44 protein-coding genes are annotated in these 45,533 nt (G+C 63.3%); 25 read left to right on the top strand and 19 right to left on the bottom strand.

From position 1 onward, the window contains the following. The 3 genes from JHD73_RS08615 to JHD73_RS08605 form a co-directional block, all read right to left on the bottom strand. A partial coding sequence (locus tag JHD73_RS08615; RefSeq protein ID WP_199029759.1) for an ATP-dependent helicase occupies positions 1-1,446 on the bottom strand: 1,446 nt, incomplete at its 3' end. Positions 1,447-1,597: 151 nt separating this feature from the next. Continuing rightward, a complete protein-coding gene (locus JHD73_RS08610) occupies positions 1,598-1,990 on the bottom strand; it encodes a 2-oxoglutarate dehydrogenase (RefSeq protein ID WP_199029757.1) in 393 nt (130 codons plus the stop codon). A 19-nt stretch (positions 1,991-2,009) separates the two neighbouring features. Beyond that, positions 2,010-3,812, bottom strand: coding sequence for a peptidase S10 (locus tag JHD73_RS08605; RefSeq protein ID WP_199029755.1), 1,803 nt, complete (start codon positions 3,810-3,812; stop codon positions 2,010-2,012). A gap of 1,175 nt (positions 3,813-4,987) precedes the next feature. On the opposite strand from JHD73_RS08605, the gene JHD73_RS08600 reads away from it, so the two are divergent. Beyond that, the gene (locus JHD73_RS08600) at positions 4,988-5,944 is read left to right on the top strand and encodes a dienelactone hydrolase family protein (RefSeq protein WP_233176849.1); all 957 of its coding nucleotides are present in this window, start codon (positions 4,988-4,990) and stop codon (positions 5,942-5,944) included. Between the two features lie 474 nt (positions 5,945-6,418). Here JHD73_RS08600 and JHD73_RS08595 read toward each other — a convergent pair whose 3' ends face one another. Both JHD73_RS08595 and JHD73_RS08590 read right to left on the bottom strand, forming a co-directional pair. Continuing rightward, positions 6,419-6,751 carry a YnfA family protein gene (locus JHD73_RS08595; protein WP_199029751.1) on the bottom strand — a complete coding sequence of 111 codons (333 nt, stop codon included), beginning with the start codon at positions 6,749-6,751 and terminating at the stop codon, positions 6,419-6,421. 143 nt (positions 6,752-6,894) lie between these two features. Further along, positions 6,895-7,905: a TraB/GumN family protein gene (locus JHD73_RS08590; RefSeq protein WP_199029749.1), complete on the bottom strand. Its 1,011-nt coding sequence runs from the start codon at positions 7,903-7,905 to the stop codon at positions 6,895-6,897. Positions 7,906-7,970: 65 nt separating this feature from the next. Between JHD73_RS08590 and JHD73_RS08585 the strand changes: the two genes are divergently transcribed. Together JHD73_RS08585 and JHD73_RS08580 are read left to right on the top strand one after the other, a co-directional pair. After that, the gene (locus tag JHD73_RS08585) at positions 7,971-8,120 is read left to right on the top strand and encodes a hypothetical protein (protein ID WP_199029747.1); all 150 of its coding nucleotides are present in this window, start codon (positions 7,971-7,973) and stop codon (positions 8,118-8,120) included. A gap of 99 nt (positions 8,121-8,219) precedes the next feature. Next, a complete protein-coding gene (locus JHD73_RS08580) occupies positions 8,220-8,528 on the top strand; it encodes a DUF1272 domain-containing protein (protein ID WP_199029745.1) in 309 nt (102 codons plus the stop codon). A 4-nt stretch (positions 8,529-8,532) separates the two neighbouring features. On the opposite strand, the gene JHD73_RS08575 is transcribed toward JHD73_RS08580, so the two are convergent. Together JHD73_RS08575 and JHD73_RS08570 are read right to left on the bottom strand one after the other, a co-directional pair. Further along, on the bottom strand, positions 8,533-9,492 hold the full coding sequence (locus tag JHD73_RS08575) for a GlxA family transcriptional regulator (protein ID WP_199029743.1): 960 nt from the start codon (positions 9,490-9,492) through the stop codon (positions 8,533-8,535). A 2-nt stretch (positions 9,493-9,494) separates the two neighbouring features. Beyond that, positions 9,495-10,679 (bottom strand): hypothetical protein, encoded by a 1,185-nt coding sequence (locus JHD73_RS08570; protein ID WP_199029741.1) that lies wholly within the window; start codon positions 10,677-10,679, stop codon positions 9,495-9,497. A gap of 176 nt (positions 10,680-10,855) precedes the next feature. Between JHD73_RS08570 and JHD73_RS08565 the strand changes: the two genes are divergently transcribed. The 5 genes from JHD73_RS08565 to JHD73_RS08545 all read left to right on the top strand — a co-directional run bounded on the left by JHD73_RS08565 (position 10,856) and on the right by JHD73_RS08545 (position 16,219). Then, the gene (locus JHD73_RS08565) at positions 10,856-11,266 is read left to right on the top strand and encodes a DUF2946 domain-containing protein (protein ID WP_199029739.1); all 411 of its coding nucleotides are present in this window, start codon (positions 10,856-10,858) and stop codon (positions 11,264-11,266) included. Between the two features lie 95 nt (positions 11,267-11,361). After that, entirely contained in the window at positions 11,362-13,680 is a 2,319-nt protein-coding gene (locus JHD73_RS08560) for a TonB-dependent receptor (protein ID WP_199029737.1), read from the top strand. Then, complete coding sequence (locus JHD73_RS08555; protein WP_199029735.1) at positions 13,668-14,942, top strand: sialidase family protein; 1,275 nt, start codon at positions 13,668-13,670, stop codon at positions 14,940-14,942. Before JHD73_RS08560 ends, JHD73_RS08555 begins: the two co-directional genes overlap by 13 nt. Then, a complete protein-coding gene (locus tag JHD73_RS08550; protein ID WP_199029733.1) occupies positions 14,939-15,445 on the top strand; it encodes a redoxin domain-containing protein in 507 nt (168 codons plus the stop codon). Before JHD73_RS08555 ends, JHD73_RS08550 begins: the two co-directional genes overlap by 4 nt. Positions 15,446-15,514: 69 nt before the next feature. Next, positions 15,515-16,219 (top strand): hypothetical protein, encoded by a 705-nt coding sequence (locus JHD73_RS08545; RefSeq protein ID WP_199029730.1) that lies wholly within the window; start codon positions 15,515-15,517, stop codon positions 16,217-16,219. A 284-nt stretch (positions 16,220-16,503) separates the two neighbouring features. Here JHD73_RS08545 and JHD73_RS08540 read toward each other — a convergent pair whose 3' ends face one another. Together JHD73_RS08540 and JHD73_RS08535 are read right to left on the bottom strand one after the other, a co-directional pair. Continuing rightward, positions 16,504-16,791, bottom strand: coding sequence for a hypothetical protein (locus JHD73_RS08540; RefSeq protein ID WP_199029728.1), 288 nt, complete (start codon positions 16,789-16,791; stop codon positions 16,504-16,506). A 17-nt stretch (positions 16,792-16,808) separates the two neighbouring features. Beyond that, entirely contained in the window at positions 16,809-17,567 is a 759-nt protein-coding gene (locus tag JHD73_RS08535) for a sulfite exporter TauE/SafE family protein (protein WP_199029726.1), read from the bottom strand. A gap of 135 nt (positions 17,568-17,702) precedes the next feature. Here JHD73_RS08535 and JHD73_RS08530 point away from each other — a divergent pair, with 135 nt between their 5' ends. The 3 genes from JHD73_RS08530 (at position 17,703) to JHD73_RS08520 (ending at position 21,075) form a co-directional block, all read left to right on the top strand. Beyond that, positions 17,703-18,587 carry a LysR substrate-binding domain-containing protein gene (locus JHD73_RS08530; protein WP_199029724.1) on the top strand — a complete coding sequence of 295 codons (885 nt, stop codon included), beginning with the start codon at positions 17,703-17,705 and terminating at the stop codon, positions 18,585-18,587. A 94-nt stretch (positions 18,588-18,681) separates the two neighbouring features. Then, positions 18,682-19,239, top strand: a complete 558-nt coding sequence (locus JHD73_RS08525; RefSeq protein WP_233176848.1) for a hypothetical protein — start codon at positions 18,682-18,684, stop codon at positions 19,237-19,239. 147 nt (positions 19,240-19,386) lie between these two features. Beyond that, on the top strand, positions 19,387-21,075 hold the full coding sequence (locus JHD73_RS08520) for an AMP-binding protein (protein WP_199029722.1): 1,689 nt from the start codon (positions 19,387-19,389) through the stop codon (positions 21,073-21,075). A 93-nt stretch (positions 21,076-21,168) separates the two neighbouring features. On the opposite strand, the gene JHD73_RS08515 is transcribed toward JHD73_RS08520, so the two are convergent. Continuing rightward, on the bottom strand, positions 21,169-21,510 hold the full coding sequence (locus JHD73_RS08515) for a DUF1488 family protein (RefSeq protein ID WP_031328709.1): 342 nt from the start codon (positions 21,508-21,510) through the stop codon (positions 21,169-21,171). 886 nt (positions 21,511-22,396) lie between these two features. Between JHD73_RS08515 and JHD73_RS08510 the strand changes: the two genes are divergently transcribed. Beyond that, the gene (locus JHD73_RS08510; RefSeq protein ID WP_199029720.1) at positions 22,397-23,473 is read left to right on the top strand and encodes a hypothetical protein; all 1,077 of its coding nucleotides are present in this window, start codon (positions 22,397-22,399) and stop codon (positions 23,471-23,473) included. A 24-nt stretch (positions 23,474-23,497) separates the two neighbouring features. On the opposite strand, the gene JHD73_RS29500 is transcribed toward JHD73_RS08510, so the two are convergent. Next, positions 23,498-23,626, bottom strand: a complete 129-nt coding sequence (locus JHD73_RS29500) for a hypothetical protein (protein ID WP_269848268.1) — start codon at positions 23,624-23,626, stop codon at positions 23,498-23,500. 457 nt (positions 23,627-24,083) lie between these two features. On the opposite strand from JHD73_RS29500, the gene JHD73_RS08505 reads away from it, so the two are divergent. Next, a complete protein-coding gene (locus tag JHD73_RS08505; RefSeq protein WP_167313284.1) occupies positions 24,084-24,230 on the top strand; it encodes a hypothetical protein in 147 nt (48 codons plus the stop codon). Between the two features lie 129 nt (positions 24,231-24,359). Here the strand turns inward: JHD73_RS08505 and JHD73_RS08500 are convergent, their stop codons facing one another. Continuing rightward, a complete protein-coding gene (locus JHD73_RS08500) occupies positions 24,360-24,986 on the bottom strand; it encodes an FMN-dependent NADH-azoreductase (RefSeq protein WP_199029718.1) in 627 nt (208 codons plus the stop codon). 127 nt (positions 24,987-25,113) lie between these two features. Between JHD73_RS08500 and JHD73_RS08495 the strand changes: the two genes are divergently transcribed. Beyond that, the gene (locus JHD73_RS08495) at positions 25,114-26,064 is read left to right on the top strand and encodes a LysR family transcriptional regulator (RefSeq protein WP_199029716.1); all 951 of its coding nucleotides are present in this window, start codon (positions 25,114-25,116) and stop codon (positions 26,062-26,064) included. Between the two features lie 87 nt (positions 26,065-26,151). Continuing rightward, positions 26,152-27,726 (top strand): MDR family MFS transporter, encoded by a 1,575-nt coding sequence (locus JHD73_RS08490; protein ID WP_199029714.1) that lies wholly within the window; start codon positions 26,152-26,154, stop codon positions 27,724-27,726. Between the two features lie 3 nt (positions 27,727-27,729). Here the strand turns inward: JHD73_RS08490 and JHD73_RS08485 are convergent, their stop codons facing one another. Beyond that, on the bottom strand, positions 27,730-28,626 hold the full coding sequence (locus JHD73_RS08485) for an oxygenase MpaB family protein (RefSeq protein WP_199029712.1): 897 nt from the start codon (positions 28,624-28,626) through the stop codon (positions 27,730-27,732). Positions 28,627-28,802: 176 nt separating this feature from the next. Between JHD73_RS08485 and JHD73_RS08480 the strand changes: the two genes are divergently transcribed. Further along, positions 28,803-29,717, top strand: coding sequence for a hypothetical protein (locus JHD73_RS08480; RefSeq protein ID WP_199029710.1), 915 nt, complete (start codon positions 28,803-28,805; stop codon positions 29,715-29,717). Positions 29,718-29,735: 18 nt separating this feature from the next. Here the strand turns inward: JHD73_RS08480 and JHD73_RS08475 are convergent, their stop codons facing one another. Next, the gene (locus JHD73_RS08475) at positions 29,736-30,167 is read right to left on the bottom strand and encodes a PGDYG domain-containing protein (RefSeq protein WP_199029708.1); all 432 of its coding nucleotides are present in this window, start codon (positions 30,165-30,167) and stop codon (positions 29,736-29,738) included. 125 nt (positions 30,168-30,292) lie between these two features. On the opposite strand from JHD73_RS08475, the gene JHD73_RS08470 reads away from it, so the two are divergent. Further along, on the top strand, positions 30,293-31,723 hold the full coding sequence (locus JHD73_RS08470; RefSeq protein ID WP_199029706.1) for a dipeptidase: 1,431 nt from the start codon (positions 30,293-30,295) through the stop codon (positions 31,721-31,723). Positions 31,724-31,778: 55 nt separating this feature from the next. On the opposite strand, the gene JHD73_RS08465 is transcribed toward JHD73_RS08470, so the two are convergent. The 5 genes from JHD73_RS08465 to JHD73_RS08445 all read right to left on the bottom strand — a co-directional run bounded on the left by JHD73_RS08465 (position 31,779) and on the right by JHD73_RS08445 (position 35,653). Continuing rightward, a complete protein-coding gene (locus JHD73_RS08465; protein ID WP_199029704.1) occupies positions 31,779-32,282 on the bottom strand; it encodes an AAA family ATPase in 504 nt (167 codons plus the stop codon). Between the two features lie 14 nt (positions 32,283-32,296). After that, positions 32,297-32,602, bottom strand: coding sequence for an NIPSNAP family protein (locus JHD73_RS08460; protein WP_199029702.1), 306 nt, complete (start codon positions 32,600-32,602; stop codon positions 32,297-32,299). Positions 32,603-32,665: 63 nt separating this feature from the next. After that, positions 32,666-33,697 carry a cytochrome d ubiquinol oxidase subunit II gene (locus JHD73_RS08455; RefSeq protein ID WP_199029700.1) on the bottom strand — a complete coding sequence of 344 codons (1,032 nt, stop codon included), beginning with the start codon at positions 33,695-33,697 and terminating at the stop codon, positions 32,666-32,668. Next, positions 33,694-35,067 (bottom strand): cytochrome ubiquinol oxidase subunit I, encoded by a 1,374-nt coding sequence (locus JHD73_RS08450; RefSeq protein WP_199029698.1) that lies wholly within the window; start codon positions 35,065-35,067, stop codon positions 33,694-33,696. Before JHD73_RS08450 ends, JHD73_RS08455 begins: the two co-directional genes overlap by 4 nt. A 19-nt stretch (positions 35,068-35,086) precedes the next feature. Further along, on the bottom strand, positions 35,087-35,653 hold the full coding sequence (locus tag JHD73_RS08445) for a GbsR/MarR family transcriptional regulator (protein WP_199029696.1): 567 nt from the start codon (positions 35,651-35,653) through the stop codon (positions 35,087-35,089). Positions 35,654-36,243: 590 nt separating this feature from the next. On the opposite strand from JHD73_RS08445, the gene JHD73_RS08440 reads away from it, so the two are divergent. From JHD73_RS08440 to JHD73_RS08405, 8 genes are all read left to right on the top strand, one after another. Then, positions 36,244-37,788 carry a PAS domain-containing methyl-accepting chemotaxis protein gene (locus tag JHD73_RS08440; RefSeq protein ID WP_199029694.1) on the top strand — a complete coding sequence of 515 codons (1,545 nt, stop codon included), beginning with the start codon at positions 36,244-36,246 and terminating at the stop codon, positions 37,786-37,788. A 144-nt stretch (positions 37,789-37,932) separates the two neighbouring features. Further along, positions 37,933-38,187: a GlsB/YeaQ/YmgE family stress response membrane protein gene (locus tag JHD73_RS08435; RefSeq protein ID WP_199029692.1), complete on the top strand. Its 255-nt coding sequence runs from the start codon at positions 37,933-37,935 to the stop codon at positions 38,185-38,187. Between the two features lie 170 nt (positions 38,188-38,357). Further along, the gene (locus tag JHD73_RS08430) at positions 38,358-38,648 is read left to right on the top strand and encodes a hypothetical protein (RefSeq protein WP_199029690.1); all 291 of its coding nucleotides are present in this window, start codon (positions 38,358-38,360) and stop codon (positions 38,646-38,648) included. Positions 38,649-39,015: 367 nt separating this feature from the next. Further along, on the top strand, positions 39,016-40,338 hold the full coding sequence (locus tag JHD73_RS08425) for an MFS transporter (RefSeq protein ID WP_199029688.1): 1,323 nt from the start codon (positions 39,016-39,018) through the stop codon (positions 40,336-40,338). Positions 40,339-40,351: 13 nt separating this feature from the next. Continuing rightward, the gene (nirB, locus tag JHD73_RS08420) at positions 40,352-42,907 is read left to right on the top strand and encodes a nitrite reductase large subunit NirB (RefSeq protein ID WP_199029686.1); all 2,556 of its coding nucleotides are present in this window, start codon (positions 40,352-40,354) and stop codon (positions 42,905-42,907) included. A gap of 24 nt (positions 42,908-42,931) precedes the next feature. Beyond that, the gene (nirD, locus tag JHD73_RS08415) at positions 42,932-43,270 is read left to right on the top strand and encodes a nitrite reductase small subunit NirD (protein WP_199029684.1); all 339 of its coding nucleotides are present in this window, start codon (positions 42,932-42,934) and stop codon (positions 43,268-43,270) included. Next, positions 43,267-44,499: an NAD(P)/FAD-dependent oxidoreductase gene (locus tag JHD73_RS08410; RefSeq protein WP_199029682.1), complete on the top strand. Its 1,233-nt coding sequence runs from the start codon at positions 43,267-43,269 to the stop codon at positions 44,497-44,499. The genes nirD and JHD73_RS08410 overlap by 4 nt, the downstream gene beginning before the upstream one ends. A gap of 355 nt (positions 44,500-44,854) precedes the next feature. Continuing rightward, positions 44,855-45,533, top strand: a 679-nt coding sequence (locus JHD73_RS08405) for a molybdopterin-dependent oxidoreductase (RefSeq protein ID WP_199029680.1), incomplete at its 3' end; no start/stop codon positions are given.

The following is a 45,533-nucleotide window of genomic DNA, read 5'->3' as shown; positions in this document are numbered from 1 at the left end:
GGCAATCGGGTCCACCGCCTCGGCCATGGCGTCGAGCACGCGCGCGGCGGTGGCAGGGCCGGCGCCGGGCAGTAACTGGATCACGCGAAACCCAGCGATGCGGTTGCGGGGGTTCTCGGCCCAGCGCAGCACCGAGAGAACATCCTTCACGTGCGACGCTTCCAGAAACTTGAGGCCGCCGTATTTCACGAACGGGATGTTGCGGCGCGTGAGCTCGATCTCCAGCGGCGCACTGTGGCTGGCTGTGCGGAACAACACGGCTTGAGATTTCAACGCCAAGCCGCCTTCGCGCTGATGCAGCACCTGCTCGGCCACACAGCGCGCCTGTTCGGCTTCGTCGCGCACCGAAATCAGCCGTGGGCGATGTGTCGACGCACGGTCCGTCCACAGCGTCTTGGCAAAGCGCTCCGTGGCGAAACGCATCACACCGTTCGAGGCATCCAGAATCGGCTGCGTCGAGCGGTAATTGCGCTCCAACAGCACTGTGTGTGCCGGCCGCGTGAAGTGGCGCGGGAAGTCGAGGATATTGCGCACCGTCGCCGCACGAAATGCATAGATCGACTGTGCATCGTCGCCCACCACCGTCACGCCACGGCCGTCGGGGCGCAGCGCCCGCAGGATGGACGACTGCAGCCGGTTGGTGTCCTGGTATTCGTCGACGAGGATGTGGTCGAAGCGCGTGCCGATCTCGGCGGCCAGTTCGGCGTCGGACACCATCGCGTGCCAGTACAGCAGCAGGTCGTCGTAGTCGAGCACGTGCTGGGCCTGTTTGGCTTCTACGTAGCCATCAAACAGCGTGCGCAGTTGCGCTTCCCACATCGCGCACCACGGGAAGTGATGCTTGAGCACGGCGTTGAGCGGGCTCTCCGCATTGATGGCCCGCGAGTAGATCGCCAGGCAAGTCTGCTTGAGCGGGAAGCGGCGCTCCTTGGTCGACAGGCTCAACTCGTGGCGCACGACGTTGAGCAGATCGGCGGAATCGCTGCGGTCGTGGATGGTGAAGTCGGGTGCGAGGCCGACGCGTTCGGCGTATTCGCGCAGCAGGCGTGCGCCGATGCCGTGGAACGTGCCGGCCCAGGGCAGGGTGGTCTGGTATGACGTGCCGGCGGCATTCAGCGCGCTGGCGCCGCGCTCGCCCTGCATGGCACGCGCCAGCAGGTGGCCGGCGCGGTTGGACAGTTCACTCGCGGCCCGGCGCGAGAACGTCAGCAGCAGAATGCGTTGCGGATCGGCCCCGTTGGCCACCAGGTGTGCGACACGCCAGCCCAATGTGTGCGTCTTACCCGACCCGGCGCCGGCCAGCACAAGCAGCGGGCCTGTTGCGGCCGCATCCGCCCCGGAAATGCCGAATTCGACCGCTTGGCGCTGCTGGTCGTTCAGTTGGGCCAGGTAACCCGGAGTGACCGAGCCATTGGCGGTGTCGGGGGTGGGAGAAGCGGAAAGCACGGCGGGGGCGTCGCAGAAAATAACTGTATAAATATACAGCACCGTGCGACCCGTCGATCAAAAGCGAGAACGGTGATGTCACACCCTGGCAACGGGCGCGACACCACCGTGTTTGCGCACGACAAGGCCCGCTTGCGTGCGTCAGACCTGCTTAGTGGCGCTGTTGCACGTATCGCTGCACATCACTGATCGAGACTTGGCCCGAATGGGCTGTGTCGATCTGGTCAAAGTGCTTTGCCACGTAGCCCAGACCGCTGGCCTGGGCTTGCGCTTTGGTGATCGAACCGCCGTTGCTCAGCGCCGCGTTTGCACTCAGCCGTTTCACAAGGCGCTGCTGGGCCTCCTGTTGCAATTGCTCACCCGTGGAAGAGGCGGCAGGCGCGGCCTTATTGGCCGGAAAGAACGGGCCATCCACGCCGTGGCCGCCCTTGGGCAACGTCACCGGGGCCACAGATTGTGTGGTGGGCGATGCGTATGCCTGACCCACCAGCGCACCGAGGAGAATGGCGGGCAGCATGTGCCGCACAGTGTTCATAAGGGACATGATCACTCCTTCATCAAGATTAATGTGCAGCTTGTGCTGTGAGTGTTGGCGTGCCAGCAGGGTTCTCGTCTGCCCACGGCGCCGGCAGCGTTGCCAGCGTCAGTGCGGATGGAATGGACTGGCCACCGAAATACGCCACCAGATCGCTCTTCATCTGGGGCCGGGCAACGTCATCCAGGTAGATCATGTGCCCGCCCTGGTAGAACGTGACCTGCAGCTTCGGGTTCAGGCCCGACACGGTTTGCAGGCGTGCCAGCTGCTTCTCGGTGTTGAAGAACGGCGTGGCGAGATCGTGGTAGCCGTTGGACGAGAGCACCTTCAGCTGCGGGTTCATCTGAATGGCGGCGAGCAGATCGGGCAGCGTATCCGGCAGCGGCTGGCCATCATGCGAGAAGTCCCACGAACCGATGATGTTGTCGTTCAGCGGCACGAACGTCGCATTTGGTGCGGTATAGCCCAGGTAGTTCGGCATCTGCGTTTGCAGCGCGGTGGTGAACGGCTGCGAGATCAGGATGTCCGACGGGTCCCCGTCGCTCGCCAGACGCGAATCCGAGTTCGGCAGCGACACGCGCCCGTCGTAACGGCCAATCGTCGTGCCCGGCAGGAGCGTGGTCTGGAACGGCGTCTTGCTGAAGTACCCCGTCAACGCCTGCAGCGTCAGGCCGGAAGGCGATTCCCACGACGCGAGCGTCGACTTGGACGGGAACTTGGGCGTGCCGAGCGCGTTCGGAGAGCCCAACTGGCTAAGCGCCCACGAGTTTGCGTACGTCTTGAACGTGCTGTACTTGTTCGTGACGAACTGCTCAGACTGCGTCGCAAACGCTGACTGGCTCGGCTGGCTTGGCGAGACCTGGTTGAAGTAAGACGCCACTGCGGCATAGCCGGGGTAGTAGCCCACCAGCGTATCGGTCGCGAGCTTCAACCCTGCGGTTGAGTTCTCGATGGCGGTGGCTTCAACCGCATCCGCAAAGTAGTTCAGGATGGACGACTGCAGCACGATGCCGGTGAGGTGCACGCCTGCTGATTCCAGCGCAAGCGCCAGCATGTTGGTGCGCGGTGTGCCGTACGACTCGCCGTACAGATAGATCGGCGAGCTGCTGCGGCTGTTCACCGTCAGGTAGCGCTGGATGAAGTCACGCATGACGTTGACGTCGACATCGCTGCCCCAGAACGACTGGTTGGTGTTCGGCGCAATCGCTTCGGAAAGGCCAGTCCCCGGCGGATCAATGAACACCATATCGGTGGTGGCGATCAGGCTCTCCGCGTTGTCCACCAGGGTGTAGTTCGGCCAGTTGGTCAGCAGCGGATCCGGCGTAGCGACACGGGTGGGCGCAAATGAGCCCAGGCGCAGCCAGATCGACGACGAACCCGGCCCCCCGTTATAGAAGAAGGTGACAGGCCGCGGCTGCCCGTTGGTGCTGGGCGCCGTGTACGCGACGTATGACATTGTCGCCTCGGGGTTGCCGCTGGCATCCGATGCTGTCAGGTGGCCGGTCGTGGTGGTGTAGTTCACCGGAGTGGTGCCGGCCGTCCACTGATAGTGCATGACCGCGGCATTCTCGGACACCTGTGACGGATCCAGGCTATCCGTCGCATTGGACGAATATGCGACCGGGTCCACATAGGGCTGGTTGGCCTGCACGGTTTTCGCGGTCACGTCTGTCTGGTTTGCGCTCGCTGCGGACGCCACGGGGCTGCCGTCATCGCCCCCGCACCCGGTGACAAGCGATATGCCGACAAGCAGCGCGCCAACGCCGACCAGCCGCCCCAAAGAAGGAGAACGGCCAAGGCCATAACCACTGGAACTACGGTTTGGTTTCATTTGCATCCCTGTCATTGATGAGATACGAACAAACAAAAAGCCGCCTGGCGAAGAAATCACCAAAAATGGGCAAAATAATCGACGCACGCTTTTATTTCACCGGGGAAATCAAAACGATTTCACGCAGTGATCAAGAAAGCGATAACGATGAATGCCAATAATATGATCGGTGCGATCGGCGCTTTAGCGGCGGGTTTCATGCAAATCAAGAATCAAAAAAGCATTCCTGATCTGCATTGAAAAGCGCTAAGTCCAGTCACGGTCACCAGAGGGCGGTGGCTTGAGGAGAACAAGGTCGACAGCGGGTTCTGGTGGCGAACTCGCGCCACCGCTTCCACCGAGGGTGAATGGAGAGGCTGGGTTGCTCAATAGCGTGGTGCCGCCATTTGCAGACCAAGCGTCAGATGCACGGCAATGGTGCAGTGGGGGCTGATTCCGGGCATGGAATTCACATGTTCTTATGCGCCCAGGTTGTGCTCGTGTTCCATCTCTTTGTTGTGATCTTGCGGACAACATGCTGTCTCCCGGATCAGGATAGTTGTCAGGCCATTGTGGGTTATCTCGGTGGCCGTTTTATACACCTTTTGGGTGTTTTGCTCGGTTCACGCCATTCGTCTGGCGTCAAAAGAGTGGTTGAATCATAGAGGCAAAATTTGCCGTGTCAATGGAGTGTCGCGTCTATTTTTTAGCTTTGTAATTTTGATGCGAAATTGATGTTTACGAAAACTTACACGACAAATTTTTCATTCATTTAAGCGAGTGCTTCATGTGCCAAGTCTGAATGTGGCCAAGGGTTTTATCCTACCTACACCATCAAGCAAGGTCTTGCAGGGCAATCTTCAGTCGTTGGGTTGCAAAACAATTGTTATCTCTGTTTATAAAAAATAAAGGCAAGTACTCGTTGGCGGCGCGCCTGGGCACGCCGGCGCGGGCATGGAGGAACCAGCCCGCAGGGCGGAACGTCACGGAAGTCGCTGTATAGACGTACAGCCTGCAAGACGGCTGCCGGAGCGTACCCGGTGGCACATGGTATTGCGGTGCTGGCGGTTCTCCCTAAGATGGTTCTACGGGACATCAACCATCATCGCGCAAGGGGATGTGTCATGCGATACGAAGCGGGCCATGCATCGCACTTCAACCGGTGGGTTTCTTGTCTGATATGGCTGGCTGCTGTGATGCTGTCGCCTACGGCGGCGGCGCAGGCGCTGCAACCGGATACCCAAGGTCGGATCGAGTTCAACAGCTTCACCCCCAAGACCATGTTCGATCTGGTGCGCGAGCGTCGGCAGAATTGGCCTGAGCAGAAAGTCTGGGGCGACTTGTCTTTGCCCAAGACGGACGCCGCCAAGGTGCCCGCCATCGTGCTCGTGCACGGTAGCGGCGGTGTGGAACCTGCCATGGCGCAATGGGTGCAGGCACTCAACGAGATCGGCGTCGCCACCTTTGTGATCTACATCTTCGAGCCGCGCGGCGTGAAGCGCACCGTGGAGGACCAGACGCGTGTGCCTCACTCGGCCGACATGGTCGATGCCTACCAAGCGCTGCAACTGCTGGCGACCCACCCCCGCATCGACCCCGCGCGCATCGGCATCATGGGGTTCTCGCGTGGCGGTACGGTGGCCTTTCAGACAGAAGAGGAACCGCTACGGCGCGCCGTCATCAAGAGCGATCTCAAGTTTGCGCTGCATATTCCGGTGTATGCGGCGTGCGGCCAGGTGTACTGGTCGCCTGACCTGAGCCGCGCGCCCATGCTCAATCTGGTGGGGGCAGATGACGATTACGTGATGCCCGAGCCGTGCGAACAACTGGCCAAGCGCTACGCAGATGCCGGTGTGCCTGTGCGGACGATCCGCTATGACAGCGCTCGGCACGGGTGGGATAGCACTGTTGCGCTGGCTTACCTGGGCCGGGCCACGAAGTCGACGTCATGCGGTGTTGTGCGGTGGGATATCGATACGTGGACAGCAACCGCCGAGCGCACTGGCGAAATCATTGAACCCGCCAAGCTCCGGGATTTCTTCGCTGGGTGCGTGTCGTTGGGCGCGCATGTCGGGCGCAACGAGGCCGCGTACCAGAAATCCCGTAAAGACGTGCAGGCTTTTGTGCGGGAGGTTTTCTTTACCGGCCATTGAGGCGGGCGCCCGGTCAGATTCCGTCGCGCATTTTTTTGCCAGATCCTGGGGCGAGGTGCGCTGGTTGACAGCGTTGACCAGTTCAGCAAGAAACCACGGCAGCACGAGTTCAGTGCTCGAATCGGACAGGCCGATGCGCAGCCTCGGCTCTGAAGTCGGCTCGGCGGTCTGGTCAGACCGCACCGGGCGGCTTTGCGCAAGCATCGCCTGAAGCTCCTGATCGGAGAACGTGGCGGAGGACGTCGTCAGTGCAGAAGCGGTCATGGCTGCGGACATCAACACTGATGCCACGACAAGATGTTTAAGGATTGCGGCAGGCATCGGTGCCCTCCATCGACAAAAGGACTGAATTGACGGTAACCGATCGCGGTGACTGACTGCGCGGTTGCCGACAGCAATGATCCTCCTTCCGATCCTAGCCGTGGCTTAGCGTTCCGTTTTGGTCAGGAAAGCGTAAATATCGCGTGCAATCGATCAGGTTGCCTGCGGTTGCAGCGCAATCACCGCCATGCCGATCAGCGCGATGGCTGCGCCGCCGACGTCCCAGCGCGTGAGGGAAATACCGTCAACCAAGCGCAGCCAGACCAGCGCCACGACGATGTACATCCCCCCGTACGCCGCATACGTGCGTCCGGCCGCCGTTGGGTGCAGTGTCAGCAGCCATGCAAACAGCGCGAGCGACACCGCCGCCGGCAGCAGCAGCCAGATGGGCTTGCCCTGACGCAGCACGAGCCACGGCAGGTAGCAGCCGACGATTTCCGCCAGGGCGGTGACGGCAAACAGGAGGGCGATGCGGAGGAAGTCCACGGGTACAGGTCGGCGCCGAGGCAGTCAGGATGGGGGCGATTTTGGCACGGTGCGGTGGGGCTGCTGCGATATGGCACAGCATGCGCACAACTGTGGTTGCCGCCGGGGCGCCCCCGCCAAGAAGCGCTCACGCCCAGCGCGGGTCAGTGCGAAGCTGCCGGCGGCAGCACTTGCGTGACTGTAAACCCGCGCGCAGCCATGAGCGCCGGCAAACCCTGCGGCCCGATCATGTGCAGTGCGCCCACGGCGACAAACACACGTTGGCCACGCGCATGCACGCGGGCAATGTTGTCGGCCATGGCACGGTTGCGGTTGGTTACCAGGCGCTTGAAGGCGCGCTTGTCCGATGGCGTCTTCAGGCAATCGCACCACTGCGGATAGCGCTCCAGCGTGCTGAGGTCGCTATCGGCCCAGGCATTGGCGAGGGTGAGGGTTTGCGTGCGCGCCTCGCCCGATTCAATGGCGTCGAGCTCGGTGTCGAACTGCTGCACCATTTCGTTCTTCGGCACGATCTCGTCCAGCACGCGCAGTTGGTCGGCCAGCGTTTCCAGCGGAACGATGGGCAGGTGCACGCTGTTGGCATAGGTGGTCAGGAACAGGTCGATGCCGAAATCGGGGTAGAGCCCATCGGCGCGCAGCCCCAGTGCCGACAGCGAGGCGAGTTGCATGATCGGCTGGAACTTGCGGATCTGTGTCAGCGCGGTGTCGGGCAGGCACGCGGCGGCGATCAGCTTGTCGAGGCGCTCGCCGCGGCGGCCGCTCACCAGGCGAACATCCTCCTTGGTCTTGCGTGCGGCGAATGCCTTGCGGCTGCCTTCCTTGTCGAGCAGGTCCAGCTCGAGTGCAACGGCATCGCTGTGCTTGAGTGCATCGCGGATGGTGGGCCCAGGCAGCATCCAGTCGGCACGTGCAACGTGGATCGTGCCGTACAGCCACGATGTGCGCCCGTCCTTCTCGATCCGCCAGAGCAAGCCGTGGTCGGTGGCGCGCTGGGCGGCAGCGGCCCAGCCGTCTTTGGGAATGGAGTCGGACGCCGGCGGCGGGCAGTGACTTGGCGTTTGCGGTGATGCGTCTTGTGCGGCGGCGGTGCCGATGCCCGACAACAGGCAGAACGCCGCTGCAAGCGAGCGCCACAGGGTGCGGTTGCGTGCCATGACTCTTCCCCGAGAAATCTTGTGATGTTGTGCGTGTGATGTCTGCAGTTTAGCGGGCGCTGACCATGGCGTCCCATGCCGCCATCGCGCAATCGACGGTGGCCAGCAATGCCTCGCGCGGCGCCATCGCGCGCCTGAATCGTGACGAGGGGGCTGGGCCGCACGCCGGCGGTGAGGATGGTGGTCGGGCCACGGTAGCCATTGGTCAATTCTGATGGCAGGATTTTTTCCATTGCTGTCCGGTTTGCAGATGGTGGGCTATGTGCGGCATGGCTATCGTGATGGCATGTTTTCTCAACTTGACCGAGGCAGCCATGTTGGAACTCCGCCCCACCTGCGAACACTGCAATTGCGCCCTTCCGCCGGAATCGACGCTGGCCCGTATCTGCTCGTTTGAGTGCACGTTTTGCGCAACGTGCGTTGATACGCTTCTGGATAACGTCTGTCCGAACTGTGGTGGCGGTTTTGCTGCCCGTCCGATCCGGCCGTCGAAAAACTGGAAGGACAACAACGATCTCGCGCAGCATCCGGCCGGCACAGTCGTCAAGCACCGCCCAGTGGATCTGGACGCATTCGCACAGTTTGCCGCGCCCATTCGTGCGATTGCGCCGGAGCAGCGCTAAACGATCAGGCCTGGGCGCGCCAGCGAGCGGGTGGTACGCTTTCTTCCTGGCGCCAAGCTGCGCGAAAGGCCTGCGGGCTGGCAAAGCCGCAGGCCTCTGCCACGCGTTCGACGGGCCAGTCGCCGCCCTTGAGCAGCCTGCGTGCCATCGCTATGCGCAACTGTTGCTGATATTGCTTGAGTGTGACGCCGCATTCCTGCTGGAACAGGCGTGCCAAGTGCCGATAGCTCACAGCGAAGCGGCTTGCCAAGGCCTCGTAGGGTAGTGTGCTGGCGGGTTGCGCTGTCAGAAAATCCTGCACCGCGTGAATGACCGGATGGCCGTGATTGCGGTAGCGCAGTTGCGCATCGAGAGCGGGGTCATGCCCTAGCCGCCGGAATGGCACGACATTCTCACGCGCTACGCGGATTGCCGCCGCCTCGCCAAAATGCCGGACGATCAGCAACAACGCCAGGTCGATACCCGCCGACACGCCTGCCGACGTAATCAACCCTGCGTCTTCCAGCAACAGCCGGTTGGGTAGTACGCGCGCGGCCGGATAACGCTTCTGCAGCCGCTCCAGGTAGTCGTGATGCGTCGTGCAGTGGCGCCCATCGAGCAGGCCGGCGGCCCCCAGCAGGAAGGCGCCCGTGCACACGCTGGCAAGCGTGATCTCTGGCAGCCGAGGCGCCACCACCGTTTGCAGCCAGGCGATCGCTTCCAGCTGTTCGGGTGTGACGGGCGTGTCGAGTGCGAGCCGGCTACCGATGACAATGACCACATCGCCGCGTTCCAGGTGCTTGGGTAATGGGTGCAGGGCGGTCAGTGCGGCGCCCTGGGCGCTTGTGACTTCATGGCGCGGGCCGACGCAGCGCAGCGGCACGGATGCAATCCCGAGCCCGGCCAGCGACTCCAGCACCTGCATCGGGCCGCCCAGGTCCAGCATGTGAACATGCGGCAGCACGACAAAGAAGACGCGGCGCATGCCTAGGCACCCAGCTTGGGCGGTACGGCGTGCGCGCCGCGCGTTTCGCGAAACCACAGCGCCAGGCTTTCGTCTTCCAGCGCATACGCGCCGCGCGACTCCTTCCAGATCAGGTTCTTGTCGCGCAGCGCGTCGAGTGCGGCTTGCACCGTGGCGGTGGAGAAATCACTGTGGCCCAGGCGGGCGGCGTAGGCTTTCATCGCGTCCTCCGAGAACGGTGAGTAGCCTTGCCCGCGCTCGATCAGCACCGCCAGCACGGCGCGCTGGATTTCGGTCAAGGCGCTGTATTCGCTTTCGATTTCGCCCCAGATGCGGTCACGAAAGCCCTGTGCGCCGCGCTTGAGCAGCTCGCCCAGGCTGGCGGCCTCGCCCAGTTCCAGCGCGATCTCGCTGACGATGCCCTTGAGCATCTCCGGCCGGTGTCCGACCAGCTGGAAGGCGGCAAAGATGTCGTCTTCCTTGAACTGGTTGTTGGGCGCCAAGTGCTGGTTGACCCACGCGGTATAGGCCGACACATAGGCGCGGCCGAGCAGCGGGAAGTTGGTCACGCGCGAGCCGAAGAATGGCTGCGTGCGATTGAGCAGCAGGTTGGCGAGCTTGTCGCGGTTGGAGCCCGTAAAAACCAGAAACAGACGCGGTTCCTCAACGCCCTGGTTCATCTGGTCGCGCGCGGCCTTGAGCGCGAACATGGCGTTGGTGCCTGCCTCGGTCGACAGCGCGTGCTGCGCCTCGTCGATGATCAGCACGATCGGCCGCTGCACTGCCTTGTAGAGCACATCCAGCGCATCGGCCAGGGTAATGCCCTGCGGCAGCCCGATCTTGCCCAGGTTGAAGGTGAAGGCGCGCAGTACCTCGACCTTCTCCATGCCGGCCTGTTTGGCGAGCTTGGCGATCGGCCCGTCGAACTCGGCCAGCTTGGACTTGATGGCATCGGCAATCAGCAGGCCGGGGTCGCGGGCGCGGTCGGCCCACAGGTCGACGTAGATGGAGATCCATTTACGGCGCTCGACCTCCGGCACGAGGTCTTCGCGCAGGAACGTGCTCTTGCCGGTGCGCCGGGGCGCCGCCAGGAACAGGCCGGAGCGCGCATCGGCCAGGCCCTTGCCCTCCAGGCTGTCGCACAGCGTGTGGGCGAGGTCCTGACGGTGGAAGTTGAAGCGGCCGGTGTCGGAATCGGTGGATGCCATGGCTTTAGGCTCGATTATGGATCGCGGTATAAATTATAGCTGACACCATAATTAAGGATAAATCCGGACGGACTGCAACCGGATCGACACAGTTTGTGCATGCGCGACAGTACGTCGCAGGCAAAACGGGGAACCATGTGCAGCGCTATACTCCCCGGACTCCACCGTCCCACCCCATGCTCCATCGCCGCTGGCTCGCTCTCGTCTGGCTTGCGATCGTACTGAATGTACTGTCGCCGGTGCTCGCTTCCGCACGCGCGGCAGCCACGGGCACGCTCGCCATTGACCTGTGCAGCGCAACGGCACCGCATGGCAGCACGGTACAGGTGTCCATTGACCTGCAAGGCAATGGCTCCAACGATCCGTCCGGTGATCCGGCTGCCCACCACAGCGTGGCGCACTGCTTGTATTGCCCGGGGTTTGCCGCCGGGTTTGCGCTGGCCTCGCCGCCGGCGCTGGATGTTCCTACCGCCCATTTCATCTATCGCGTGCGGCAGCCGGCCAGCCCGGCACCCGTGTATGCGCGCAGTGCGCTGCGCGTGGCCGAGTCGCGCGCGCCTCCTGCATCTCCGTCGTTGTCGATCTGATGCGCCTGCGGGGTTGAGCCTCGCGGCGCCTTTGCGTCTGGCCGCACGCATGTTCGTGTTCATGGCCGGCGCCATCGCAATCCGGAGACCACCCGATGTCATTCCACAAGCGCGCTGCGGCTGCCCGCCCCAAGCGCTCGCTGATGTGCCGTGCTGCGCTCGCCTTGAGCGCAGCGGCACCGCTGTCCACTTTTGCCGCCGACGATACTGCGCAGGCCCCCGCGCTCGTCGCCCAGGAACTCGCGCCCACCGTGGTGCGCGCCAACGCCGCACCCGCGCCATTCGCCCGTAACACGCCTGCCGTGGTGCAGACCGTCACCGCTGACCAACTGGCCGACCGCAACGTCGTCACCACCGAAGACGCCGTCAAGTACCAGCCCAATGTGATGGTGCGCCGCCGCTTCATTGGTGATCGCAACTCCATCTTTGCCGGCCGCGATTTCAACGAGATCCAGAGCGCACGCGGCCTGCTGTATGCCGACGGCATCCTGCTCTCGAACTTGCTGGGCTCCAGCTACAGCTATCCGCCGCGCTGGTCAATGGTCGGGCCGGATGATTTGGCGCGCGTCGATATTTTGTATGGACCGTTCTCGGCGTTGCTGCCAGGCAACTCGATGGGCACGACCATCTCGATGACGTTGCGCAAGCCCGAGACCTTCGAGGCCGCGGCGCAGACGCAGGTGATGAGCCAGCGCTTCAGCGATGCGTACGGGTTCTCGCGCAACGTCACCGGCAACCACGAGAGCGCATCGCTGGGCGATCGCATCGGCAAGTTCTGGTACGCGCTGTCGGTCGACCGGCTGGAGAACGACAGCCAGCCGATGCAGTACGCCACGCCCAATTCCAGGTTCACCCCGGGGGGCACGCCAGTGCCTGTGACGGGCGCCAAGCAAGACCTCGGTCCCAATGGCCTGCCGCGCGTGATTCTCGGGCCGCAGATGCTGGAGCGCACGCAGCAACTGCAAGAGACGCTGCGCATGGGCTATGTCTTCAGCGACAGTCTCGAGGCTTCACTCACGCTCGGCCACTGGGAGAACCATTACAACGATCAGGCTCTGAGCTTCCTGCGCGATGCGGCCGGCAACGTCGTCACGGGTGGCAACGTGCTCATCAACGGTACGCCGTACACCATCGCCCAGAACAGCTTCGCCCCGCAGAACGGCGACCAGGAAAACTGGCTCTATGGCCTGGGGGTCAAGGGCAAGCTGGGTGGCTGGAAGATTGACGCCAACGCGTCGGCCTACAACGTCACGCGCGACATCCTGCGTGCTTCCAACACGGCTGCCGGCAACGGCCCCGGCACGGTGTTCTACGGCGATGGCACGGGCTGGTCCAACTTCGACGTGAAGGCCATCTCGCCCACGGTGTCCGGCCACACTTTCACTACCGGCTACCACTACGACCAGTATCACCTGCGCAACCAGACGTTCAATGCGACGAACTGGTCGACCGAGGCACTCTCAACGCTCAAGTCCAGCTACCAGGGTGATACACAGACGCAGGCCGTCTTCCTGCAGGACGCGTGGGCTTTTGCGCCGCGCTGGCTGGCAACGCTCGGCCTGCGCTATGAAAGCTGGCGTGCCTACAACGGCCAGCTCGGCAATGGCGGCACCACGCTGGGCTATGCCAGCCGCACCGAAGACGCGTTCAGCCCCAAGGCCGCGTTGCAATGGCAGGCCACGCAAGACACGTTACTGCGCCTGTCGTATGGCCGTGCGGTGCGCTTCCCGACGGTGGCGGAGTTGTTCCAGGGCACGATCAGCGGCAACACCATCGTCAACAACGACCCGAACCTCAAGCCCGAGCGTGCCAACGATTTCGACTTCACCGTCGAGCAGGCCGTGCCCTACGGCACGCTGCGCACCAGCCTGTTCCAGAGCGACGTGCGCGACAGCATCTACACGCAGACCAACATCCTGGTCACGCCCAACGTGACCAACGTGCAGAACGTCGACCGCGTGCGCACGCGTGGTATCGAACTGGCCTATTCGGGGCAGAACGTGCTGCATGACTTGGGCGTGCGCGGTGTCGACGTGGAAGCCAATGTGGCCTTCACGCAATCTAAAACGCTGGCCGATGCCGCCAACCCCACCTACGTCGACAAGACCTGGCCGCGTATGCCGCGCGTACGCGCCAACCTATTCGCGAGTTGGCATGCCACGCCGGACTGGACGGTGGGCGCGGGTGTACGCTATTCGGGCCGGCAATACGGCACGCTCGACAACACCGATGTGCTGCCCAACGTCTATGGCGGCACCAGCAGCTTCTTCACGGTGGATCTGAAAGCCAGCTATCGCATCGACAAGCACTTCACGCTGGCGCTTGGCGTCGACAACCTGACCGATCGGAAGTATTTCGTGTACCACCCGTATCCGTCGCGCACGTTCTATGGGCAACTGAAATGGCGTCTGTAATGCACTCGATTTCTCAGCTGTCCCGATGGGCGGCAGGTCTTCTGCTGGCGTTGGCAAGCACCCTGGCCCCGGCACACGAAGGGCACGAGCACGGTGGCATGGCCGGCAAGGCCGCTGCCAAGCCGCAACTCGCCACCACGGCCGCGTTCGACAAAGCGGGCAAGCTGTGGGTGACCTGGGCCGAGGGGCAGCACGTGGTGGTCGCTTCGTCCGATGACCTGGGCAAGACGCTCTCCAAGCCGCAGCGCATCAACCCGCAGCCTGAGCCGATCTACACCGACGGCGAGAACCGGCCGAAGGTGATCGCCAGCCCAGATGGCGCGCTATACGTGAGCTGGTCGCGCCCGCTCGATGCGCCATACACGGGCTACGTGCGCTTCTCGCGCTCGCTGGACGGCGGCAGGACGTGGAGCGCGCCCATCATCGTTCACCACGATCGCCAGCCGATCACACACCGCTTTGACTCGATTGCGGTGGACGGCGCGGGCCGCATCTTCGTCACGTGGATCGACAAGCGCGACTTGCTGCGCGCGCAGGCGGCAAAGCAGCCGTATGACGGTGCGGCGGTGTACTACACCGTCTCTACCGACCGGGGCGCAACGTTCGCGCCTGAGCGCAAGGTCATCGACCAGACCTGCGAGTGCTGCCGCATTGCGCTGGCGCCGGATGCCAACGGCCACATGCTGGCGCTGTGGCGCAACGTGTTTGCCGGGCAGATTCGCGATCACGCGCTGGCGACCCTGCCCGTCGACAACACGCCGTTTGCCATCACGCGTGCGACGTTCTCCGAGTGGCGTGTGGATGCGTGCCCGCACCATGGTCCAGCGTTGGCTGTGACAGCCGATGGTGTACGGCACATGGCGTGGTTCTCGGTGCAGCAGGACAAGCCGGCGCTGTTCTACAGCCGTCTCTCGGCGGACGGCCGGCCGATTGGCGGTGCCTGGGCATTTGCGGGTTCCGCGCAAGCGGGTGCGCAGGCATCGCACCCGACGCTGCTCGCCACCGATGGCGTGCTGTGGCTCGTCTGGAAGCAGTTTGCCGACGACCACATGCAGATCCTGCTGCGCAAGTCGACCGACGGCGGCGCACATTGGACAGCGCCGGTCAGCCTGGCAAGCACCGATGGCGGCAGCGACCATCCGCAACTGCTCGCGCGCGATGGTCACATCTATCTGTCGTGGCGCACGCAGGCCGAAGGCTATCGGCTGATCGACGTAACCAGCGCCGTTCCCGCCAACGCGACGCTGGAGGCTGCGCTATGAGCATCCGCTTGAAGACGTTGGCGATGGGGGTGGCACTCTTTGCTGCCGCTATCACCGCGCAGGCGGCCGAAGCGCTGCACTTCCAGCCGCTGCATGCGCGTGATGTGCCGACGCTGTTGCAGACGCCGCGCGCTCGCCCGCTCATCGTCGAGATCTGGTCGCTCGATTGCAGTTATTGCCGTGAGAACATCGGCCGTATCGCGCAATGGCGGCACACTGCCAAACAGAACGTGGATGTGGTGATGGTGGCGATGGACGGCCCGGAACAGGCCGACATGATGAACCGCGCGCTGGCGCCACTGGCGCGTGATAGCAAGATCGGCCTCGCGCGCACGCCGCAATACGCCAATGCCGAGGCCATGCCCGAGCGCATGCGTGCCGCGCTGGACCCCGGCTGGCAAGGCGAGATGCCGCGCACGATCATCCTGCGTGCCGATGGCACGCGCCACGCATCAAGCGGCCTGCTTACGCCAGAAACCTTGGATGCGGCGCTCGCACACTAAGCTCTCTTAACCTAGCGGGAGGCGCGCTCTGAAATAATCCCGGCCCCAATTCAACAACAAGGCAGGGAAATGAGCGTTCTCAATAAGGTCGAAAGTGGTTATCTGCAACTGATGCGGATTCTGGTGCTGGCGCTGGCAACGGTCGTGCTGGTGGGCGTGGTGTTGCTGGGCGTGAACGCGGTGAGCGACTACAACGCCAAGCCGGCGCCTGTCTCGGAAGCCATCGACATCAAGGCCTCGGCCTTCAAGCTCGACGACGAAGCGGCAGAGGGTGCGAGCGATGACGCTGCCAAGCCGCATCCCGGTGCGGCCAAGCTGGAAGCGGCACTGGCTGACGTCATCAACAAGCATGGCAAGGCGTTGCTGGGTGCATCGTTCCAGTTCGACAAGGCGGAAGTGCATGAACTGGTGGTCGGTGCGCTGGAAGACCCCGACCAGGGCGAGCCGTTCCTGACCTCGCAAACGGCGTATCTGGACCAAGTGCTGGGCCGTGCCGACGTGGCCAAGCAAGCCAAGACGAGCGAAGCGTTCTACGCGATCGTCAACAAGGTGTTTGTGGACTACCACATGGCCTACGCCACCGAGAAGGAGCGCATCTCCAACGCGAAGGATGAAGCCAAGCTGGATGCCAGCGGCAAGCGCTCGGGCGTCTATATCTCGCTGTACATGATTGCCGCACTGTTCTCGGCGTTCATCATGCTGGTGATGCTGATCGTGCAGATCCGCATCGAGCGCAGCATCCGCGTGATGTCGGAAGCCAACGCCCGCGCTTGAGAGCATCCGTCGGTCAGGTGGTCGGCTGAGACGCGTCCCTTATCGGGAGTGTGAACAGTCCTTAAAGAAAACGGCGCGGACCCCCCTCGTTGTTGGGGTATGGCAGGGGACGTGTACTTTTTATAATGGCCTCGCTTTGTGAATTCCGGCGCATTGCTCGTTCACAAAGCACACCCGACCATCTTTCGTCGTCAAAGGCTGAAGATGTTAAGCCCGCTCGCCCCCCGGCCCGCGGGCTTTTTCTTTGCCCGGTCCACGCCGCGGGGGCGGATGATAACGCGCCTTCAACGCGTTGTCGCGTGCGACGAAGTGGGGTATGCGACCGGCCGTTCCGTTTTGCTGGAAGCCGAGCCCAGGCCGACGGCAATCGCAGCGAGCAGGACGGCGATACCGCGCGCGATATAGAACACCGTTTGTGCGCCGGCCATTTCCGGCTCTGGAGGCGCTGCTTCGTTGGGTCGGGTATGCCAAGCAGCGTGCGTGGCGTGGCGCGGGAGGTGCATCGGCATCGCATCGCGATGCGCGCGCGGTGCGCGTGTACGGTGGGTCGGATGAGGCTGCATGTCTGACATGGCGGTTCTCCTCATGCTCAAGCGTGGGACCAGGCGCGCCAGAACAGCAACGCCGTCATCGAAAAGCCGAAGGTCGAAATCAACGCCCGTACGACTGGCACGGGCAGGCGCTTGCCGACGTGCGCCCCCAGATAGCCGCCCAGTGCAGCGGCCACCAGCATGATCAGCGTCTGGGGCCACCAGACCATTCTGGCCAGGGCGAAGCAGAGCACGGCCACCAGATTGGTGGCACCCACCAGCAGCGTGCGCGAGGCATTCAGTGCTTTGATGTCGTCGTGGCCGAACAGTGCCCAGACCGCCACCATCATGATCCCCACCGCGCCGCCAAAGTAACCGCCGTAGATGGCCAGCCCGCCTTGGGCGACCAGCAGCATCGTCCGGTTGATCTGTACGCGCTGTCGTAGCCACGCCCCGGCCTGCTTGCCGAACGTGAACGCCAGCGTGCCTACCAGCAACAGCCACGGCACGATGAAATCGAATGCCCGCGAGGACGTGTTCATCAGCAGCAGCGCGCCCGCCAAGCCACCAACTAGGCTGACCGCCACCATGGCACGCATCGAGACCTGCTCGAACCCGCGATAGTCACTCCGATACGCCCACGCAGAAGTGGCCGCACCGGGCAGCAGCGCAACCGTGCTCGATGCATTGGCTGCAACCGACGGCACGCCGGCAAACATGAGCGCGGGCAGGGTGACGAACGAGCCGCCGCCCGCCAAGGCATTCATCATGCCGGCGAGCAGGCCCGCGCCAAACAGCAGCAGCGTGGCGGATTCCATTTGGGGGCGAGAAATGTGTTGGGGTGTTGCGTTGGAAGATGCCTCAGTTTCTGCCACTGGCGACCCCGCCACAATCTGCGATACATTGATCCAGCCTCAGGGTAAGACTGAGGCTAAAGCCAATTTCACCTCGCCATGCGCTTCGACCTGACTGATTTGCGACTTTTTCTGCATACCGCCGAGGCTGGCAGCATGACCGCCGGCGCCGAGCGTTCGCACTTGACGCTGGCTTCCGCCAGCGCGCGTATCCGTGGCATGGAGGAAACCTTGGGCGCGCCGCTGCTGACGCGCAACCGGCGCGGTGTGGAAACCACCGCTGCCGGCCGAACGCTGGCGCACCACGCGCGCGTCGTTTTGCAGCAAATGGATCGTATGCGCGGCGAGCTGGGCGAATACGCGCGAGGGCTGAAGGGCTACGTGCGGCTGCTGTCCAACACGGCTGCCATGACCGAGTTTCTGCCCGAAACACTGAGCGCCTTCCTGGCTGCCCACCCCGAGGTCGACATCGACCTGGAAGAGCTGGTCAGCCATGAAATTGTTGAGGCGATTGCACAGGGGCGGGCCGACATCGGCATCGTCAACGATGCGGTGGATCTATCGGGGCTTGAGACGTTTCCATTTCGCCACGACCGCCTTGTGCTGGTCACTGCGCGTGATCATCCGTTGGCCGAGCGCCGCGAACTGGCTTTCGTCGAGACATTGCAGGAGGCCTTTGTCGGCCTGACCGGCGATAACGCACTGCAGGCTTATCTGGCGGGCCATGCTGCGCGTGCTGGCTATCGGCTCAAGTATCGCGTGCGGTTGCGCAGCTTTGATGCGGTGTGCCGGATGGTGGAGCGCAACGTGGGTGTCGGCGTGATTCCCGAGCACGCGGCCATCCGGCTGCAGCGCTCAATGGGGATTCGCCGCGTGCGCTTGACCGACGCCTGGGCGACACGCCTGCTGCGTATCTGCGTGCGCAGTTTTGATGACCTGCCGGTCTTCGCGCGGCAACTGATCGAGCATTTGCGCGAGGCCTGAGCGTGGTGCCCGTCCGTCATTCGGAGGAGGAGCGCTGTTTGAACTCGCGCCGGTGAAAACGCGTCGGTACACTGCAAAAACAGTTGCGGGACGCATGGAAGACGTGCGGCACCGCACCAACCTTCCGCTCATGGAGCACATCATGGCTTCTGCCGGTGTTCCCCCGATTGGCCTGCTGCACGCCGCGCGTGCACTGCGTATCTATCGGCGCCACGAGATCAACGCGCTGGCGTGGATCGCGCTGGGCGTGTGCCTGCGCAGCCCGGCGCCAATGGCGGCGCTCAGCGTCGCGCTGCTGATCGTCTGCGCATGGACGTTGACCCGGCATATCCAGCATCTCAAGCCCCTGTATGAACTGCCGGTGTTCAGCCGCGTGCTGACACACAGCGGCATGGCATTCGCGGCCATCAACGCAGCGCTGCTGGCGGTGGAGCTGGCAACGGGCGCCGGGCGTGGAGCGTGGTTCGACGCCGATGGCTGGCTGGAACCCGCCTGGCCACAGATCCTGCCGGGCATGTCGGGCACGATCGAGTTGATGCTGGTCTGCGCACAATGGGCCGCCGTGCTGGGTGCGGTGGCTGCGGCCACGGCCTGGGCATGGCTGAGTCTGGGTGGTGGTCGTTTTCTTCGCTTTCCGCCGCGCTCGCAATGAGCCGATGAGCATGTGGCCCGGGTGTTCCCGGGCTGGTCTGGTGGAGACTTTCCTTCTATAAGTGGGTGTGGCAGTTGCTGGTGCGTTTTTTAAGCGCCCGGACCGAGTTGTCCAAATAGGCGTGCAATCCAATCACAGGAGACAGGCATGACCTCGCTGGATGCATTCCTGCGGTGCCGCGATTTTCTGCTCGCGCACCGTGAGGACTACGACACCGCCGTACGCGATTTCGCATGGCCTGTGCTGGATCGCTTTAACTGGGCGCTCGATTATTTCGACGCCATGGCGCGCGGCAACAACGCGATCGCCCTCTGGGTGCTCGACGACCAGGGCAACGAAACACGCCTGTCGTTTGCGCAGATGGCCGAGCGTTCCGCCCGCGTGGCCAACCACTTGCGCGCGCTGGGCGTGCAGCGCGGAGATCGCGTCCTGCTCATGCTCGGCAATGTGCCCGCGCTGTGGGATGTGATGCTCGCCAGCATCAAACTTGGGACTGTCATCATTCCCGCAACGACGCTGCTGACGGCCGAAGACCTGCGCGAGCGCATTGCTATGGGCGACGTGCGGCACGTGATCGTGGGTGGGGCGGATTGCGCCAAGCTCGATGCCGTGTCGGGCACCTTTACGTGCATCGCAGTGGGTACGGACAAGGCGCCTGCAGGTTGGCACCGCTTTGAAGATGCCTACGGCGCCGCGCCCGAGTTCACACCTGACGCGCCAACGCAGGCGAGCGATCCGCTGCTGCTGTATTTCACCTCCGGTACCACTTCCAAGCCCAAGCTGGTGATGCACACGCACGCGAGCTATCCAGTGGGGCATCTTTCCACGCTGTACTGGATTGGTCTGCGCCCGGGCGATGTGCACTGGAATATCAGTTCGCCCGGCTGGGCCAAGCACGCCTGGAGCTGCTTCTTCGCGCCGTGGAATGCCGGTGCCACCGTGTTCGTCTACAACTACGCGCGCTTTGACGCCAAGGCCACGCTCGATGTGCTATGCCGTGCCAAGGTCACCACGCTGTGCGCACCGCCCACGGTGTGGCGCATGTTGATCCAGGAAGACCTGGTGGCCTGGAAGCCCGCGCTGCGTGAACTCGTTGGCGCAGGCGAGCCGCTCAACCCCGAGGTGATTGAGCGTGTTCGCGCGGCCTGGGGCATCACGATCCGGGATGGCTACGGCCAGACCGAGACCACCTGCCAGGTCGGCAACAGCCCGGGGCAGCCGGTCAAGCCGGGCTCGATGGGCCGGCCGCTGCCAGGCTATCAAATCACCTTGCGCGACCCTGACGGCAACGAAGCCAGCGAGGGAGAGATCTGCATCGAATTGAAATCACGTCCGCTGGCGTTGATGGCGGGCTATGCCGGCAATGCCGAAAAAACGGCTGAGGCCATGCGCGGTGGCGTGTATCACACCTCCGACATTGCTGCGCGCGATGCGAACGGCTACCTCACCTACGTTGGCCGTGCCGACGATGTGTTCAAGGCGTCGGACTATCGCGTGAGCCCGTTCGAGCTGGAGAGCGTGCTGATCGAGCACCCTGCCATCGCCGAGGCCGCCGTCGTACCGAGTCCCGACCCCGTGCGGCTGGCCGTGCCGAAAGCCTTCTTGGTGCTGCGTGCCGGGCACGAGCCTGGGCCCGAACTGGCGCGCGACATCCTGCGCTTCTGCCAGAGCCGGCTGGCTTCTTACAAGCGCGTGCGGCGCATCGAGTTTGCGGATTTGCCCAAAACCATCTCGGGCAAGATCCGGCGCGTCGAATTGCGCCTGCGCGAAGCCGCTCGCCCTGAAACAGGCCGCAACGCTCAGGAATACTGGGAAGACGATTTTCCAGCGGATTGATACCGACGACGCCCGCACACCCGGTGCAGACAAGCATGCTGCCCCCCCGAGGCCGCATGCTTCGTACTGCGCGAGGCTGTTTGAGAAGGCTGTCTAGCGCGACGAACGCGGGACCAAACGCAGCTGGCGCGCGCGATCCAGGTCGTACGCCGGCACACCGCCATGCGGCAGCGATGCACGCGAAGCCGCCAGATCACGGCCGCGCACGATCACCGGGGCAAGCGCGCCCGCACGGATCAGATCCGATGCGGCCTGCTCGATCCAGTCGCGGTAGCTGCGATAGACGTCTTCGGCAGTGGCTTTTTGATGTGCGCAATCGCACAGCGACAGGGCTTCGGATGTGACAAAACAACTCACGACCTTGCCGTCGACGATGGCTTGGAAGAACAGGTCTCCCACAGACCTGAAAGTCTTACCGGTAAACGAGATGTTCATGATGCTCCCCCCAATGATCAGGCACGCTGCTTGGGCGGCGTGCCCCACATACCGCTTTCGCGGCGCATTGATCACATGCGGGAGCGTGGTTTCCGAAAGGAGGGAAGACGATGGTCCAGATACCCATACCATCTGGACGCAATTGACCCAGTGAAGCGGGTCGGACTATCCCTCGGTGCCGTTATGCGGTCTATCAATTCGGTGTTTGACGACAAATTCACTCTCGCGCTGCGACCTTCCCCGTACAGATGCTCTTCAATATTGTTATGGTCACCACAATCGCTGCAGCAGCACACGGCCGATACCAATTGCGATGGAAATCACCAGCAGCCAGAGCAAAATAACAGGAATACGTGTCGGCGGAAGGCGTGACGTTTGAAACAAGCGCCGTCGCGTTGGAATGACCTGCCAGTTGGCAGTGTGTCGTTCCCACCCCAAGCGGGCTGACAGTCCCACGCTTCCCCGTTTCATCGTTCCCATGGCTTGCTCCCGACAGCCTTGTTTTGCTGTGAATTTAGTTTTGTTTAATTCTGTTTTTCTTTGGTTGCATTCTAGGACACTCTACGCGGAGCGCTAGTGCGCCTTGGCATGATTTCTCTACTCCATTTGGCTCACGTCTGTGTGATCTAAGACCTAATGAGGGAGGGAATATGCTGAGGTGTTTTGGGTTGCGAAGGCGATTATCGGAGACGCAAACGCTTACGTTTCAAGCGAATCGGAGGCAAACCAGACAATCATCCCGCAAGGTGGGACGACTAGAGTCGTGCCCCATTTCCAACGCTCGGATGTTGCGGTGCGATGTCAACGTCACGAGGTAGGAAACGCCACCAACACGCGGTAGAGTGCTGGCGGCTACAAAACACCATAAAAAAGCAGGAAACCACACATGACGGAAGCAAAACGCGCCCGGAAGCCTCGGGCGCTGGCAGGGCTTGGCCACTGTTCGGCCGCCGTGCTGGCAGCCGTGGGGGCAGTCGGGGTCATTGGCATGACGGACGCGGCCTGTGCGCAGGAGCCGAGTCTGGCGACGCGCCGTGCCGCTGTTGAATCGACACTGGCGCACGCTGGTTATTGCCAGCGCCTGGGCGACTACTACTGGGAAATCGGCGACGCCAGCGGCGTGCTCATGCAAGGCCAGCAGGGTCAGCGCATTGGCGCTAACAAGACGGTGCGGCTCGCGTCTGCCTCCAAGTGGGTGTTTGGCGCCTACGTGGTCGAGCGCATGCGCGGCAAGCTCACGCCGGTCGAGATCGACGCGCTCACCATGCGCTCGGGCTATGACGCGCTCAATCCGCTCCTCTGCAATCGCAATGACACGGTGCAGAGCTGCTTCCGTCGTGGGCGCAACGATGCCTTCACACCGGGCCATGTTGGCCGGTTCAGCTACAACGGCGGTCATGACCAGAAGCTGCTGGTCGACCTCGGTTTGGGCAGCGCCGATGCGGCTACGCTTAGTGACGAATTGGATCGCGAGCTTGGCCACACGCCCGGCATGCGGGATGCCGACAAACCGCTCGGCATCAAGTACTTGGCGCCGGAGCCGGCTGGCGGCATGATCGCCACGCCGGCGGCGTACGGGCAGTTTCTGCGCCGGCTGATCCGGGGCGATTACCTGCTCGGCAAGATGCTCGGTCGGCATGCTGTATGCACCGAGCCCGGCAGTTGCCCCACCGCAGTGAGTACGCCCGCCGCGCTGCCGTGGCACTACGCGCTCAACTACTGGATTGAAGACCAGCCCGGCGGCGATCGGGCGTTCAGCTCACCCGGAGCGTTCGGCTTCTATCCGTGGGTCACCGCCGACAAGCGCTACTACGGCATGATCGTGCGCGAGACGCTTGCCCCGCGTGCCTACGTGCGCAGTGCGGCATGTGGCGCGCTGATCCGCAAGGCCTTTGCCGAGGGACGCGCACAGCAATCCCCCGCTGAGAACGAGCAAGCCGGCAGCGCCGACGCCGGTGACTGATCAGCCGGGCATATGCCCCGGCGATCAATAACCGCGGTAGTACGGGTGATAGTAGTGCGGGCCGTAGTAGCCGCCGGCCGGTACGACCACGCAGGCGCTCAGCGAGGCTGCGGCAGCAGCGGCAAGGATCAGTAGGGCAATCGTGCGTTTCATGATGAGGCTCCGGGTGTGTTGGTGGACTTGGCCTCACTCTATGGAAATGCCTCGCAACCGCGCTTTACCGTTTGTAAGCAAAACTGCGATGCCTGGGCTGCCAATCGACGGCTTGGGTTGTCGTTGCCGCGCTCGCGCATCGGCTGCCGTAACTTGCCGTTACCTTTGCGAGCAGACCGTGGAGCTGCGTATGTCGAAGAGACGCCGCGCCACGCCGATGCAGGCCTGTCAGGGGCACGCCACAACGTTCTACAAACTTATCGTCAATCTATTGACAGATTGCCGCGATAGGCAGGAAATACATCAAACAGCAAACGTTGGGCATTCAAGTCTGAAAACCCGGCGCCGATAGCTGTTCTTAGAGACATGTCAGGGCGCAACGACGCCCTGCGGGGACTACGCGATGCGCGCCAACCTGACCGCGCGCGTCGGCACTATGTGTTGGGGGGAACGCATCATGACGACTTTTCTGGAATCCACCATTGCCTGGGCTGTGCCGTGCCTGATCGCCACTGCGATTGTCGTGCCGGTGATGTGGCGCAAGTTGCGTACGCGCCGTGCCCTGGAAGCCATCCATCAGGCGCGCGAACACCGCGACGAATAAGCCACCGGGCCGGGCCTTTTCTGCATTCTGCTTGCCCATGCAAAACGGGCGCCGCATTGCTGCAGGCGCCCGTTTAGGCGTTGCAAGAATCCTCGGCGACGCGCTTTGTCGCGTCGCGCTTGGTTTCGCTTAGGCTGCCACGGTCTGGTTCACCACGTCGCGCATCGCAGTGTGTGCGGCTTCCATGGCTTGCGTACGGGCATCCGGGCCCATGGCCAGGCCTTCAGCGCGCACGAATTGCACGTCGGTAATGCCGAAGAAGCCGAACACCGCCTTCAGATAGGCTTCCTGAAAGTCCAACCCTGCGGCCGGACCGGTCGAATACACACCGCCGCGCGTCGACGCGACGATGACCTTCTTGCCGCCTGCCAGGCCAGCCGGGCCCTTTTCCGTGTACTTGAACGTACGGCCGGCTTGCGCCACGCGGTCAACCCAGGCCTTGAGCTGGCTCGGTACCGAGAAGTTGTACATGGGGGCGCCAACCACGATCACGTCGCTGGCGAGCAGTTCGTTGACCAGTGCTTCCGAGCGGGCGTGTTCAGCACGGGTGGCATCGTCAAAATCGTTGCTGCCCGTGGCACGGAAGCCAGCGGCAATGGCGCCGTCCAGGTGGGGGATGGCTTCCACGGCCAGGTCACGGCGGGCGACGATGGCGTCGGGGTTTTCACGGCGCAGTTCGTCGACGATGGCAGCGGTCAGGATGCGCGAGGCCGAAGCGTCGCCGAGGATGCTGGAATCGATGTGAAGGACTTGCATGGTGTCTCTCCAAGAAAAAGGTGGGTTGCTGCAAAGATAGTGCGGCGCACCAAGTTCCAGTAGTGGGTCGAATCGACACACATCGTTCTATGGGTGAGACAATGCGCGTGGATCTCGGAGAACGGCCATGGAAGACCTGAACGACCTCGTCCTGTTTGCCAGCGTAGTGACGCACGGCAGCTTTTCCGGCGCCGCGCGGGCATTGGGTATCCCCAAGTCGCGCGTGAGCCGCCGCGTGGCAGATCTGGAGGCGCGGCTGGGCGTGCGGCTGCTGCAGCGGTCAACGCGTGCGGTGCACGTCACCGATGTCGGCTCAGCGTTCTATGCGCATTGCGAGACCATGACCCAGGCCGCGCGCGCCGCTCTGGAAGTGGCCGAGCATGCTGGAGAGAAGCCCTCAGGCCGCTTGCGCGTGAGTTGCCCCGTGGGCGTGTCGAGCCTGTTTCTGGCACCGGTCATACCGAGATTCCTGCGTGCCCATCCGGACGTGCGCCTGGAGCTGGACGTGACCAACCGCCGGGTGGATGTGATTGGCGAGGGGTATGACGTGGCATTGCGCGTGCGCTCGACGCTGGACGATTCCAACCTGATCGTGCGGACCTTTGGTGTGAGCCATCAGGTGCTGGTCGCCAGCCCCGAGTTTGTGGCCGAGCACGGGCCGTTCGACACACCGGAATCACTGCAGGGTGTGGCCGGACTGTGGTTGGGGTCCCTCAGCGGTGAACGATCGCGCTGGCGCCTGACCGCGCCGGATGGTGCGGCCGTTGAGATCGAATGCCAAGCGGTGCTCGCCACCGATGACCTTCGCCTGCTCGGCCTGAGCGCCATCGGCGGCGTGGGGGTGGGGCGGCTGCCGTACAACGTGTGTGCTGAAGCGCTGCAGGAAGGCCGGCTCGTGCAATTGCTGGCCGACTACAAGCTGCAAACGCACCAGTTTCACGCGGTGTTTCCGTCGCGGCGCGGGCTGGTGCCGGCGGTGCGCGCATTTATCGAACTGCTGGCGGCGGAAATGCCCCCATTGACCGAAAAGGTGCTCACCCGCTGCTACGAGGGCGACGACGTCAACCTCAATCGTTGACGCTGCAACGAATTCGGATCGGCAGTATCATCAGGGGCTTCGTTCCTGCCTTTGTGTGACGCCTCCAGGGTGCTCGCACGCGTCTCCATGTCCTCCCGCCCGAACCTCGAATCGCCCACCCCCGATACCGCGACCACGCCGTTGGCCGCCTCGCTCGATGCACCGCCGGTGCCCGAGATTCCGGTGATGGTGGTGATGGGCGGCCTGATGCTCGCCATCTTGCTGGGCGCACTGGAGCAAACGATTGTCGCGGTGGCGTTGCCCGTCATCGCGGGGGAGTTCAACGGTTTTGCGCTGATGGCGTGGCTGGTATCGGCCTACCTCGTGGCCTCCACCGTGGTCACGCCCATCTACGGAAAGCTGAGCGATCTGTATGGCCGTCGCGCCATGCTGACGACGGCCATTGCGCTGTTCGTGCTGGCCTCGGTGGCGTGTGCGCTGGCGACCAGCATGCCGATGCTGCTGGTGGCGCGCGTGCTGCAGGGGCTCGGCGGCGGCGGGCTGATCTCGGTGGCTCAGGCCACCATTGCCGACGTGGTGCCGTTGCGCGAGCGCGGCCGCTACCAGGGCTACGTGAGCGGCATGTGGGCCATGGCCAGCCTGGCCGGCCCGGTGATCGGCGGCTACCTGACGCACTACCTGTCTTGGCGCTGGATCTTCTGGATCAACCTGCCGCTGGGACTCGTCGCATTGGTGGTGGTACGCCGCGCACTGCGACACCTGCCGGTGGCGCATCAGCGTCGCCCGATCGACGTGCCGGGTGTCGTGCTGTTTGCCGTGGGGTTGACCGCGCTGCTGATCATGATCACGCGCGTGGGCCAGGGCGTGCCGCTCATGCAGCCCGACAACCTCGGGCTGCTGGTGGGGGCGGTGGTGGTGCTGGGCGCCTTCGTCTGGCAGGAAAACCGCGCGGCCGAGCCGATCATTCCGCTGTCGATGTTCCGTGTGCGCACGGTCACGATCTGCTGCCTGGCGCTGTTCCTGTGCTTCTTCCAACTGATCGCCACGTCGGTGTTGATGCCGCTGCGCTTTCAGATGGTGGCGGGTGCCAGCCCCGATGCCGCCGCACTGCGTCTGGTGCCGCTTACGCTGTCGATTCCGTTTGGGGCCTTCCTTGCCGGCAAGTGGATGACGCACAGCGGCCGCTACAAGCCGCTGATGATCTGTGGTGCCTGCGTGGTGCCGTTTGCCGTGGCTTCACTGGGTTTGCTGGACCCGCACAGCGTGCTGGCTCTGACCTTGGCGATGATCGTGCTGGGCTTGGCGATTGGCGTGCAGTTCCCGACCGGGCTGGTGGCGACGCAGAATGCCGTCCCGCCGGAAACCGTGGGGCTGGCCACGGCGCTCACGGCGTTCTCACGCCTGCTGGGTGGCGCGGTGGGCGTGGCGGTGCTCACGTCGGTGCTGATCGCGCTGCTGCGTCAGGCCGCGCCAGAGGCGCAGGTGGCTGCTGGTGGGGATCTGCTGATGGATTTGTTCCACGCGGCGCTTGCCAGCAACAGTGCCAACGCACAAGCTTTGCAACGCGAGGGCGAGACGGCGTTCCGCCATCTGTTCTTCTTTGCTGCAGCCGTGTCGGTCATCTCGCCGCTGTTGATTGTGCGGCTTGAGGAAAAAGCGCTGCGCGGCAAGGTGTCAGTCGCGCACGCAGTGGTGGATTAATCGCTACGAAATGCTCGGCGCGAGTGCCCGGCGCCGGGCACGGCGCACGACGCTGCCGTCATGCAGCGCCCAGCGCAGCGTCGGCGCCACGGTGCGCATGGCAGCTGCGCTGAAGGCGGCGCGCAACGGTGGGCGCTCCAGTTGCAGCATCTGCGTGGCCCACGGCGGCAACAACTGGATGCCGGCGTCGAGAAAAAGGCGCACCGCCGGTTGCAGCCCCGGCCGTGGTGCCTGCCATGTCATCAAGACTTCCACCACGGCGCGGGTGCGATCGCTTGCCACCAGTTCGGCGCGCATCGCGTTCAGGTAAGCCTGCACCGCTGCGCGTGATTTCGGTACGTCGGCAGCGCCCAGCAGTTCGGCAATCAATGCGGTCTCTTCAAAGTAGCGGTCCTGATTGGCACCGCTCAGGCTGCCATCCACATAGCGCAGATAGCCCGCCAGGAAGCTCGACATTTCAGCCACGTGCACCCAGGTGAGCAGATCCGGATCGTTGGCGGAATAGGGGCGCCCATCGGGGGCAATGCCCTGGATGCGGCCGTGGATGACTTTGACGTGTTCGATCAGTGTCAGCGCGTCGTGCCGGCTGCCGTAGGTGGTGCCGGCCACGAACTGAGCGGTGCGGCCCAGGCGCCCTTGCAGGTCTTCTCGGAAGTTGGAGTGATCCCACACGCCGGCCAGGGCACGCGGGTGCAGCGCCTGCAGCAGCAAGGCACTGATGCCACCCGCCATCATCGATGGGAAGTCGGCATGGACCTGCCAGCAGACGGCATCTGGGCCGAACAGGCCGGGGTCGCCGGGCGGCGAGGCGATGTCGAGCGTGAGGCCACCGGTGGGGCGCGTCAGACCGCGGACCTGATTGGCGATGCGTTCGCGCAGCGTTGCAAGCGGGGAGAGCATGGTGCCGAATTGGTGCCGGATGGCGCGAGAGGTGAATGCCTCCATTTTAACGGGCGGCCCGGTCTCCCGCCGTGATGACAGAACGCCGCACGACCTGCCAGGCATGTGGATCGCTTGTTGCTGGGCCTGTTGCATTCGGCTCTCCTAGAATGCAGATCACGCCCGACGAGAACAGCATGCACGCCAGACTCCATTCCCCCGTCTTGTTTTGCCGATGCATTGTTTTGCTGATTGCGGTTGGCCTGTGTGCGCAAGCGTGGGCGGCCGAAGGCGGGCAAGCCTTGCGCGACAAATATCAGAGCCTCGCACAGCAACTGGCCGACAACGCGTTCCATCGCCCGCTGGCGCTGGAATCGACCGAGACGCCCAACATGCTCAAGGGCGACATCTACAGCGTGGTCGATTACCCGTTTGCCACCGTGAGCGGCGCGCTGGGCGACCCGGCGCAAGGCCCCGCCAACTGGTGCGATGTGCTGATCCTGCATCTGAACATCAAGTACTGCCATGCCGCGTCGGGCGCCAGCGCAGGCGTGCTCGACGTGAACCTGGGCCGCAAGGTGGAGCAGACGCTTTCCAGCAGCTACCGCCTTGAATTCGGCTATCACCCGGTCGTCAGCAATGCGGACTATTTCCGTGTGGAACTCAGTGCGGATTCCGGCCCATTCAGCACAAGGGATTACCGCATCGTGCTGGAGGCGATTCCCTCACCGGCCGGCGGCAATCACACCTTCCTGCACCTGACCTATACGTATGGCTATGGCACTGCTGGCCGGCTGGCGATGCGCACGTACCTTGCCACCGCCGGCAGCAACAAGGTCGGCTTTACCAAGGCGGCCGAGTCGCCGGGCGCGGCGCCCGAATACGTGGGCGGCGTACGCGGCCTGCTGGAGCGCAACACGATGCGCTACTACCTCGCCATCGATGCGTATCTGAAATCGCTCTCCGCACCGTCGGACAAGCGCCTGCAGCAGCGGCTGACAACGTGGTTCAGTGCCACCGAGCAGTATCCGCAGCAGTTGCACGAAGTTGAACGGCAGGACTACCTGCAGATGAAGCACCACGAGGTTGAGCGCCAGCAGACGGCGCAATAGCGCAGCAGGACCGCCGCCTTACGCTGGGCGATAGACCTTGGCGAAGCGCTGTGCCTGCACGACGCCGTAATCACCGGGGGCGTATTGCAGGACCCAGTCTCCGGCTTGCCCGTGCAGCACGTCGCCCGCTTCGGATCGGGCCATCGAGAAAGGCTCGCGCATCTGCTTGGCGAGCACCACGCTCGGGCGGTTGCGATACGCGCCGGCCAATCCATGCGTGAGCGATGTGTCTGCCGGCAGGTACTTGGCATCGAAGCGCTCGCGCGAGACCACCCAGCGCTCACCCGTTGAACCCGTGATGAGGGCATCGCCGGGCGCATAGCGGTTGGGGCCTTCCAGGCTCATCAGCTCGCCGGGCTGCGTGGCGAAATCGACCTGGACGGTCTCGTCCTTGACGAAGGGGCGCGCGGCGGGGTCGGTGCGCAGGTCGACATGTTGCAGGGTGGGCATGAAGCAGGGGCTGTAAGACAAAGTAAGACGCATACCGCAGCGAAGGGCATAAGGGTAACGCGAATGCGCTGGAAGCGCCGCAGCGTCGAGCGCACAATGCGGCAGCCCAACCCCTTGGAGCGCACATGCCGATCGACTGGACCCTCATCGAGACACGCGGGGCGGATGCCTTGCACGACACCATCGTCGAGATGGAAGGTTGGGCGATGCCGCTCGATGCGGCCGCGCAGTCGGCAAGCTACTTTCTGCTCTCGGCAGACGCGCCTTGCTGTGGCGGCTGCATGCCACGCAGTCCGGCGACGAGTATCGAGGTGTTCGCCACGCAGCCGGTGCGCATGGGCGATGACGTTATCCGCTTGCGCGGCCGCCTGCTGCGCTTGCAGGATGATCCGGCGGGCTGGCGCTATCAACTGGTGACAGCCGCACCGACGGCAGCTCAGCCCGCGGCCCAATCGGCACGCGTGAGCCGCCGCGTGTTCCTGGCCGCCGGCGCCGCGTTGGGGCTGGCGGCCTGCGCGCCTGGCCGCTTTGCCAACTACACCGAAGGCGAAGCCGGGGCGGATACCACTTGGACGCCACTACCGGGCGCACTCACGATCGACATCCACAGCCATGCCGGCCGCGTGATCGTCTCGCGCGATCCCAAGATCGGCGCCAACCGGCCGTTTCTGCCGGTAGCTGAGCCGATGCGCACGGGCGGCATGAACGTCATCTGCCTGGCCATCGTCACCGATACCACTGCCGTGCACGTGGCGGCCAGCGGCAACCGCTTCGAGGCCTTCCGTACGCCTGAGCCCGGTGAGCTGTACCAGCTTGGCATGACCGAGTTTGCGCGTGCCCAACGCTTGATCGACAAAGAGCAACTGCACGTGGTGACGGATGCCGCATCGTTGGCGGACGTTGGCACACAGGGGCCGAGCGTCATCATTGCGTCGGAGGGTGCTGACTTTCTGGAGGGCCGCATTGAGCGTGTGGACGAGGCCTACACACAGCATCGTCTGCGGCATCTGCAACTCACGCACTACCGTGTGAACGAGCTTGGCGACATCCAGACCGAGCCACCTGTGCATGGCGGTCTGACGGACTTCGGTGCGGAGGTGGTACGACGCTGCAACACGCTGGGCATTGTCGTGGATGTGGCGCACGGCACGTATGACCTCGTCAAGCGGGCAGCGGCAACCACGACCAAGCCGCTGGTGCTGTCGCACACGGCGCTCTCAGGATCGCTGAGGGCGCGCAGCCGTTTGATTTCGGCAGAGCATGCGCGCGCAGTGGCGGATACGGGCGGCGTGATCGGCGTATGGCCCAATGCGGCGGACTTCCCCAACCTGGATGCCATGGCGACGGGCATCAAGCGGATGGTGGATGTGGTGGGCGTGGCGCACGTGGGGTTGGGTACCGACATGCTGGGCTTCATCAAGCCGCCGGTATTCACCAGCTACAAGCAGTTGCCTGCGCTGGCGGCTGCGTTGCTGCAGGCAGGCTTCACGCAGGCAGAGGTGGGGCAGATTCTTGGCGGCAACTATCGGCGCGTGTTTGAGGCGACGGTTGGCTGATACCTGTGCGGCGATTGGGTGTGTATGGGGCGTCGTATGGCCTGTGATGGGCTGATCAGCCGGTTGTAATCAGGCGCACGTCGTACAGCTCCTGCTCCATGTCATCAAACGGCTCCCACCGATCACTCGCCATCTCGAAAAATGCATCTGGGACTTCCATGGCGAACGTCGCACCTTTCTCTCGATTACGCGTACGAACCCGTTCGCGGCGGATATCTCTGGAGGCGTCCAGCACGTAGATCTTGAGCGGGTGACCTGTGTCTTCAACGCGCGCGTAGAAGCGTTGGCGGCTGCTTTTTTCCAACAGGCCGAGTTCAAGAATGACATCGTGTCCGGCGTCCAGGATGTCGCTGGCCGTTGCCCAGATTTGCGACAGGCAACGTTCCTTCCGTTCGATGTACCACGGCAACAGGCCGTCGGCGGGCCGGTCCGGGCTGAACAACTGAACGAACCACGCATCCAGGATCAGGCTCGGTGCACGATGCTGATGGCGCAGGCGTTCAACGTAGGTTGTCTTTCCCGCACCAACAGGTCCTTCCACCAGATGAATGGTTGGCATGTTTGTGTGGCGGGTCAGGAAAACACCGGGCGGAAAAAGCTGCGTTCGTAACTGACGATGCAGCCGGTTTCGTCTGCATATTGAAAGGCGGCGATGCACGCAGGGTCGCGCTTCGACTGTTCCCGATAGACCTCGTATGCCGCGAGGCTTGGGAACGAGAACAAGGCCAGCGCGACGTTGTTTGCGCCTTCGGACGGCAGAAAGTAGCCGTGGTGTTGGCCGCCAAATTTCTCGACCAGCGGAATCCACATCTTGCCGTAGGTCTCGAACTCAACAAGCCGGGCCGGATTGATGATGTAGCGGAGGTAGCAGGTGATCATGGCGTGTGCGGGCGAGAGGGGAAAGGCTGTGAGCCTAAATGCCTGCCCGCCGCGTCGTCAATCTCAGTAGTACCGCAGCTCTGTCGCCTTGCCGTGGAACACCTTGTACGAGTAGATCGTGTAGCCAACGATGGTCGGCAGCACGATGGCCACACCCACCAGCATGAATTCGAGCGACTCCGGCGCGCTGGCGGCCTGCCAGATGTCGAGCTGGTCCACCACCAGATACGGGAACAGGCTGTAGGCCAGGCCATTGAAGGCCAGCAGGAAGATCGCGCCGGTGCCCACGAAGGGCGCCCAGATCAGGTGTTCATCTCCCTTGGCGATCTGTTTGGGCAGTCGGCGCAGCACCCAGTCGATCAGGCCGAACAGCGCGATCGTCACCAGCGGCACGGGCGCCAGCAGAATGATGTTGGGCAATGCAAACCACTTGTCGAACACGCGTGTGCTGACCCACGGTGTGGCCAGCGACACCGCAGCCACGCCCAGCGCGGTGAACCACAGGCTGCCGCGCGCCCACTGCACCGCGCGCAATTGCAGCGCGCCTTCCGTCTTCATGATGAGCCACGTGGCGCCTAGCAGCAGGTAGCCTGCAATGAGCCCGCCCGCCGTGCAGAGTGCAAAGATGACGTTGGCCGTGTCGTACTGGAAGCCCGTGATGTACAGCCCCAGCATCAGGCCCTGTGCCGCGGTGGCGATGACTGAGCCCGCATAGAACGCGCGGTTCCACCACGGCTTGTGGTGTGCGCGCGCCTTGACGCGAAAGTCGAATGCCACGCCGCGCAGGATCAGCCCGAACAGCATGATGGCGACGGGCAGGTACAGCGCGCCCAGGATTTCGCCGTGCGCAGCAGGAAACGCCACCAGCAACAGGCCGACGCCGAGTACGAGCCAGGTTTCGTTCGCATCCCAGAACGGGCCGATGGAAGCGATCATCGTGTCCTTCTCGGCATCATCGGCGCGGCGCAGCAGGATGCCGACGCCCAGGTCGTAGCCGTCCAGCACCACATAGGCCAGCACGGCAATGCCCATCAGGGCCATGAAGACCACCGGCAGCCAGCCGGCGGGTTGGGTAAGGTCAGGGATGGTGCTCATGCGTGGCTCGCGACGGGGGCGGAAGGTTGGGGGCTGTGCTTGGCTGGCACGTCGGCGTCAGTCGGGTCGATGGCGCCGCCGGCCTTGCGGGCCAGGTAGAACACCACACCGATGTACGAGGCGATGAGGAAGGCGTACAGCGCTAGATACATCGCCAGCGTGCTGCCAATCATCTGGGCGGGCACGGTGGAGGCGGCTTGCGCGGTGGTCAGCACGCCGTAGACGAGCCACGGCTGGCGGCCGATTTCCGTGACGTACCAGCCGGCGATCACGGCCACCCAGCCGGAGAACGTCATCGCCACCAGGGTGCGTGCCAGCCAGCGCGGCAACTCACCACCACGGCGCAGGCGCCAGGCACTTGCCCACGACACGGCCAGCATCAGCATCCCCACGCCGACCATCAGGCGGAACGCAAAGAACACCGGCAGCACGGGCGGATGCTGGTCGAACTGGTCCAGCCCACGCACCTCGCCATCGAGCGAATGCTTGAGATACAGCGACGCCAGCTTGGGCACGGCGATCTCGAAATGGTTGCTGCGCGTGGCTTCGTCCGGAATGCCGAACAGCACGGCTGGCACGCCGCGCTCGGTCTGCCAGATGCCTTCCATGGCGGCCAGCTTGGCCGGCTGGTGCTCCAGTGTGTTCAGGCCGTGCGCATCGCCTGCAACGATCTGCAAGGGGATCAACATTGCAGCCAGCACCACGCCGGTCTTGAGGGCGGCGCGCACGTCGGCGCCACGGTCGTTGCGCAGCCAGCGATACGCCGAGAGCCCCGCCAGCAGGAACGACACCGTCAGCCCCGAGGCCAGCAGCATGTGCGTGAACCGGTACGGGAACGACGGGTTGAAGATGATCGCCAGCCAGCTTTCCGGATGCGCGCGGCCGTCGATCATCACGTAGCCGGTGGGCGTCTGCATCCATGAGTTGAGCGCGATGATCCAGAACACCGAGATGGTCGTGCCCAGCGCGACGAGGAATGTGGCGAACGTATGGACGCGCTGGCTTACGCGGCCCGTGCCGAACAGCATGATGCCGAGGAAGCTCGCCTCCAGAAAGAACGCGGTCAGCACTTCATACGCCAGCAGCGGCCCGGCGATGTTGCCCACGGTGTTCATGTAGCCCGGCCAGTTGGTGCCGAACTGAAAGCTCATCGTGACGCCCGACACGACGCCCAGCGCAAAGGTCAGCGCAAAGACCTTCACCCACAGGCGATACGCGGCCATCCAGGCTTCATCGCCCGTTTTGCGATAGCGCAGTTTGAAGAACAGCAGTACCCATGCGAGTGCAATGCTGATGGTGGGAAAGAGGATGTGGAAGGTGATGTTGGCGCCGAACTGGATGCGCGCCAGTACAACAGGATCGAGTGACATGGTTCTTCTCAGGTGCTGACTACTTGCTCTTGCTGCCGCCACCAACGACAACGGCCAGCTTGTTCTTCACTTCCAGCAGCTTGTGGACCTTGGCGCCCATCTTCATGAGCTGCTGCAAGGAGTCGGCATCCAGCTTCTGTACGTCGTCAAACCAGTTGGTCATGAGCGTGATGAGCTGGTACATCTCCTTCATGCGGGCCTGGGCGTGGCGGTCATCCGGGTCGGTGGGGGATTCGAGCATCACGTCGCGCAGCAGCGTGAGCGTGGGGTCGATCTCACGCTTGCGGCGTTCTTCGGCCAGCGTGCGGAAGATGGTCCAGATGTCGTCGGGGGCAGAGAAATATTCGCGCCGGTCGCCAGGTTTGTGCGAGAGGCGCACCAGCTTCCACGACTCCAGCTCCTTCAGGCCGATGCTCACGTTCGAGCGCGAGAAGCCGAGCGCCTCGGCAATCTCGTCGGCGTTGATCGGCTCGCGCGCGGCGTAGAGCAGGGCGTAGATCTGCCCGACCGTGCGGTTGATGCCCCAGCGGCTGCCCATCTCGCCAAAGTGCAGGACGAAGCGCTGTTTCAAGGGAGAAAGTTGCATGGTTTTGATCTTTCTCAATTTTCAGGAATTTCTGAAAGTTTAGTCGTCTTGTGCGCTTGCACAATGCGGCGCGCTGTCGCGGCACCCCGCAAGTGAGCGTCGCAGCAGGTCGCCGACCGGATGGCATGCGCCTCCATCTTCCCGCACTTCTTAGGGCCTTTTCATGTGAATGAAATTGTCAAGCAAACGTATGGCGATTGATGTTGACTAGGCAGTTATGCGGTAAAAATTAGAAAATTAACCCAGATGAGTAATTATCAAAGGTTATTTTTTTGAATAATAAAAACGGCTCTCATGAGTGAGGAAAGGATTACCTTTGTGCCGCGTTTTCCATTGACACAGATAATGAAGGTTGAGCATCACATTCCTTGCTGTATAAGGGGTTTTTGCTGACCTGATATGACATCTTGAATGTCGATTGGCGTGTCGAATTGCAATAGATAAAAGTCACTCTCATCTACGGATTTATACAGAGGCTGACCTGTTTTTGGTTGGTACCCTCCGAAAGAGGGGGGGATTTTTGTCTTAATAAATTCAGTTTCTTGCCGAAAATTCGTTTGCAAAACAAATCAGCAAGGAGAAGCCCCATCATGCGTGTCAACGAACCGGTGACCCAACACGAATACGAGTTCCCCGACAACGCCACGCTCATGTCGACCACCGACACACAGAGCTACATCGCCTACGCGAATGCTGCGTTCATCGAGGTCAGTGGTTTTTCGCGAGAGGAGATCGAAAACCAGCCGCACAACATCGTGCGTCATCCGGACATGCCGCGCGAGGCGTTTGCCGACATGTGGGCCACGCTCAAGGCAGGACAGCCTTGGACGGCGCTGGTCAAGAACCGCCGCAAGAACGGCGATCACTACTGGGTGCGCGCCAATGCCACGCCGGTGGTGCGCAATGGCCAGGCGACGGGCTATATGTCGGTGCGCACCAAACCCACGCGCGAGGAGATTGCCGCTGCCGAGGCGCTGTACAAGGATTTCCGTACCGGCCAGGCAGGCAGCCGCAAGTTCCACAAGGGGCTGATCGTGCGTACCGGGTGGATGGCCTGGCGCTCGATCTTCCAGGTGATGCCTGTGCGCTGGCGTATCCGCCTGACCTTCCTGTCGTTGCTACCGACCCTGATTGCGGTGGCGTGGGCGTTCGGCCTGTCCGGGGCGGCGCTCGGCGGCTTTGCAGCGGCGATCTTGTTTTCATTGGCGCTCGCGTCGTGGTCATTGAAGGTGCAGATCGCCACGCCGCTCGAAAAGCTCCAGGAGCTGGCCCTGAATGTGGCCTCAGGTGAGAGCCGCAAAGTCGCCATCGCAGACCGCGTGGACGAGATCGGCATGACGCTGCGCTCCATCAGCCAGCTGGGCCTGATGTTCCGCTGGCTGATCGACGACGTGGCTGAGCAGGTCATCAACGTGCAATCGGCCAGCCAGGAGATCGCCAAGGGCAATGGCGACATCAACATCCGCACTGAACAGGCCGCGGCCAGCCTGGAAGAGACCTCCAGCTCGATGACGCAGATGACTGCCACGGTGGCCAGCAATGCGGAAACGGCTGGGCAGGCCAACACGCTGTCCGGCGCGGCTACGCAGGCTGCGCTCAACGGTGGGCGTGCCATGGAAGAGGTGGTGGAGACAATGAGCGCGATTTCGCAGAGCGCCAAGCAGATTGCCGACATCATCGGCGTGATCGACAGCATTGCCTTCCAGACCAACATCCTGGCGCTCAATGCTGCCGTGGAGGCTGCGCGCGCCGGTGAGCAGGGGCGTGGTTTTGCGGTGGTGGCCGGCGAGGTGCGTGCCCTCGCGCAACGCAGCGCCGGCGCGGCCAAGGAGATCAAGGCGTTGATCGGCACCAGCGTCGACAAGGTGGAGTCGGGCTCGCGGCTGGTTGATCAGGCAGGCAAGACCATGGAAGACATCGTCGATCAGGTCAAAAAGGTGTCGTCCATGATCGCTGACATCAGCCTGGCCACTGCGCAGCAAACCGATGGCATCACGCAGGTCAGCCAGGCGGTCAACCACCTGGATCAGGTCACGCAGGAAAACGCTACCCTGGTCGGGCAGAGCGCGGCGGCGGCGGAAGGTTTGCGTATTCAGGCCACGCGCCTGGTGGAGGCTGTGAACGTGTTCCGTTGAGTCACTTTGCGTTTGCGCGTGAGCCGTTGCATGCACTCGGTAATTGCAAAAACAGCGTAGTCGCCACATGGCGATTGCGCTGTCTTCGCCTACTATGCCTATGCAGCAACGTCCCTCACAACGCACATTCTCTGGAGCGGAAACATGGCCTCACACGGTTTGATTGCCTGGTTGATCATTGGCGCAGTGGCTGGCTGGCTGGCCGGTCTGCTGGTCAAGGGTGGCGGCTTTGGCATCTTCGTCGACATCGTGGTCGGCATTGTTGGTGCATTCATCGGTGGATGGCTGGCAGGTGTGCTCGGCATCTCGATGGGCGGCGGGTGGATCGGCTCGATCATCACGGCGGTGATTGGTGCGGTGATCCTGCTGTTCATCCTCCGGCTCATCAAACGCGCGTAGCGATAGGGGTGCGGCCAAGGCCCCCGGCGGGGCCTGGCCGTTGTGCCCCAATACCCCAAAAACCGCCGAATTCCACAACGCTCCGCATCACCTAGACTGGTTGTACAAGACAGCCAAGCCGCGCCACAAGCGCAGGCGCGGCAGGCACACGCTAACCAAGCGAGACCACCATGTCTGACCAGCTATCTCCGCCGCAAGAACTCTACGAAGGGTTCGAGATTCACGTGTCGCCCAGCCCAATCCGGGCCGACAACACCCGATACACCTATACCGGTTACGTCTGCCACCCCGGCGCCAACCCTGCGCAGCCCGGCCACGTGGTGCCTTTCCAAGCCGATGGCGACGACAGCTTCCGCAGCCCGGAAGCTGCGATGGAGGAGGCTGTGCACGTCGCGCGCAGCATTGTCGACGGCACGCATCCGGATCTGTCGGTGCTGTCGCTCGTTACGCACGGGTACTGACCCCCTTCCGTATCTACCTCAGCGTTCTTTTGGCGCTCACGCGTGGTGCGTCGATCGTCTTCCATTGACGCGCGCCGCGTTTGTTGTGTCGCACCATAAGGAATCGCTTACGCACCGAAACCGTGCTTCCCGCTGCCCGCGTGCGAGGCACGGCGGCCGTGCACACTCGCGGTAAACCTCTACAGATCAAGGGTTCTAGGTGCTGGCACACCTGTTGCATAGCACCGTTGCGCGGGTCAATGGCGATTCGCGCTCTTCGTGGTGAAGGCTCTGGTGCTCAGGGCCATTTGGACAACGGCGTCCCAGAACCTGGCAAGTGCAGCCCGGTTCTCGGGCGCCTTTCTTTTTTTCGGAAGCGGGATTCGACATGACCGGCAAAGCCACCCGAATCGATCTGTTCAGCCTGCGCACGCCGCAGATGCGCGCCTTTCATCTGACGTGGCTCGCGTTCTTCGTGTGCTTCTATGCGTGGTTTGCCTGCGCGCCCCTTATGCCGGTGCTCAAGGGCGAGTTTCATCTCACCCCCGGGCAGATCGCGAACATCAACATTGCAGCGGTGGCGGTGACGATTCTTGTGCGGCTGATTGTCGGCCCCTTGTGCGACCGCTTCGGCCCGCGCAAAACCTATACCGGGCTGCTGGTGCTGGGGGCCGTCCCTGTGCTGGGTGTGGCAACGGCGCAGAGCTACGAGGCGTTCCTGTTCTTCCGCCTGGCGATTGGTGCGATTGGCGCGAGCTTCGTCATCACGCAGTACCACACCTCGGTCATGTTCGCGCCCAATGTGGTGGGTACCGCCAACGCGGCGGCGGCTGGTTGGGGCAATGCGGGCGGCGGCGTGGCGCAGGGCACGATGCCGCTGCTGCTGACCGCCATCGTGATGATGGGCGTGACGCAAAGCCTGGGCTGGCGCCTCGCCATGGTGGTGCCGGGTGTGGCCATGCTGATCGTCGCGGCGCTGTACTGGCGGTACACGCAGGATTGCCCAGAAGGCAACTTCGATGAGCTGCGCGCCGCCGGTAAGACCATCGACGGTGGCAAGAAAGGCGGCTGGGGCAGCTTCGTCACGGCAGCCGGCAACTACCGCGTGTGGTTGCTGTTCATCACCTACGGCGCGTGCTTTGGCGTGGAGATCTTCATCCATAACATCGCGGCGACTTTCTATGTTGATCGTTTTGGGCTGTCGCTCTCGGCTGCCGGCATGGCCGCGGCGAGCTTCGGCCTGCTGGCGCTGTTTGCCCGTGCACTGGGCGGCATCGTGTCGGACCGCGTGGCGGCCAAGCGAGGTCTCGATGCCCGCACCCAACTGCTGTGCCTGCTGATGGTGGGCGAGGGCCTGGGCCTGTTTGGTTTTGCCCACGCCGGCAGTGCCACGGTGGCGGTGCTGGCCATGCTCGGCTTTGGCCTGTTCACCCACATGGCGTGCGGCGCGACGTATGCGCTGGTGCCGTTCATTGATCGCCGCGCGCTGGGTGGCGTGGCCGGCATCATCGGCGCGGGCGGCAACGCCGGCGCGGTGGCGGCGGGCTTCCTGCTCAAGGGCATGGGCGATACGCAGGCCACGTTGTCCATCCTGGGCGTGCTGGTGGCGACCTCCGCCGTCTGCGCGATCGCGGTGCGCTTCTCGGCAGAACACAAGGCGCGTGAACAGGCGCTGTACGACAACACGCTGGCAGCGGCCGGCAATGCCTAAGGAGAACAGCGCCATGACCATGAAGATCGTCGTCATCGGCCACGGGATGGTAGGCCACAAGTTTCTGGAAAGCCTGCTGCATGCCCCCGGCCATCACTTGCACGTGACGGTGCTGTGCGAAGAGCCGCGCCCCGCGTACGACCGTGTGCACCTGTCGGAATTCTTTGCCGGCAAAACGGCGGAAGACCTCTCGCTGGTGGCCCCCGGCTTCTTTGACCGCGACGACGTGGTGCTCAAGCTGAATGTGCGCGCTACCGCCATCGACACCACGGCCAAAACAGTGACAACCTCTACCGGCGAGGTGCTGCCGTACGACAAGCTGGTGATTGCCTCGGGCTCCTCACCGTTCGTGCCGCCAGTGCCGGGCAAGGACCGCAAGGATTGCTTCGTCTACCGCACCATCGAAGACCTGGAGGCAATGGCCGAGTGCGGCCAGCGCGCCAAGACCGGTGTGGTGATTGGCGGTGGCCTGCTGGGCCTGGAATGCGCCAAGGCCCTGCGCGACATGCACCTGCAGACGCACGTGGTGGAATTTGCCGGCCGCCTGATGGCGATGCAGGTGGACGATGGCGGCGGTCGCATGCTGCGCCGGAAGATCGAAGACCTGGGCGTGACCGTCCACACGCAGAAGAGCACAGTGGAGATTGTTGACGGTGAAGACGGTACGCACCGCCTGAGCTTTGCCGACGGCACGCACTTGGATGCCGACATGGTTGTCTTCTCCGCCGGCATCCGCCCGCGTGACGAACTCGCACGCGCCTGCGGCCTGGAAGTGGGCGAGCGCGGCGGTATCGTGATCGACTCCGAATGCCGTACCTCCGCGCCGGATGTGTACGCCATTGGCGAATGCGCACTGTGGGGCGGCAAGGTCTACGGCCTTGTGGCACCGGGTTACGAGATGGCGCGCATCACTGCCAAGCGAATTCTGGCCGCTGATGGAGAAACCACCTTCACCGGCGCCGACATGAGCACCAAGCTCAAGCTGATGGGGGTGGACGTGGCCAGCCTGGGCGACGCGCAAGGCTCGACGCCGGGTAGCCGCAGCGTGCAGTTCACCGATGAGCGCAAGCAGATCTACAAGAAGCTGGTGGTGTCGGAAGACGGCAAGTACCTGCTGGGCGGCGTGCTGGTGGGCGACGCAGCCGAATACGGCACGCTGCTGCAGATGATGCTCAACCGCATCGAGTTGCCGGAGGCGCCGGAATTCCTGATTTTGCCGCAGGCTGATGGCCACACTCGCCCAGGCTTGGGCGTGGATGCGCTGCCTGACAGCGCGCAGATCTGCTCGTGCAACGACGTGTCGAAGGGCGCGCTGTGTCAGGCCGTGTGCAGCGGCGCCACCACCGTGGGCACGCTCAAGGATGCGACGAAGGCCGGCACCTCATGCGGCGGTTGCGTGCCGCTGATGACGCAGGTGATGAAGGCCGAGATGAAGAAGCAAGGCCTGGCCGTCAACAACCACATCTGCGAGCACTTCCCGTATTCGCGCCAGGAGCTGTATCACTTGGTGCGCGTGGGCCGCATCCAATCGTTCGAGGCGCTGCTCAAAGCGCACGGCCAGGGCATGGGCTGCGATATTTGCAAGCCCGCAGCGGCGAGCATCCTGGCTTCGTGCTGGAACGAGTTTGTGCTCAAGAAAGAGCACGCCAGCCTGCAGGATTCCAACGACTATTTTCTTGCCAACATCCAGAAGGACGGTACGTACTCCGTGGTGCCGCGCATGCCGGGCGGTGAGGTGACGGCCGATGGGCTGATCGCCGTGGGCCAGGTCGCCAAGAAGTACGGCCTGTACACCAAGATCACCGGCGGCCAGCGCGTGGACCTGTTCGGCGCGCGCCTCGAACAACTGCCGCTGATCTGGGAAGAACTGATCGCAGCCGGCTTTGAATCGGGCCACGCGTATGGCAAATCGCTGCGTACGGTGAAGTCGTGCGTGGGCTCCGCATGGTGCCGCTATGGCGTGGGCGATTCAGTGGGTTTTGCGGTGGCGCTGGAGAACCGCTACAAGGGCCTGCGTTCACCACACAAGCTGAAGTTTGGCGTGTCGGGCTGCACGCGTGAGTGCGCTGAAGCACAGGGCAAGGACGTCGGCATCATCGCCACCGAAAAGGGCTGGAACCTTTACGTGTGCGGCAACGGCGGCATGAAGCCCCGGCATGCCGAACTGCTGGCGGCGGACCTCGACCAAGACACGCTCATCAAATACGTCGACCGCTTCCTGATGTTCTACGTGCGCACGGCAGACCGCCTGCAACGTACCAGCACGTGGCGCGACAACCTGGAAGGCGGACTGGACTATCTGAAGGACGTGGTTATCAGCGACAAGCTGGGTATCGCGGCTGAACTGGAAGCCGAGATGCAGCACGTGGTCGACACTTACCAAGACGAATGGAAGACCGCCGTGACGAACCCGGACGTGCGCAAGCGCTTCCGCCACTTCGTCAACAGCGACGCGAACGATGCGAACGTCGTCTTCGTTGAAGAGCGCGGCCAGGTTCGCCCCGCCACGCTGGAAGAGCGCAGCAAGACGCGCCCCGTGCGCATTCCTGTTGTTGCTGAAGCTGCCTGAGTGCCTGAGGACAAGGAAATCGCCATGCAAGCCAACCGCTGGACCCCCATCTGCGCCCTGGACGATATTGTCCCGAACACCGGCGTGTGCGCGCTGGTGGGCGATGAGCAAGTCGCTGTGTTTCATGTCGGGGGCGACACACCGCAGCGTGTCTACGCCATCGGCAACTACGATCCGAACTCCGATGCGGCCGTGCTCTCACGTGGGCTGGTCGGCAGTCTGGGCGATCGCATCGTTGTGGCTTCGCCCATCTATAAGCAGCACTTCGATCTGGCGACAGGCGAGTGCCTTGAGGCGCCGGCCAACTCGGTGCATGCGTATGCCGCAAAGGTCGAAGGCGGCAAGGTATGGGTGTTGGTATGAACACCGAGTCTGTGCGCCCCAAGCTCATCGTCATCGGCAACGGCATGGCCGGCATGCGCACGGTCGAAGAGCTGCTCAAGCTGGCGCCGGACCAGTACGACATCACCGTGTTTGGCGAAGAGCCGCACGGTAACTACAACCGCATCCTGCTATCCCCCGTGCTGGCGGGCGAGAAGCAGGTTGACGACATCATGCTTAACACGCGCGAGTGGTATGCGCAGCACCACATCACGCTGCATGCGGGCGATCCGGTGGTCGCTATCGACCGGCCGCGCCGTACGGTGCGCTCGCGCGATGGTGTGGAGATGCGCTATGACCGCCTGTTGATCGCCACCGGCTCGCGACCCTTCATCCTGCCGGTGCCGGGTCACATGCTGCCGGGCGTGATCGCGTTTCGCGACATTCAGGACGTGGAGACGATGTTGGAGGCGGCGCGCAACCATCGGCATGCGGTGGTCATCGGCGGTGGTCTGCTCGGGCTGGAGGCGGCCAACGGTCTGATGCGCCAGGGCATGGACGTGACCGTAGTGCACCTGCCGGACACGCTGATGGAGCGCCAGCTCGACAAGCCCGCCGCGCAGTTGCTGCAGAAGGCGCTGGAGGCCAAGGGCCTGCGCTTCCTACTGGGCGCGCACACGGCTGAGTTGCTCGGCACAGATCGCGTGACGGCCATTCGTTTTAAAGATGGCTCCGAGATTCCCGCCGACCTCGTCGTCATGACGGCCGGCGTACGTCCCAACATTGAACTCGCGCGTGCCGCCGGCCTGCATTGCGAACGCGCCATCGTCGTCGACGACACGCTGCAGACCTACGACCCGCGCATCTACGCCGTGGGCGAATGTGTGCAGCACCGCAGCGCCACCTTCGGCCTGGTGGCCCCCATCTGGGACCAGGCCCGTGTGTGTGCCGCGCATCTGGCTGGTGCTGGCCACCGCCGCTACATCCAGCAGGCCACGGCGACCAAGCTCAAGGTCACGGGCGTCGACCTCTACTCAGCCGGCGACTTCATCGGCGGCGAGGGTACCGAAGACATCGTGCTGCGCGACCCGCGCCGCGGCGTCTACAAGCGCCTCGTGCTCAAGGAAGACCGCGTGGTCGGCGCAGTGCTGTACGGCGACGTGGCCGACGGCCCGTGGTATTTCGACCTGATCCAGCGCCAGACGCCCATCACGCCGATCCGCCAGCGCCTGTTGTTCGGCCGAGCACTCTGCGAAGCAGAGGCCGCGTGATGAACCAAGGCGACTCGACCAAAGCGCAACTCGGCGACACCGCGTGCACGGAGATGGTTTGGCCTTTGACTTTCCGGCCCTAGATGGCGCCTTGAATTTTTGTAAGCCGGCGGAAAAAGGAAGGAGGCTTGTTTGAGCGCAGCGAGTTTGCCTCCTTCCCCGCCCGCTTACAAAAATTCAAGGAGGGGGTCGCCATCTCGGGCGCGCATTTCTTTGCTTACTTTCTTTGGGCAAGACCAAAGAAAGTGAGTCGGCCCCGGCAGGGGACGAAACCGGGGATGGACCACCAAATCCCGCCCCGGCAGGGGATGAAACAAAGGATGCACCACCCACGCAAAGCAATACAAAGACGACGATGACCACCATCCCCCTTCACCCAATAGCGGACGCCGTGCGCACCACCTGCCCATACTGTGGCGTCGGCTGCGGCGTGCTGGCAACCCCGCAAGCAGACGGCAGCGTCAGCATCCAAGGCGACCCGACGCACCCGGCCAACGCAGGGCGCCTATGCGTAAAGGGCTCCGCGCTGGGCGAAACCATCAGCCTGGATGGCCGCCTGCTGTATCCGGCCATACGCGAGCGCTTGCATGATCCGGACGCACCCGTTGCGCCGCTGCACCGCGTGTCGTGGGACACCGCACTCGATACCGTCGCGCAGGGCTTGCGCCGCATCGTCGACGAGCATGGCCCGGATGCTGTTGCGCTGTACGTGTCCGGCCAGTTGCTGACCGAGGATTACTACGTCGCCAACAAGCTCATGAAGGGCTTTATCGGCACAGCCAACATCGACACCAACTCGCGGCTGTGCATGTCGTCGGCCGTAGCGGGGCACAAGCGCGCGTTTGGCGAAGATCTCGTGCCCGTCTGCTACGACGATCTGGAAGCGGCGGACCTGATCGTGCTGGTCGGCTCCAACACCGCGTGGTGCCACCCGATCCTGTTCCAGCGCATCATGCGCGCCAAAGAGGCGCGGCCCGAGATGAAGGTGGTGGTGGTCGACCCGCGCCATACGGCCACGTGCGAACTGGCGGACC

The sequence above is a fragment of the Ralstonia sp. ASV6 genome (genome assembly GCF_016429285.1).
In the GTDB taxonomy this organism is placed as follows: Bacteria; Pseudomonadota; Gammaproteobacteria; order Burkholderiales; family Burkholderiaceae; genus Ralstonia; species Ralstonia flaminis.
This window is presented reverse-complemented; position numbering and strand designations above follow the sequence as displayed.

Coding starts and splice junctions, on each gene's coding strand:
- JHD73_RS08450 (WP_199029698.1), bottom strand. CDS start 35,067: ATGTCACTCGATCCTGTTGTACTGGCGCGCATCCAGTTCGGCGCCAAC.
- JHD73_RS08555 (WP_199029735.1), top strand. CDS start 13,668: ATGGCGTCTGTAATGCACTCGATTTCTCAGCTGTCCCGATGGGCGGCA.
- JHD73_RS08605 (WP_199029755.1), bottom strand. CDS start 3,812: ATGAAACCAAACCGTAGTTCCAGTGGTTATGGCCTTGGCCGTTCTCCT.
- JHD73_RS08435 (WP_199029692.1), top strand. CDS start 37,933: ATGGCCTCACACGGTTTGATTGCCTGGTTGATCATTGGCGCAGTGGCT.
- JHD73_RS08525 (WP_233176848.1), top strand. CDS start 18,682: ATGGAAGACGTGCGGCACCGCACCAACCTTCCGCTCATGGAGCACATC.
- nirB (WP_199029686.1), top strand. CDS start 40,352: ATGACCATGAAGATCGTCGTCATCGGCCACGGGATGGTAGGCCACAAG.
- JHD73_RS08610 (WP_199029757.1), bottom strand. CDS start 1,990: ATGTCCCTTATGAACACTGTGCGGCACATGCTGCCCGCCATTCTCCTC.
- JHD73_RS08590 (WP_199029749.1), bottom strand. CDS start 7,905: ATGGCACGCAACCGCACCCTGTGGCGCTCGCTTGCAGCGGCGTTCTGC.
- JHD73_RS08545 (WP_199029730.1), top strand. CDS start 15,515: ATGAGCGTTCTCAATAAGGTCGAAAGTGGTTATCTGCAACTGATGCGG.
- JHD73_RS08510 (WP_199029720.1), top strand. CDS start 22,397: ATGACGGAAGCAAAACGCGCCCGGAAGCCTCGGGCGCTGGCAGGGCTT.
- nirD (WP_199029684.1), top strand. CDS start 42,932: ATGCAAGCCAACCGCTGGACCCCCATCTGCGCCCTGGACGATATTGTC.
- JHD73_RS08505 (WP_167313284.1), top strand. CDS start 24,084: ATGACGACTTTTCTGGAATCCACCATTGCCTGGGCTGTGCCGTGCCTG.
- JHD73_RS08410 (WP_199029682.1), top strand. CDS start 43,267: ATGAACACCGAGTCTGTGCGCCCCAAGCTCATCGTCATCGGCAACGGC.
- JHD73_RS29500 (WP_269848268.1), bottom strand. CDS start 23,626: ATGAAACGCACGATTGCCCTACTGATCCTTGCCGCTGCTGCCGCAGCC.
- JHD73_RS08475 (WP_199029708.1), bottom strand. CDS start 30,167: ATGCCCACCCTGCAACATGTCGACCTGCGCACCGACCCCGCCGCGCGC.
- JHD73_RS08530 (WP_199029724.1), top strand. CDS start 17,703: ATGCGCTTCGACCTGACTGATTTGCGACTTTTTCTGCATACCGCCGAG.
- JHD73_RS08520 (WP_199029722.1), top strand. CDS start 19,387: ATGACCTCGCTGGATGCATTCCTGCGGTGCCGCGATTTTCTGCTCGCG.
- JHD73_RS08515 (WP_031328709.1), bottom strand. CDS start 21,510: ATGAACATCTCGTTTACCGGTAAGACTTTCAGGTCTGTGGGAGACCTG.
- JHD73_RS08460 (WP_199029702.1), bottom strand. CDS start 32,602: ATGATCACCTGCTACCTCCGCTACATCATCAATCCGGCCCGGCTTGTT.
- JHD73_RS08550 (WP_199029733.1), top strand. CDS start 14,939: ATGAGCATCCGCTTGAAGACGTTGGCGATGGGGGTGGCACTCTTTGCT.
- JHD73_RS08445 (WP_199029696.1), bottom strand. CDS start 35,653: ATGCAACTTTCTCCCTTGAAACAGCGCTTCGTCCTGCACTTTGGCGAG.
- JHD73_RS08500 (WP_199029718.1), bottom strand. CDS start 24,986: ATGCAAGTCCTTCACATCGATTCCAGCATCCTCGGCGACGCTTCGGCC.
- JHD73_RS08485 (WP_199029712.1), bottom strand. CDS start 28,626: ATGCTCTCCCCGCTTGCAACGCTGCGCGAACGCATCGCCAATCAGGTC.
- JHD73_RS08470 (WP_199029706.1), top strand. CDS start 30,293: ATGCCGATCGACTGGACCCTCATCGAGACACGCGGGGCGGATGCCTTG.
- JHD73_RS08560 (WP_199029737.1), top strand. CDS start 11,362: ATGTCATTCCACAAGCGCGCTGCGGCTGCCCGCCCCAAGCGCTCGCTG.
- JHD73_RS08480 (WP_199029710.1), top strand. CDS start 28,803: ATGCACGCCAGACTCCATTCCCCCGTCTTGTTTTGCCGATGCATTGTT.
- JHD73_RS08580 (WP_199029745.1), top strand. CDS start 8,220: ATGTTGGAACTCCGCCCCACCTGCGAACACTGCAATTGCGCCCTTCCG.
- JHD73_RS08455 (WP_199029700.1), bottom strand. CDS start 33,697: ATGAGCACCATCCCTGACCTTACCCAACCCGCCGGCTGGCTGCCGGTG.
- JHD73_RS08565 (WP_199029739.1), top strand. CDS start 10,856: ATGCTCCATCGCCGCTGGCTCGCTCTCGTCTGGCTTGCGATCGTACTG.
- JHD73_RS08575 (WP_199029743.1), bottom strand. CDS start 9,492: ATGCGCCGCGTCTTCTTTGTCGTGCTGCCGCATGTTCACATGCTGGAC.
- JHD73_RS08465 (WP_199029704.1), bottom strand. CDS start 32,282: ATGCCAACCATTCATCTGGTGGAAGGACCTGTTGGTGCGGGAAAGACA.
- JHD73_RS08425 (WP_199029688.1), top strand. CDS start 39,016: ATGACCGGCAAAGCCACCCGAATCGATCTGTTCAGCCTGCGCACGCCG.
- JHD73_RS08440 (WP_199029694.1), top strand. CDS start 36,244: ATGCGTGTCAACGAACCGGTGACCCAACACGAATACGAGTTCCCCGAC.
- JHD73_RS08585 (WP_199029747.1), top strand. CDS start 7,971: ATGGCGTCCCATGCCGCCATCGCGCAATCGACGGTGGCCAGCAATGCC.
- JHD73_RS08600 (WP_233176849.1), top strand. CDS start 4,988: ATGCTGTCGCCTACGGCGGCGGCGCAGGCGCTGCAACCGGATACCCAA.
- JHD73_RS08540 (WP_199029728.1), bottom strand. CDS start 16,791: ATGTCAGACATGCAGCCTCATCCGACCCACCGTACACGCGCACCGCGC.
- JHD73_RS08535 (WP_199029726.1), bottom strand. CDS start 17,567: ATGGAATCCGCCACGCTGCTGCTGTTTGGCGCGGGCCTGCTCGCCGGC.
- JHD73_RS08430 (WP_199029690.1), top strand. CDS start 38,358: ATGTCTGACCAGCTATCTCCGCCGCAAGAACTCTACGAAGGGTTCGAG.
- JHD73_RS08490 (WP_199029714.1), top strand. CDS start 26,152: ATGTCCTCCCGCCCGAACCTCGAATCGCCCACCCCCGATACCGCGACC.
- JHD73_RS08570 (WP_199029741.1), bottom strand. CDS start 10,679: ATGGCATCCACCGATTCCGACACCGGCCGCTTCAACTTCCACCGTCAG.
- JHD73_RS08495 (WP_199029716.1), top strand. CDS start 25,114: ATGGAAGACCTGAACGACCTCGTCCTGTTTGCCAGCGTAGTGACGCAC.